At 71.1% G+C, this 57,671-nt stretch carries 47 protein-coding genes, 1 tRNA gene and 1 pseudogene (2 of these 49 running past the window's edge); 24 read left to right on the forward strand and 25 right to left on the reverse strand.

All coding sequences use genetic code 11. From position 1 onward, the window contains the following. Positions 1-617 carry the 3' portion of a LacI family DNA-binding transcriptional regulator gene (locus ACWC24_RS00570; RefSeq protein ID WP_450660631.1) on the forward strand. 439 nt of this gene lie to the left of the window's left edge, so 617 of the gene's 1,056 nt are visible here — the last part of the coding sequence; the start codon falls outside the window, past its left edge; it ends in the stop codon at positions 615-617. Positions 618-768: 151 nt separating this feature from the next. Here ACWC24_RS00570 and ACWC24_RS00575 read toward each other — a convergent pair whose 3' ends face one another. The 5 genes from ACWC24_RS00575 to ACWC24_RS00595 form a co-directional block, all read right to left on the reverse strand. Continuing rightward, positions 769-1,284 carry a GNAT family N-acetyltransferase gene (locus ACWC24_RS00575; protein WP_450660632.1) on the reverse strand — a complete coding sequence of 172 codons (516 nt, stop codon included), beginning with the start codon at positions 1,282-1,284 and terminating at the stop codon, positions 769-771. A 160-nt stretch (positions 1,285-1,444) separates the two neighbouring features. Next, positions 1,445-1,517, reverse strand: a tRNA-His gene (locus tag ACWC24_RS00580). Between the two features lie 110 nt (positions 1,518-1,627). After that, the gene (gene orn, locus ACWC24_RS00585; protein ID WP_450660633.1) at positions 1,628-2,236 is read right to left on the reverse strand and encodes an oligoribonuclease; all 609 of its coding nucleotides are present in this window, start codon (positions 2,234-2,236) and stop codon (positions 1,628-1,630) included. Between the two features lie 230 nt (positions 2,237-2,466). Then, positions 2,467-3,699, reverse strand: a complete 1,233-nt coding sequence (locus ACWC24_RS00590) for a helix-turn-helix domain-containing protein (RefSeq protein WP_450660634.1) — start codon at positions 3,697-3,699, stop codon at positions 2,467-2,469. 385 nt (positions 3,700-4,084) lie between these two features. After that, positions 4,085-4,423, reverse strand: a complete 339-nt coding sequence (locus tag ACWC24_RS00595) for a hypothetical protein (RefSeq protein ID WP_450660635.1) — start codon at positions 4,421-4,423, stop codon at positions 4,085-4,087. A 304-nt stretch (positions 4,424-4,727) separates the two neighbouring features. On the opposite strand from ACWC24_RS00595, the gene ACWC24_RS00600 reads away from it, so the two are divergent. After that, the gene (locus ACWC24_RS00600; RefSeq protein ID WP_152894508.1) at positions 4,728-5,255 is read left to right on the forward strand and encodes a universal stress protein; all 528 of its coding nucleotides are present in this window, start codon (positions 4,728-4,730) and stop codon (positions 5,253-5,255) included. Between the two features lie 150 nt (positions 5,256-5,405). Further along, positions 5,406-5,972 carry a GPR1/FUN34/YaaH family transporter gene (locus tag ACWC24_RS00605; RefSeq protein ID WP_450660636.1) on the forward strand — a complete coding sequence of 189 codons (567 nt, stop codon included), beginning with the start codon at positions 5,406-5,408 and terminating at the stop codon, positions 5,970-5,972. A 121-nt stretch (positions 5,973-6,093) separates the two neighbouring features. On the opposite strand, the gene glmS is transcribed toward ACWC24_RS00605, so the two are convergent. Both glmS and ACWC24_RS00615 read right to left on the reverse strand, forming a co-directional pair. Further along, the gene (gene glmS, locus ACWC24_RS00610) at positions 6,094-7,911 is read right to left on the reverse strand and encodes a glutamine--fructose-6-phosphate transaminase (isomerizing) (RefSeq protein WP_450660637.1); all 1,818 of its coding nucleotides are present in this window, start codon (positions 7,909-7,911) and stop codon (positions 6,094-6,096) included. A gap of 13 nt (positions 7,912-7,924) precedes the next feature. Next, positions 7,925-8,182 carry a hypothetical protein gene (locus ACWC24_RS00615; protein WP_162469735.1) on the reverse strand — a complete coding sequence of 86 codons (258 nt, stop codon included), beginning with the start codon at positions 8,180-8,182 and terminating at the stop codon, positions 7,925-7,927. Positions 8,183-8,347: 165 nt separating this feature from the next. On the opposite strand from ACWC24_RS00615, the gene ACWC24_RS00620 reads away from it, so the two are divergent. Next, on the forward strand, positions 8,348-9,913 hold the full coding sequence (locus ACWC24_RS00620) for a fibronectin type III domain-containing protein (RefSeq protein WP_450660638.1): 1,566 nt from the start codon (positions 8,348-8,350) through the stop codon (positions 9,911-9,913). Positions 9,914-9,982: 69 nt separating this feature from the next. Here the strand turns inward: ACWC24_RS00620 and ACWC24_RS00625 are convergent, their stop codons facing one another. The 10 genes from ACWC24_RS00625 to ACWC24_RS00670 form a co-directional block, all read right to left on the reverse strand. Further along, on the reverse strand, positions 9,983-11,752 hold the full coding sequence (locus ACWC24_RS00625) for an IucA/IucC family protein (RefSeq protein ID WP_450660639.1): 1,770 nt from the start codon (positions 11,750-11,752) through the stop codon (positions 9,983-9,985). Next, positions 11,749-12,306 carry a GNAT family N-acetyltransferase gene (locus ACWC24_RS00630; RefSeq protein WP_450660640.1) on the reverse strand — a complete coding sequence of 186 codons (558 nt, stop codon included), beginning with the start codon at positions 12,304-12,306 and terminating at the stop codon, positions 11,749-11,751. Before ACWC24_RS00630 ends, ACWC24_RS00625 begins: the two co-directional genes overlap by 4 nt. Beyond that, entirely contained in the window at positions 12,303-13,586 is a 1,284-nt protein-coding gene (locus tag ACWC24_RS00635; RefSeq protein WP_450660641.1) for a lysine N(6)-hydroxylase/L-ornithine N(5)-oxygenase family protein, read from the reverse strand. Before ACWC24_RS00635 ends, ACWC24_RS00630 begins: the two co-directional genes overlap by 4 nt. Beyond that, on the reverse strand, positions 13,570-15,012 hold the full coding sequence (gene desA / locus ACWC24_RS00640; RefSeq protein ID WP_450660642.1) for a lysine decarboxylase DesA: 1,443 nt from the start codon (positions 15,010-15,012) through the stop codon (positions 13,570-13,572). Before desA ends, ACWC24_RS00635 begins: the two co-directional genes overlap by 17 nt. A 223-nt stretch (positions 15,013-15,235) precedes the next feature. Next, the gene (locus tag ACWC24_RS00645) at positions 15,236-16,102 is read right to left on the reverse strand and encodes a siderophore-interacting protein (protein WP_450660643.1); all 867 of its coding nucleotides are present in this window, start codon (positions 16,100-16,102) and stop codon (positions 15,236-15,238) included. Positions 16,103-16,134: 32 nt separating this feature from the next. After that, positions 16,135-17,184: an ABC transporter substrate-binding protein gene (locus ACWC24_RS00650; RefSeq protein WP_450660644.1), complete on the reverse strand. Its 1,050-nt coding sequence runs from the start codon at positions 17,182-17,184 to the stop codon at positions 16,135-16,137. Between the two features lie 303 nt (positions 17,185-17,487). Continuing rightward, entirely contained in the window at positions 17,488-18,648 is a 1,161-nt protein-coding gene (locus ACWC24_RS00655; RefSeq protein ID WP_450661020.1) for an acyl-CoA dehydrogenase family protein, read from the reverse strand. Between the two features lie 5 nt (positions 18,649-18,653). After that, entirely contained in the window at positions 18,654-19,574 is a 921-nt protein-coding gene (locus ACWC24_RS00660) for a hydroxymethylglutaryl-CoA lyase (protein ID WP_450661021.1), read from the reverse strand. A gap of 17 nt (positions 19,575-19,591) precedes the next feature. Then, on the reverse strand, positions 19,592-21,523 hold the full coding sequence (locus ACWC24_RS00665) for an acetyl/propionyl/methylcrotonyl-CoA carboxylase subunit alpha (RefSeq protein ID WP_450660645.1): 1,932 nt from the start codon (positions 21,521-21,523) through the stop codon (positions 19,592-19,594). A gap of 14 nt (positions 21,524-21,537) precedes the next feature. Continuing rightward, entirely contained in the window at positions 21,538-23,154 is a 1,617-nt protein-coding gene (locus ACWC24_RS00670; protein WP_450660646.1) for a carboxyl transferase domain-containing protein, read from the reverse strand. 95 nt (positions 23,155-23,249) lie between these two features. Here ACWC24_RS00670 and ACWC24_RS00675 point away from each other — a divergent pair, with 95 nt between their 5' ends. From ACWC24_RS00675 to ACWC24_RS00695, 5 genes are all read left to right on the forward strand, one after another. After that, entirely contained in the window at positions 23,250-23,873 is a 624-nt protein-coding gene (locus ACWC24_RS00675) for an SACE_7040 family transcriptional regulator (RefSeq protein WP_450660647.1), read from the forward strand. A gap of 106 nt (positions 23,874-23,979) precedes the next feature. Next, a complete protein-coding gene (locus ACWC24_RS00680; protein WP_162469361.1) occupies positions 23,980-25,137 on the forward strand; it encodes an acyl-CoA dehydrogenase family protein in 1,158 nt (385 codons plus the stop codon). Between the two features lie 35 nt (positions 25,138-25,172). Further along, a complete protein-coding gene (locus ACWC24_RS00685) occupies positions 25,173-26,054 on the forward strand; it encodes an acyl-CoA thioesterase (RefSeq protein ID WP_450660648.1) in 882 nt (293 codons plus the stop codon). A 5-nt stretch (positions 26,055-26,059) separates the two neighbouring features. Further along, on the forward strand, positions 26,060-27,043 hold the full coding sequence (locus ACWC24_RS00690; protein WP_450660649.1) for a cation diffusion facilitator family transporter: 984 nt from the start codon (positions 26,060-26,062) through the stop codon (positions 27,041-27,043). A 263-nt stretch (positions 27,044-27,306) separates the two neighbouring features. Further along, positions 27,307-27,657 carry a hypothetical protein gene (locus ACWC24_RS00695; protein ID WP_450660650.1) on the forward strand — a complete coding sequence of 117 codons (351 nt, stop codon included), beginning with the start codon at positions 27,307-27,309 and terminating at the stop codon, positions 27,655-27,657. 127 nt (positions 27,658-27,784) lie between these two features. Here the strand turns inward: ACWC24_RS00695 and ACWC24_RS00700 are convergent, their stop codons facing one another. Both ACWC24_RS00700 and ACWC24_RS00705 read right to left on the reverse strand, forming a co-directional pair. Beyond that, positions 27,785-28,573, reverse strand: coding sequence for a phosphatase (locus ACWC24_RS00700; protein ID WP_450660651.1), 789 nt, complete (start codon positions 28,571-28,573; stop codon positions 27,785-27,787). Between the two features lie 102 nt (positions 28,574-28,675). Further along, complete coding sequence (locus tag ACWC24_RS00705) at positions 28,676-30,310, reverse strand: helix-turn-helix domain-containing protein (RefSeq protein WP_450660652.1); 1,635 nt, start codon at positions 30,308-30,310, stop codon at positions 28,676-28,678. 189 nt (positions 30,311-30,499) lie between these two features. Here ACWC24_RS00705 and ACWC24_RS00710 point away from each other — a divergent pair, with 189 nt between their 5' ends. The 8 genes from ACWC24_RS00710 to ACWC24_RS00745 all read left to right on the forward strand — a co-directional run bounded on the left by ACWC24_RS00710 (position 30,500) and on the right by ACWC24_RS00745 (position 38,996). Then, the gene (locus ACWC24_RS00710) at positions 30,500-31,963 is read left to right on the forward strand and encodes a sodium:solute symporter (RefSeq protein WP_450660653.1); all 1,464 of its coding nucleotides are present in this window, start codon (positions 30,500-30,502) and stop codon (positions 31,961-31,963) included. A 54-nt stretch (positions 31,964-32,017) separates the two neighbouring features. Continuing rightward, positions 32,018-32,983, forward strand: coding sequence for an agmatinase (gene speB, locus ACWC24_RS00715; RefSeq protein WP_450660654.1), 966 nt, complete (start codon positions 32,018-32,020; stop codon positions 32,981-32,983). Beyond that, entirely contained in the window at positions 32,980-34,665 is a 1,686-nt protein-coding gene (locus tag ACWC24_RS00720; RefSeq protein ID WP_450660655.1) for a thiamine pyrophosphate-binding protein, read from the forward strand. Before speB ends, ACWC24_RS00720 begins: the two co-directional genes overlap by 4 nt. 206 nt (positions 34,666-34,871) lie before the next feature. Further along, a complete protein-coding gene (locus ACWC24_RS00725) occupies positions 34,872-35,411 on the forward strand; it encodes a hypothetical protein (protein WP_450660656.1) in 540 nt (179 codons plus the stop codon). A gap of 81 nt (positions 35,412-35,492) precedes the next feature. Beyond that, entirely contained in the window at positions 35,493-36,350 is an 858-nt protein-coding gene (locus ACWC24_RS00730; RefSeq protein WP_450660657.1) for a DUF4097 family beta strand repeat-containing protein, read from the forward strand. Positions 36,351-36,463: 113 nt separating this feature from the next. Further along, a complete protein-coding gene (locus ACWC24_RS00735) occupies positions 36,464-37,489 on the forward strand; it encodes an ATP-binding cassette domain-containing protein (RefSeq protein WP_450660658.1) in 1,026 nt (341 codons plus the stop codon). Further along, on the forward strand, positions 37,486-38,268 hold the full coding sequence (locus tag ACWC24_RS00740) for an ABC transporter permease (RefSeq protein ID WP_450660659.1): 783 nt from the start codon (positions 37,486-37,488) through the stop codon (positions 38,266-38,268). Before ACWC24_RS00735 ends, ACWC24_RS00740 begins: the two co-directional genes overlap by 4 nt. 71 nt (positions 38,269-38,339) lie before the next feature. Then, on the forward strand, positions 38,340-38,996 hold the full coding sequence (locus tag ACWC24_RS00745) for a DinB family protein (protein ID WP_450660660.1): 657 nt from the start codon (positions 38,340-38,342) through the stop codon (positions 38,994-38,996). Between the two features lie 94 nt (positions 38,997-39,090). Here ACWC24_RS00745 and ACWC24_RS00750 read toward each other — a convergent pair whose 3' ends face one another. The 4 genes and pseudogenes from ACWC24_RS00750 to ACWC24_RS00765 all read right to left on the reverse strand — a co-directional run bounded on the left by ACWC24_RS00750 (position 39,091) and on the right by ACWC24_RS00765 (position 43,333). Beyond that, on the reverse strand, positions 39,091-39,894 hold the full coding sequence (locus tag ACWC24_RS00750; RefSeq protein ID WP_450660661.1) for an endonuclease I family protein: 804 nt from the start codon (positions 39,892-39,894) through the stop codon (positions 39,091-39,093). A gap of 217 nt (positions 39,895-40,111) precedes the next feature. Continuing rightward, complete coding sequence (locus ACWC24_RS00755) at positions 40,112-42,409, reverse strand: glycosyltransferase family 39 protein (RefSeq protein WP_450660662.1); 2,298 nt, start codon at positions 42,407-42,409, stop codon at positions 40,112-40,114. A gap of 155 nt (positions 42,410-42,564) precedes the next feature. After that, a pseudogene (locus tag ACWC24_RS00760) lies at positions 42,565-42,944 on the reverse strand (PIN domain-containing protein). Further along, positions 42,890-43,333, reverse strand: a complete 444-nt coding sequence (locus ACWC24_RS00765; RefSeq protein WP_450660663.1) for an ALF repeat-containing protein — start codon at positions 43,331-43,333, stop codon at positions 42,890-42,892. Before ACWC24_RS00765 ends, ACWC24_RS00760 begins: the two are co-directional and overlap by 55 nt. Positions 43,334-44,981: 1,648 nt before the next feature. Here ACWC24_RS00765 and ACWC24_RS00770 point away from each other — a divergent pair. Then, on the forward strand, positions 44,982-47,186 hold the full coding sequence (locus ACWC24_RS00770) for a trypsin-like serine protease (protein ID WP_450661022.1): 2,205 nt from the start codon (positions 44,982-44,984) through the stop codon (positions 47,184-47,186). Positions 47,187-47,202: 16 nt separating this feature from the next. Here ACWC24_RS00770 and ACWC24_RS00775 read toward each other — a convergent pair whose 3' ends face one another. Then, positions 47,203-47,730 carry an ALF repeat-containing protein gene (locus ACWC24_RS00775; RefSeq protein WP_450661023.1) on the reverse strand — a complete coding sequence of 176 codons (528 nt, stop codon included), beginning with the start codon at positions 47,728-47,730 and terminating at the stop codon, positions 47,203-47,205. Next, positions 47,731-47,919 carry a hypothetical protein gene (locus ACWC24_RS00780; protein ID WP_450660664.1) on the reverse strand — a complete coding sequence of 63 codons (189 nt, stop codon included), beginning with the start codon at positions 47,917-47,919 and terminating at the stop codon, positions 47,731-47,733. A gap of 952 nt (positions 47,920-48,871) precedes the next feature. Between ACWC24_RS00780 and ACWC24_RS00785 the strand changes: the two genes are divergently transcribed. The 6 genes from ACWC24_RS00785 to ACWC24_RS00810 all read left to right on the forward strand — a co-directional run. Next, positions 48,872-49,237: a hypothetical protein gene (locus tag ACWC24_RS00785; RefSeq protein ID WP_450660665.1), complete on the forward strand. Its 366-nt coding sequence runs from the start codon at positions 48,872-48,874 to the stop codon at positions 49,235-49,237. A gap of 116 nt (positions 49,238-49,353) precedes the next feature. Beyond that, complete coding sequence (locus ACWC24_RS00790; RefSeq protein WP_450660666.1) at positions 49,354-51,192, forward strand: FG-GAP-like repeat-containing protein; 1,839 nt, start codon at positions 49,354-49,356, stop codon at positions 51,190-51,192. A 210-nt stretch (positions 51,193-51,402) separates the two neighbouring features. Further along, on the forward strand, positions 51,403-52,251 hold the full coding sequence (locus ACWC24_RS00795; protein ID WP_450660667.1) for a serine hydrolase: 849 nt from the start codon (positions 51,403-51,405) through the stop codon (positions 52,249-52,251). A 125-nt stretch (positions 52,252-52,376) separates the two neighbouring features. Then, positions 52,377-56,102 carry an ABC transporter ATP-binding protein gene (locus tag ACWC24_RS00800; RefSeq protein WP_450660668.1) on the forward strand — a complete coding sequence of 1,242 codons (3,726 nt, stop codon included), beginning with the start codon at positions 52,377-52,379 and terminating at the stop codon, positions 56,100-56,102. 129 nt (positions 56,103-56,231) lie between these two features. Further along, positions 56,232-56,621 carry a hypothetical protein gene (locus ACWC24_RS00805; RefSeq protein ID WP_450660669.1) on the forward strand — a complete coding sequence of 130 codons (390 nt, stop codon included), beginning with the start codon at positions 56,232-56,234 and terminating at the stop codon, positions 56,619-56,621. A 101-nt stretch (positions 56,622-56,722) separates the two neighbouring features. Then, positions 56,723-57,671 carry the 5' portion of a S28 family serine protease gene (locus ACWC24_RS00810; RefSeq protein WP_450660670.1) on the forward strand. The gene runs 485 nt beyond the window's last position, so only the first 949 of its 1,434 coding nucleotides appear in the window; the start codon lies at positions 56,723-56,725; its stop codon lies off the right edge, out of view.

Consider the following 57,671-nt stretch of genomic DNA (forward strand, 5'->3'; position numbering starts at 1 on the left):
CCGACCTGCTCGCCCAGCTGGAGATCCCGGCGGTGATCAGCGGCCCGCGCTCGGCGGCTGAGACGCTCACCTCGGTCGACTCCGACAACTACGGCGGCGCCCGCTCGGCCGTGGAGCATCTGCTGTCCCGGGGCCGAGGCCGCGTCGCGCACATCACCGGCCGGCTCGACGTGTACGGCGCCCAGCGGCGTATCGACGGCTACCGCGCGGCCCTGCGCGACGCGGGCCACGCGCCGGACGAGGGCCTGATCGAGGCGGGCGACTTCACCGAGGAGGGCGGCAGCCGGGCGATGGCGAAGCTCCTCGCCCGGCGCCCCGACCTGGACGCGGTCTTCGCCGCCTCGGACGTGACGGCGGCCGGTGCCCGCCAGGCGCTGCGCGAGGCGGGCCGGCGCATCCCGGAGGACGTCGCCCTCGTCGGCTACGACGACTCGGCCATCGCCCGCCACATGGACCCGCCGCTGACCAGCGTCCGCCAGCCCATCCAGGAGATGGGCCGCACCATGATCGACCTGCTGCTCAACGAGATCGCCGACCGCCGTCCCTCGGCCTCCCGGGGCCTGGAGCGACGCCAGGTGGTGCTGGCGACGGAACTGGTGGCCCGCGCGTCCTCGTGACCCGGGCGGACCCCACCCGCCGCTCCTCGCCACCCGCACCGCCACCCGCACCGCCGTCCGCACCCTCGTCCGCGGCCGGTGGCCGCGCTCGGACCGCGTCCGGACCGCGTCCGGACCGCGTCCGGGGCTGGTGGCCGCCCGCCGGCCGTGGTCAGCCGCGCGTCGGGCCGACGGCGTCGGGATCAGGCGCCAGGGACAGCCGCCAGCGGATCTCGCCGTCCTGCTCCTCGTCGGTGGGGGAGAGCCCGGCCGCCGCGGCGACGGCGGCGGAGGCCCGGTGGTCCGGGTGGATGTGGGCGACGACCGTACGGACGGAGTGTGCGCGCAGTCCGGCCACGAGGGCCCGCGCGGCCTCCGAGGCGTAGCCGCGCCCCTGCCAGGGCGTGCCGACGACCCAGGCGATCTCCGCGAGGCTCCCGCCGGTCACGGTGGCCTGGACGGTGCCGACCGGACACGGGTCCCGGCGCCGCAGCAGCACCCAGTTGCACCAGGTGACGGACGGGTCGGGGGAGCCGGCCACGAGACGTGCGTAGCGCGACCGCAGGGCCTGCGCGGTGGCGGGCGAGCCGCCGATGAAGGCGTGCAGGGCCGGATCGGACAGGACACCCGCCATGTCCCCGGCGTGCTCGACGCGCAGCGGGACGAGGTCGAGACGGGCGGTGCGCATGGATTCCGTGCGCAGGAGTCCGGCCCGCATGGGCTCGGCAGGGACTGGTTCCGCAGGCACCGGCTCGGTGGGCACTGGTTCGGTGTGCACGGTGAAGTGAGCCTCCCGGAAACGCGTCAGCGGGTGACCTCCGTGAGGAGGTCACCCGCTGAACCTTCAGGGTGAGTGACGGGACTCGAACCCGCGGCCACCTGGACCACAACCAGGTGCTCTACCAACTGAGCTACACCCACCATGGGCCGGTGGTTGACTTTTCGGTTTCCCCTACCGGCCGAGAAAAAGTGTACAGGGTCTTGAGGGGTGCTCGCGCACACCTTTTACGGCGGCGCTTCCCGAGCCCCTGCTACACCTGCTGAGCAGGCAGGACGTACTTCGCCGCGATCGCCTTCGCGGTGTCCGAGTCGGGGCCGGGCTGGGGCACGAAGACGGCCTCGCGGTAGTACCGGAGTTCCGCGATGGACTCGCGGATGTCGGCGAGGGCGCGGTGGTTGCCGTTCTTCTCGGGGCTGTTGAAGTAGGCCCGCGGGTACCAGCGCCGGGCCAGCTCCTTCACCGAGCTGACGTCGACGATCCGGTAGTGGAGGTGGTTCTCCAGGGCCGGCATGTCGCGGAGCAGGAAGCCGCGGTCGGTGCCGACCGAGTTGCCGCACAGCGGTGCCTTGCCGGGTTCCTTGACGTGCTCGCGCACGTACGCCAGGACCTGTGCCTCGGCGTCCGCCAGCGTCGTGCCGCCGGCCAGCTCCTCGAGCAGGCCCGACGCGGTGTGCATCTGGCGCACCACCTCCGGCATCGTCTCCAGCGCGGAGTCCGGCGGACGGATCACGATGTCCACACCGTCGCCGAGCACGTTGAGCTCGGAGTCGGTGACGAGGGCGGCCACCTCGATGAGAGCGTCGTCGGACAGCGAGAGGCCGGTCATCTCGCAGTCGATCCACACCATGCGATCGTTCATGTGTCTAACCTTACGGCGCGTCGTCGTGGGCCGAACCGGTCGTGCGGCGAGCTTGTGGCGCGGAACTCCTGGGGCGGGAGGGGTGTCGGCGGGGGAAGGGACGGAGAAGGGGCGGCCGGGGCCGGAGGATCCGACCCTGACCGCCCCTTCCCGTGCCGCACGTCACATCGTCACGTACGCCGTCCCGTACGCCGCCATGGACGTCGCCATGGGCGTCGTCCCGTACGCCGTCACGTCGCGCTGCGCTGGCCGGGCAGGCTCGCCCGGCCCGACAGGTACGCCTCCCGGCTGCCGTCCCCGGCGCCGGACGCCGAGGCGGCCAGCGCCGCCGCCGGTGTGCGGCGGGTCTGCGGCGGGACCGGCCCGCCCTCCGGGTGCAGCGCGGACACCGGGCCCGCCGGGAGCGGGGCCGGCGGGCCCTCGCTCTCCAGCTGCCGCTCGCCCTGCGGACGCCGGGCCCGGTACGCGGCCCGGTAGGCGGCCGGCGACGAGCCCAGCTGACGCCGGAAGTGCCCCCGCAGCGCCACCGGCGAGCGGAAGCCGCAGCGGCCCGCGACCTCGTCCACCGAGTAGTCCGACGTCTCCAGCAGGCGCTGCGCCTGCAGCACGCGCTGGGTGATCAGCCACTGGAGCGGAGCGCTGCCGGTGAGCGAGCGGAAGCGTCGGTCGAACGTCCGCCTGCTCATGTACGCGCGCGCCGCGAGGGTCTCCACGTCGAACTGCTCGTGGAGGTGCTCCAGCGCCCAGGCGACGACCTCGGCCAGCGGGTCGGCGCCGATCTCCTCCGGCAAAGACCTGTCGAGGTAGCGCTCCTGACCGCCGCTGCGGCGCGGCGGGACCACCAGCCGGCGGGCCAGCGCACCGGCCGCCTCGTTGCCGTGGTCCGTCCGCACGATGTGCAGACAGAGATCGATTCCGGCCGCGGTGCCCGCCGACGTCAGCACATCGCCGTCGTCGACGAAGAGTTCGCGTGGATCCACGTGTACCGACGGATAGCGCTTGGCCAGCGTCGGCGCGTACATCCAGTGCGTGGTGGCCGGTCGTCCGTCCAGCAGGCCCGCGGCCGCCAGGACGAAGGCGCCGGTGCACAGCCCGACGATGCGGGCGCCCTCCTCGTGCGCCCGGCGCAGTGCGTCGAGAGCATCCTCCGGCGGCGGCGAGGTGATCGAACGCCAGGCCGGCACGACGACCGTGCCCGCCCGGGAGATCGCCTCCAGGCCGTGTGGTGCGGTGAGTTCCAGGCCCCCTGTGGTCCGCAGCGGGCCTTCCTCGCCCGCGCTCACCAGCAGTCGGTAGCGTGGTACGCCGGCGTCCTGGCGGTCGATCCCGAACACCGACAGCGGTATGGAACTCTCGAAGATGGGGCCGCCGCTGAACAGCAGCACCGCAACGATCTCCTTGCGGCGTCGCCCGGAAAGCTTCCGGGCCGCGGCTTCCGGCGCGGCAGCGGAGTCGTGGCTCATACTGCTAAGCCCCCCTCGGTGGTCGCGGCTCCCTGTTCCCTTCGGGTCTGTCGCTCCAACACGTTTCCCCTCGGTCCTGCACGAGTCCCCCGCCGTAACAGTCAAGATCGAATCTACTGTGTCGCCCGGTGCCGTCGTGACCAGTTCACCACTGGGCACATTGTCGACATGGCAACTTGGCGTGAAGCATTCGATCACGAAGCGTTGCACTCGTGGGGCGTGCAGGGAAGTGCGCCTCGTGGCAGTGGCCAATCCCCGTAGGGTGCACAGGGTCTCCGAGGCCCTATCCGTGCAGGTCGCACCGGGGGAGGGGGGTGTTCGGGGCAAGGGATGCGCAGGGGCGAGAAGTTGGCTGAAAACAAGCGCTCGCGTGCATAAAAACCGGTCAGCCGACCGGTGTACTTCCGCCCGGGCGGCGGCCGCCTCCGTGTGCCCCCGATCCGACCCTGTGACGCCGTCCGCGGGTCGCGGACGGTGCGGCCTCCGCGGCCCGCAGCAGGGCCGCGCCGCGTTCGGACCGGCGCAACAGGGTGCGGCACGCGGCCGTGACGGCCGCGAGACCGAGCGCCGTGCCGGTGGCGCCGGCGAGCGAGGAGCCGTACCAGAGCAGCACCACCGGGACCAGCACGCAACTGAAGGCGGCCCAGCGGACCACGTCGGTCGCCGTGTCCGGGGCCGGCGCGGCGGTGCGCCCGGCCTCGGGGCCGGTGCGGGATGAGGGCATCGCGTGCTCCCTGTGGCGGTCGTTCACGCGGGTTCAACGTCCGCCCGGTCGCTCGGTCACCAGGGTCGTCAAGTGAATCCGGTCGAATCCTGTGTGAACCGCCTGTACGGGGCAGCAACCATTGCGTCACGGGCGCTCCCTCGTGCATGCTCCGGGGAACCCGCAACGGAGCGCGCGCGGGATCTGGGCGAAGGAGGAGTGCCGCCGTACCCTTGGGGTATGGGGTTGGGAAGATGATTCCCGGACACACCTCCGTCCCACCGCCGTCGTCCCCACCCACGAGGATCTGAACGCCGAGACACTCATGGCCGGTCACGAATTCTTCGAACCCGCGGACCGCAAGCGGCCCGTCGCCGATCCCACGGCGGCCGAGCCCCTTGCGGCGGAAGAGCAACGCCACGCGTGCGACCCCGCCTTCAAGCACGGCGTGGTCGTCGGCTTCGACGGCTCCACGTCCAGTGAGCGGGCCCTCGCGTACGCCATCGGCATGGCCCACCGCTCCCGGTCGGGCCTGATCATCGTCCATGTCGCCAACCGGCTGCCGACCACGGTGTGGGCCGGCTGCGAACCGCCCGTCTTCGTGGACGTGCCGGACCACCGCACCGAGGTGCTCGGTCTGGAACTCGCCTGCGCGGAGTACCTCGCGGAGGTGCCCTGGATCCTGGTCGAGCGCGGCGGCGACATCTGCCACGAACTCGAAGAGGTGGGGCGGGAGTACGAGGCCGACGCGATCGTCGTCGGCTCCACGCACGGCATCGTCGGCCGGATCTTCGGCTCGGTCGCCGGACGGCTCGCCAAGCGGGCCAAGCGGCCCGTCATCGTCATTCCGTAACTCCCCGCGTCCGCAGGCGGGATGCCCGGCGGACCGGCTCAACTCCCTTGGTGCGCAGCGCGAATCTACTCGCGCGTAGTAAGTGTTTGTGCCTTTGTGAAGGGCATATATCGCTCACCGCGCAACGCACATGCATGAAGGGAGCCCGCCGTGGACAACGACGTCTCTGCGGGAAGCACCACCACCACGATCTTCGGCCGACTCGCCCTGGGAATAACCCTGTTGGCGTTCGGACTCGGCTACACGGACCTGATCGACGGTGTGACGGCGGCAGACGCCGTGACCCTCGCCCACTACGTCGGCGGAGTCGCCCTGTTCCTCGCCGGGCTGCTCGCCCTGCGCGACCGCGACACGGCGAACGGCACCGCCTACACCGTCCTCGGCGCACTCTGGTTCACCTGGGCCGTCTCGGCCGGCGCCCAGGCCTCCGACAACGCCGCGGGACTCTTCCTGCTGCTCTTCGCCCTGGTGGCGCTCAGCCTCACCCTCGCGGGTGGTGACCAGCTCGGCCAGGGCACCTACGGGCTGTTCTTCGTCTCGCTCCTGCTGCTGGCCATCGCCGCCTTCAACGGCAGCGGCGGCCTGGCCAAGGCCGGCGGCTGGTTCGCCGTGGCCGCCGGAGCGGTGGCCTGGTACGCGGCGACCGCGGCCCTGGCCCACTGGCCCACGGCACTTCCCGGACGCGCCGCCGGCCGGGGGGTGACGGCCACCGGCTGAGGCAGGCGCGGGCCGGGGCACCGGGCGGCCCCGGCCCCTTTGAAGGAACGACCCCCTGTGCAGGTGGCTCACAGGGGGTCGTTCATGTCACTGCGCGAGGAACACGCGAGGAGCGGGAGTCCTACTCCACCGTCACCGACTTGGCGAGGTTGCGCGGCTTGTCGATGTCCCGGCCCAGGGCCTTCGCCGTGTGGTAGGCGAGGAGCTGGAGCGGGATGCCCATCAGGATCGGGTCCAGCTCGTCCTCGTTCTTCGGCACGACGATCGTCTGGTCGGCCTTCTCCTGCTCCCGGTGCGCGACCGCGAGGATCCGGCCGCTGCGGGCCTTGATCTCCTCCAGGGCCGCGCGGTTCTTCTCCAGCAGGTCGTCGTCGGGGACGATCGCGACGGTGGGCAGCGCCGGCTCGATGAGGGCGAGCGGACCGTGCTTGAGCTCGGAGGCCGGGTAGGCCTCCGCGTGGATGTAGGAGACCTCCTTGAGCTTCAACGAGGCCTCACGGGCCACCGGGTAGCCCCGGACGCGGCCGATGAAGAGCATCGAGCGGGCCTCGGCGTACTCCTCGGCCAGCTTCTGGATCTCCGCCTCCTGCTCCAGGATCTCGGTGATCTGCGCGGGCAGCTTGCGCAGGCCCTCGATGATCCGCTTGCCGTCGCGCACCGACAGGTCGCGGGTGCGGCCCAGGTGCAGCGCGAGCAGCGCGAAGGCGACCGTGGTGTTGGTGAAGCACTTGGTGGAGACCACGCAGACCTCGGGGCCCGCGTGCACGTAGACGCCGCCGTCCGCCTCGCGGGCGATCGCCGAACCGACCACGTTGACCACGCCGAGGACGCGGGCGCCCTTGCGCTTGAGCTCCTGGACGGCCGCCAGCACGTCGTACGTCTCACCGGACTGCGAGACGGCGATGTACAGCGTGTCGGGGTCGACGACGGCGTTGCGGTAGCGGAACTCCGAGGCCGGCTCGGCGTCCGCAGGGATGCGTGCCAGCTCCTCGATCATCTGGGCGCCGATCATGCCCGCGTGGTACGAGGTGCCGCAGCCGAGGATCTTCACGCGGCGGATCTGGCGCGCCTCGCGGGCGTCCAGGTTCAGGCCGCCGAGGTGGACGGTGGAGAACCGGTCGTCGATGCGGCCGCGCAGCACGCGGTCCACGGCGTCGGCCTGCTCGAAGATCTCCTTGTGCATGTACGTGTCGTGGCCGCCCATGTCGTACGACGCGGCCTCCCACTCCACGATGGTCGGCTCGGCCGTGGTGCGGGTGCCCTCGGTGGTGTACGTCCGGAAGTCGTCGGCCTTGAGGGTGGCCATCTCGCCGTCGTCCAGCGTGACTATCTGGCGGGTGTGGGCGACCAGGGCGGCGATGTCCGAGGCGACGAACATCTCCTTCTCGCCGATGCCGAGGACGACCGGGGAGCCGTTGCGGGCCACCACGATGCGGTCGTTGAAGTCGGCGTGCATCACGGCGATGCCGTAGGTGCCCTCGACCACCCGCAGCGCCTCGCGGACCTTGTCCTCCAGCTTCTCGTGCTGGGAGCGCGCGATGAGGTGGGTGAGCACCTCGGTGTCGGTCTCGGAGAGGAACTCGACTCCGTCGGCCTCGAGCTTCTTGCGCAGGTCGGAGGCGTTGTCGATGATGCCGTTGTGGACGACGGCGACCTTGTTGTCGGCCGACATGTGCGGGTGCGCGTTGATGTCGGACGGGGCGCCGTGGGTGGCCCAGCGGGTGTGGGCGATGCCCGTGGTGCCCTTGAAGCGCGCCGGGACCTTGGCCTCCAGGTCACGGACCCGGCCCTTGGCCTTGACCAGCTTCAGGCCCGGCGTCTTCGGCGAGGTGACGACGATGCCCGCGGAGTCGTAGCCGCGGTACTCCAGACGCTGGAGGCCCTCCAGCAGGAGGGGAGCGACGTCACGCCGACCGATGTATCCGACAATTCCGCACATGTATAGGTATTCCTCAGCCGTAGACCATGCGGCGCAGCTGCCGGAGCGAGAGCTCCGGCGGCGACACCGCCCGGTATTTCAGGTCCGCCTCGATCCGTTCGAAGATCGTCGCGTTCACCAGGCCCTGGGCCTGGAGCTCGCGGTGGCGGCGACGGACGTAGTCCTCGGTCGTCTCGTCGAAATAGGCGAGCACGTCCTGGACCACCCGCAGGGCCTCACCCCGGTTGAGGGGCGTGGACCGGGTCAGGTGATCAACGAGTTCGTCGTGCACTCGGTAGATCCTGGGGTACCGACGGTAGATCCGCAAGAATCCTGCCCGATTTCGGGCAGAGCCGTGTTGAATCTCTTATGAGGCGCTGTTCGTCGGCTGTCCATCCTGAGTCCTGCGGTCCGTTGCCTTGGGGGACGAGTTTCAGACGCCATGGACATTCCTCGCATGGGCGTACCCGAGCAGCTGGCCGAGCGCATGAGCATGGCCGAACAGCACGAATACCTGCGCGCCAGATTCTCCAGGCGCACGATGATCAGAGGCGGCGCGGTCACCGTGGGCGCCGTCGTGGGTGGCGCGTTCGTGCCGGGTGCCACCGCCCAGGCCGCCGTACCCACCCAGTCCACCGCGCCCGCGACCGAGACGGTCGACGGCGCCCTCGTCGCCCCCTTCGGCCGCCACCTCGCCTACGGCAACGACCCGAGCACCGAGATGACGGTCTCGTGGCAGGTCCCGGTCGCGGTGAAGAAGCCGTTCATCCGGATCGGCGCCCACCCCTGGGACCTCTCGCGCAAGATCGAGGCCGAGGTCCGCACCCTCTACACCCCGGCCGGTGTCGGCGCGAGCGGCGACCACAGCCAGTACTACCTGCACGCCAAGCTCACCCACCTGCGCCCGGGCCGTACGTACTACTACGGCGTCGGCCACCAGGGCTTCGACCCGGCCGCGGCGCACCTGGCGGGCACCCTGGGCACCTTCACCACCGCGCCCGACCGCAAGGAGCCGTTCACCTTCACCGCCTTCGGCGACCAGGGCGTCAGCTACCACGCGCTGGCCAACGACAGCCTGATCCTCGGCCAGAACCCGGCCTTCCACCTGCACGCGGGCGACATCGCCTACGGCGACCCGGCCGGCCAGGGCAAGACCACCGACACCGGGTTCGACTCGCGCACCTGGGACCAGTTCCTCTACCAGACCGAGTCGGTCGCCAAGCAGATCCCGTGGATGGTCTCGTACGGCAACCACGACATGGAGGCCTGGTACTCACCCAACGGCTACGGTGGCGAGGAGGCCCGCTGGACCCTCCCGGACAACGGCCCGGACGCCAAGAACCTCCCGGGCGTCTACTCCTTCGTCTACGGCAACACCGCGATCATCTCGCTGGACCCCAACGACGTCTCCTTCGAGATCCCGGCCAACCTCGGCATCTCCGGCGGCACCCAGACCAAGTGGTTCGAGGCGCAGCTGAAGAAGTTCCGCGCCTCGAAGGACATCGACTTCGTCATCGTGTTCTTCCACCACTGCGCGTACTGCACCTCCACCGCGCACGCCTCGGAGGGGGGAGTGCGCCAGGAGTGGGTGCCGCTGTTCGACAAGTACCAGGTCGACCTGGTCATCAACGGCCACAACCACCAGTACGAGCGCACCGACGTGATCAAGGGCAACCAGGTCGTCAAGAAGCTCCCGATCGGCGAGACGGCCTACTCGGACACCGAGGGCACCGTGTACGTCACTGCGGGCGCGGCGGGCCGCAGCCTGTACGCGTTCACCGCGCCCGACTCCTACGAGGGCCACCCGAACGAGGTCGACTCCGTCGCCTCCTTCATCAACACCAAGGACGGCAAGGTCGACGAGACCGTCACCTGGTCGCGGGTGCGCTACCTGAACTACTCCTTCCTGCGTGTCGACGTCGTCCCCGCGCAGAAGGGCCGCTACGCCACCCTGAAGGTCCAGGGCATCGCCGAGACCGGCGACCGCATCGACCACTTCACGGTGGCCCGCAGGGCCAAGTAGTCCCGGCTCGCAGGGAGACGGGCACCCCGCGGGACCGTACCGCGGGGTGCCCGTCCGTCGACGCGGCCGTTACCGGCCCGCGAGGGGGTTCGCCAGGTCGCCGGCCAGCTGGAGCGCGCCGGACGGGTCCGCCAGGTCCACCATCTGCCGGTTGTCGCGCAGTTGGAGGCGGTTGAGGCAGGACAGGGCGAACGCGGGGGCGAACAGGTCGTACTGGCGGAACCTGTCGGCCAGTTCGGGGTTCGCCTCCTGGTACTCGTGGGTGACCTCGGCGACCGTGCCCCAGAACTCGTCCTCCGTCAGGACCCCCTCGGTGGCGAGGTTCGCGGCGAGGAAGCGGAAGAAGCAGTCGAAGACGTCCGTGAAGACCGACAGCAGCTTCATGTCCTCGGGCACCTCGACGCGGATGCGCCGCACCTCGGGCGGCAGCACCGCGTCCGGGTCCATGACGGCGATCTCCTCGGCGATGTCCTTGTAGATCGCCCGCCGCACCACCCCGTCCTTCAGGACCAGGATGACGTTCTCGCCGTGCGGCATGTACACCAGGTCGTAGGCGTAGAAGCTGTGCAGCAGCGGGGTGTAGTAGGCCCGCAGATAGCGGCGCAGCCACTCGGCCGGCGCCAGCCCCGACCGCTCGATCAGCGCGGCCGCGACCGAGGCGCCCTCGTGGTCCACGTGGACGAGACTGGCCATGGTCGCCAGGGACTCGCCCTCCGCCAGCGACGGCACCGGGCTCTCCCGCCACAGCGCGGCGAGCATCTTGCGGTACGGCGAGTAGCGGTCCGTGGCCGCCTCGTACTCCAGGTGCCGGTAGCCCACGGCGGCCCGCTCGCGGATGATCGACAGACCGCTCGACCGCAGCACCGGGTCGCTGTCGACGAGCTGCGCGAGCCAGTCGTTGATCGCGGGGGTGGCCTCCATGTACGCGGCCGAAAGGCCCCGCATGAACCCCATGTTGAGGACGGACAGGGCCGTCTTCACGTAGTGCTTCTCGGGGTGGGAGGAGTTGAAGAAGGTCCGGATGGACTGCTGGGCGAGGTACTCGTCGTCGCCCTCGCCCAGACAGACCAGGTGCCGGCGGGCGACCTCGGCGGCGAAGGTGACGGTGAGCTTGTTCCACCACTGCCAGGGGTGGACGGGGATGAAGAGGTAGTCGGCCGGCTCGAGTCCCAGGCCGGTCAGCCGGGCGCGGAAGCGCTCGACGGTCTCCTCGCCCAGCTCCTGCCGTACGAACGACTCGTACTCGATGCCCACGCCCGCCGTGAACGCGGCCCGCGAGCGGTGCGCGGCCAGCCACACCAGCCGTACCGGGCTCGCCGTCTCGGGCGCGTACGACAGGTACTCGTGGACGCCGAAGCCGAGCCGCCCGTTGTTGGCGACGAAGCAGGGGTGGCCCTCGGTCATGCCGGTCTCGATCGCCTGGAAGCCGGCGCGGGCCAGCTCGGCCGAGGGGATCTGCGGCTTGGTGAGCTTGTAGCAGGTGCCGGAGAGGGTGGAGGAGATCTCCTCCAGGTACACCGGCAGGATCTCGTCGCTCAGTCCCAGGGACTTCTTCAGCTCGATGAAGAAGTCCAGTGCGGCCAGGGGAAGTTCGGCGCCGTCGCGGTGACGGGTGATGGAGTCGGCGGCCACCTGCCAGTGGTCGAGGGCGCGGCGGACGGCCGTGAACCGGTAGACGGTCTGGCCGTCGTCGCTGCGCACGGCGTACCCCTCGCCGTCCGGCTCGGGGCTGATCAGCCGTTCGTGCGCGAACTCGGCGAGGGCCTTGCGGACCAACAGACGGTTGGCCTGCTCCCAGCGCTCGGGGGAGAGGTGGGCCACGGAGTCGGCGAGGGTCATGCGGCCACCGCCTTCTCGAACTGCGCGCGGGTGCAGAAGCTCAGCAACGCCGTCTTCTCCGGCTTCTCGATCTCGCGGTCGGGTTCAAATCCGACCGCCTCGTTGAGGGCGTGCACGGCCTTGTTGCCGACGTCGGGTTCCACCACGACCCGGGCGGTCGCCGGGTCGGCGAAGAGGTGCGCCATCACGGCGGTGATCACCGCACGGGTGAAGCCGTGCACGGGCGTGTCCGTCGGGGCGACGAGGAAGTGCATGCCGACGTCACCGGGGAGCGGCTCGTACAGGCCGACCAGCTCGCGGTGGGCGGGGTCGTACCGCTCCATCAGGAAGGCCGGCACGCCGTCGTGCAGGCCCAGCAGCGCGTGGTGGTGCTCGTCCGCCGCCATCTCCATGTACGCCCGCTCGACGTCCTCCGGTTTCGCGTCCTGCATCATCCAGAAGGCCGCCTTGGGGTGGGTGACCCAGCCGTGCAGCAGCTCGGCGTCGGCCAGCGGGTCGAGCGGGCGGACGGTGAACGTCCCGATGCCGGTGCGGGGGGTGTGGTCGGCGGTCATACGGAGAACTCCTGGAACGCGATCTTCTTCTCGACCGGGTAGTACTCGGTGCCGAGCAGCTCACGGATGATGTAGGTGTTGCGGTACGGGCCCATGCCCAGATCGGGCGAGGTGATGCTGTGCGTGTGGACGGCGCCGTTCTGGAGGAAGACGCCCCGGCCCGTCACGTCGATCGCGTAGTTGCGGCCCACGTCGAAGTTGCCGTGCCCGTCGTAGCGCAGCCGGTCGCGGACCGGGGCGAGGAACTCCGGCTCCGTGTAGGCGTAGCCGGTGGCCAGGATCAGGCCCTGGCTGCGCAGCTCGTAGTCCTTGCCCTGCTCCTCCTGGCGCAGCGTCAGGGTGTACGTGCCGTCGTCGTGCCGGGCGCCGGTCAGGGCCGAGTTGGTGAGCAGCCGGGTGGGGACCGGGCCGCCGAGGTTCTTCTGGTACAGCAGGTCGAAGATCTCGTCGATCAGGTCGCCGTCGATGCCCTTGAACAGGCCCTTCTGCTCGGCGGTGAGCCGGTAGCGGGTGTCCTCGGGCAGCTCGCGGAAGTAGTCGACGTACTCCGGGGAGGTCATCTCCAGCGTGAGCTTGGTGTACTCCAGCGGGAAGAAGCGCGGTGAGCGCGTGACCCAGTTCAGCCGGTAGCCGTGCACGTCGATCTCGGCGAGGAGGTCCTGGTAGATCTCGGCGGCCGACTGGCCGCTGCCGACCAGGGTGATCGACTCCTTGCGCTGCAACCGCGCCTTGTGTTCCAGGTAGCGGGAGTTGTGGATGAAGTCGCCGCCCAGGTCCCGGCAGGCGTCGGGCAGGTGCGGCGAGGTGCCGGTGCCCAGCACCAGGTGGCGGGCGCGGTAGGTGTCGCCCGCGGTGGTCGTCACGACGTAGTGCTCGTCCGCGTCGTCGTACGTCACCGTCTCGACCGTCGTGCCGAAGCGGATGCTGCTCAGCTTGCCGGCGGCCCAGCGGCAGTAGTCGTCGTACTCGACCCGCAGCGGGTAGAAGTTCTCGCGGATGTAGAACGAGTAGAGCCGGCCGCGCTCCTTGAGGTAGTTCAGGAAGGAGTACGGGGAGGTCGGGTCGGCGAGGGTGACCAGGTCCGACATGAACGGCGTCTGGAGGTGGGCGCCGTCGAGGAACATCCCCGCGTGCCACTCGAAGTCGGGCTTCGTCTCCAGGAAGACGCCGTCGAGTCCGGCGATCGGTTCGGTGAGACAGGCCAGGCCGAGGTTGAAGGGGCCGAGCCCGATCCCCACGAAGTCGTAGGTCCTCGGTCGGGACTCAGGAAGCGCGGTCAACGGATTCTCCCAGGTACTGCTCGGCGTGGTCGGCGATCAGGTCGAGGACGGCGGCGATGCCGTCCGCGGTGGTCTCGGGGTTGAGCAGGGTGAACTTCAGGTAGTGGCGGCCGCCGACCTTGGTGCCCGCGACCACGGCGTCGCCGGAGGCGAACAGGGCCTTGCGGGCGTACAGGTTGGCGCGGTCGATCTCGGCCGGGTCGGTGACGGCGGCCGGGATGTAGCGGAAGACCAGGGTGGACAGGGACGGCCGGACCACCACGTCGAAGCGCGGGTCGGCGGCCAGCAGCCGCCAGCCCTCGTCCGCGAGGTCGCAGACCTCGTCGAAGAGCGAGCCGATGCCGTCGGCGCCCATCACGCGCAGCGTCATCCACAGCTTGAGCGCGTCGAACCGGCGGGTGGTCTGGAGGGACTTGTCCACCTGGTTGGGGATGCGTTCCTGCACCATGCGGCGCGGGTTGAGGTAGTCCGCGTGGTAGGTGGCGTGCCGCAGCGTGGCGGCGTCGCGGACCAGGACGGCGGAGGAACTCACCGGCTGGAAGAAGGACTTGTGGTAGTCGACGGTGACCGAGTCGGCGCGCTCGATGCCGTCGATGCGGTCCCGGTACTTCACCGAGGCGAGCAGACCGCAGCCGTAGGCGGCGTCGACGTGCATCCACACGCCGTACTGCCGGCACAGTTCGGCGATCTCCGGCAGCGGGTCGATGGAGCCGAAGTCGGTGGTGCCGCCGGTGGCGACGACGGCCATGGGGACGAGGCCGTCCCTGCGGCACCGCTCCAGCTCGTGGGCGAGGGCGACGGTCTGCATCCGCCGGTCGTGGTCGACGGGGATGCTCACCACCGCGTCCGCGCCCAGGCCGAGCAGTTTCGCGGACTTCTTGACGCTGAAGTGGCTGGCCTCGGAGGCGAAGACACGCAGCCGGTCGAGGCTGTCGGTCTTGGCCTCCTCGCGGGCCAGCAGCAGCGCCTGGAGGTTGGACTGGGTGCCGCCGGAGGTGAACACCCCGTCGGCGGAGGGGCCGAGGCCGATCCGGGCGGCCGTCCAGTCGATGAGCCTGCGCTCGATCAGGGTGCCGCCGGCCGACTGGTCCCAGGTGTCCAGCGAGGAGTTGACGGCGGACAGGACCGCCTCGCCGAGCACGGCCGGGATCACGACCGGGCAGTTGAGGTGGGCGAGGTAGCGGGGGTGGTGGAAGTAGACGGCGTCGCGCAGGTAGACCTCTTCGAGTTCGTCCAGGGCGGCCGTGGTGTCGTGCAGCGGCCGGTCGAGGTCGATCCGTTCGATGCGGGGGGCGAGGTCGTCTGCCGTGACGCCGGTGAACGGCCGTTCGGTGGTGGCGAGTTTGGCCGCCACCCGCTCGACTCCTTCGGTCACGGAGCGACGGTAGTCCTCCGCGGTGAGGTCATTGAGCAGGTGCGAGCGCATGTGGGGGTCCTCCGGATGGGGAGAGTCCGTGCGGGACGAGAAGGGGGAGAAGGCGGCGAGGTTCCGGGCTTCAACTTAGGTAAGCCTAACCTAATTAACCGGACCGAAACGCCGACTCCCCCGTGACCGCGATCACTTGGACCCGGCGTCCTCATCTGCCCTGCCACCGGGCCCTGTCGGTCGCAACGGCCGTCGCCGGGCCCGCTCGGTCGGGCGCGGCGGCTCACTCCTGCTCGCGCAGCTGTTCCTCGGACAGGCCCTGGCGCCAGTAGCCCACGAAGGTGACCCGGCGCCGGTCGACGCCCCGCTCGCCGACGAAGTGTCGGCGCAGCCGCTTCACGCAGTCCGACTCGCCCGCGATCCACACGTACGGGTTCCGGGCGGCCGGGAGGTCCGCCGCGCGCAGGGCGTCGAGAGCCGGGGGACTCTCCAGGGCGCCGTGTCCGTCCCGTACGAGCCAGGTGATCTCGGTGTCGGCCCGTGTGGCCAGGTCCTGGACGGTGCCCGCGTGGTGCACCTCCAGCCACACCCGGGCGCGGGTGCCGGCCGGGAGGGACTCCAGGATCGACGAGACGGCGGGCAGGGCCGTCTCGTCCCCCCAGATCAGCACCAGATCGGTGTCCTCGGGCGGGCGGAAGCGGATCGCGCGGTTGTCGGCGACCGCCGGGCCGAGCAGCCGGACGCGGTCGCCCGCGGCCGCCCGCGACGCCCAGCGGGAGGCGGGGCCCGCGGGGGCGGCCGCGCCCGGCTCCACGCCGTGCAGCACGAAGTCGATGTCGATCTCGGCGGTGTCGCCGAGCGCGTCCCTGCGCAGTGAGCGCAGGGTGTACGAGCGCATCACCGCCCGTACGTCGTCGGGGAGTTCACGCCACCCCTGCCACCAGTTGTCACCGAGCTCGACCGGGACCGCGGGCTCGTGCTGGCCGGGGTGCGGCAGGAACAGCGACAGGCTCTGGTCGCGCCCCTGAGAGCGGAAGTGGGTGAGGTCGGACCCGCCGAAGGTGATCCGGACCAGGGACGGGCCGAGCCGCCTCGTCCGTACGACCCGGAGGGAGAAGAAGCGGAACGGGGCGGCCACGGCCGTCGTCATGGGAGCTCCTGAGGCTCAGGAAGGGTGGGCGGTCAGCTGACCTTCTTCGCGTTCTCGAGCGCCTCGGCGAGGTTGTCGAGCAGCGGCACGCACTTGGCGTAGGACAGGATCGGCTCGGGCGAACGCGCGATGACCTGGCCCGCCTTGACCGCCGGGAGCTTCTTCCAGGTGGCCTCGGTGATGTCGGCCGGCTGGATGGTCGAGGAGCGGTCGTCCATCATGATGATGTCGGCCTGGTACTTGTCGACGTTCTCCCAGCTCAGGCTCTCGTACCAGCCGCCGCCCTCCTTCTTGGCGCTCTCCGGGGGCTCGACGAAGTTCACGCCGAGGGCCTTGAAGTACTCCAGGTCGATGGAGAGGTTGGTGCCGGAGACGTAGAACAGCTCCTGGCTGGCGGAGCCCGCCATGACCTTGATCTCGGGCTTGGCCTTGGCGGCCGCGCGCAGCCGGGCGGCGGCCGTCTCGAAGCGCTTCTTGGCGTCGGTGACCGCGGCGGCCTTCATGTCCGCGCCGAGCGACTCGGCCAGCTCCCACACGCGCTGGAGCGGCTTGTCGAGCTGGCGGTCGTAGACGGAGACGCCGACGCTCGGGGCGAGCTTGGCGATCTTGTCCTTGGAGGCCTCGGGGACGTACCAGAGGGTGCCGGCGTCGTCGAACATCGTGGAGATCAGCACGTCCGGCGCCAGGGCCGCGTACTTCTCGACGTTGAACTCGTCCCAGACGTTGCCCAGCACGGTGACCTTGCTGACGTCCATGTCGCCCGCCTGGACGTCGGCCTTGCCGTCGGCGGTCTTGGTGGGGCCGAAGACGCCCTTGACCGAGATGCCGTAGTCGTGGAGGGCGGCGCCGACGCCGGTGAAGGCGACGATGTTCGCGGGGATCTTGTCCAGCTTCACCGTGGTGCCGCGGTCGTCCTTGAACGTCCAGGGGCCGGACTTGGCGGCAGCGGCCGTCTCCTTGGCCGAACCGCCGTCTTTCGCGTCGTCGTCCCCGCACGCGGCGAGCACGGCGCCGAGACCGAGGGCTCCGCCCGCGGCGAGGATGCCGCGACGGGAGAGGTGGGTGGCGCTGGCGTTGGGCATGGCTACGCTGCTTTCGAACAGGGCGGATCACCCGCCGGACAATTCGAAGGTAGGTTAGCCTAACCTCAGCTCATGTCCCAGGGGGTGGGGGTCGCCGCTTCACCCTGTGTCTGGGCTGTGGGCCCGGCGTGTCGACCGACTCCGGCTGTTCCGCGGCGAGTTGACCCGATGTCGCCCCATGGCCGAGTGCCCCGCCCGGACGCGGACGGGCAGGCCGTCGACGACGACCTGCCCGCGCTCCCCGTCGGTCGACGACGACCTGCCCGCGCTCCCCGCCCGCCGACCCGGCCTGCGGAGGGCGGTTCAGCCCGCCAGCCCCAACTCCCGTGCGATCAGCATCCGCTGGACCTCGCTGGTGCCCTCGCCGATCTCCAGGATCTTGGAGTCGCGCCACATGCGGGCCACCGGGTACTCGTTCATGAAGCCGTAGCCGCCGTGGATCTGGGTGGCGTCGCGGGCGTTGTCCACCGCGATGGTGGAGGAGTACAGCTTGGCGACCGCCGCCTCCTTCTTGAAGGGCTCGCCCGCGACGAGACGGGAAGCGGCGTCGCGCCAGCCGACGCGGGCCATGTGCGCCCGCATCTCCATGTCGGCGACCTTGAACTGGATGGCCTGGTTCGCGCCGATCGGGCGGCCGAAGGCGTGCCGCTCCTTGGCGTACTTCACCGACTCGTCCACACAGCCCTGCGCCAGCCCGGTGGCCAGGGCCGCGATGGCGATCCGCCCCTCGTCCAGGATCCGCAGGAACTGCGCGTACCCGCGGCCCTGTTCGCCCAGCAGGTTCGCGGCCGGGACCCGCACGTCCGCGAAGGACAGCTCACGGGTGTCCGAGGCGTTCCAGCCGACCTTCGAGTAGGGCGCCGCGACCGTGAAACCGGGGGTGCCCGACGGGACGATGATCGAGGAGATCAGCGGCCTGCCGTCCGGCTTGCGGCCGGTGACCGCGGTGACCGTCACCAGACCCGTGATGTCCGTACCGGAGTTGGTGATGAAGCACTTGCTGCCGTTGATGACCCATTCGTCCGTCTCGGGGTCGAGGCGGGCCGTCGTACGGGTCGCGCCCGCGTCCGAGCCGCCGTCCGGCTCGGTCAGGCCGAAGGCACCCAGGATCTCGCCGGCGCACAGCCGCGGCAGCCACTCCCGCTTCTGCTCCTCGGTGCCGAAGAGGTGGATCGGCATGGCCCCCAGCGAGACGCCCGCCTCCAGGGTGATGGCCACGGACGAGTCCACCCGGGCCAGTTCCTCCAGCGCGATGCCCAGCGCCAGGTAGTCGCCGCCCATGCCGCCGTACTCCTCCGGGAACGGCAGCCCGAACAGGCCCATCCGGCCCATCTCGCGGACGATCTCGTAGGGGAACTCGTGCCGCTCGTAGAAGTCACCGATCTTCGGTGCCACGACGTCGTGGGCGAACTCCTCCACCGTGCGGCGGAGTTCTTCCAGTTCGGGGGAGAGCTTGTGGTCCATCGTGTTCACTGCTCCTGGTAGGAGAGGGCTCGTACGGTGCGGGACGGGCTGGGTCGGCCCAGTCGGTCGGCCATCCACACGCTCGTGGCGACGAGACGGCCGAGGTCGACTCCGGTGTCGATGCCGAGACCGTGCAGCATCCACACGAGGTCCTCGGTGGCGAGGTTGCCGGTCGCGGACTTGGCGTAGGGGCAGCCGCCGAGACCTCCGGCGGAGGCGTCGACGGTGGTGACGCCCTGCCGGAGCGCGGCCAGGGTGTTGGCGAGTGCCTGGCCGTAGGTGTCGTGGAAGTGCACGCCCAGCACCTCGGCGGGGATGCCCTGCGCGTCCAGCGAGACGAGCAGTTCGCGCACATGGCCCGGGGTCGCGACCCCGATGGTGTCGCCGAGGCTCAGCTCGTCGCAGCCCATGTCCCTCAGGGCCTTGCAGACCCGGACGACCTGGGGGACCGGCACCGCGCCCTCCCACGGGTCGCCGAAGCACATGGAGAGGTAGCCGCGCACGTGTCCGCCCTCGGCCCTGGCCCGCGCGACGACCGGCTCGAACATCGCCAGCGCCTCGTCCACCGTCCGGTTGAGGTTGGCCTTGGCGAAGGACTCGGTGGCGCTGGCGAACACGGCGACGCGGCGCGCGCCCAGCGCCAGGGCGCGCTCCAGCCCCCGCTCGTTGGGCACGAGCACCGGCAGCTCCACCGGCAGATCCGCGACCAGCGGGAAGAGCTGCTCGGCGTCGGCGAGCTGGGGCACCCACTTCGGGTGCACGAAGCTGGTCGCCTCGACGGTGCCCAGGCCCGCGTCGGCCAGGCGGCGCACGAACTCCGCCTTCACCTCGGTCGGCACGGTCGCCTTCTCGTTCTGCAGGCCGTCGCGCGCGCCGACCTCGTGGATGCGCACCCGCGCCGGCAGCTCCGGGTCCGGCACGGCCATGGGCAGTCCGGGGGCGGTCACGGCGCCACCTCCTCGTGTGGGGCGACGACGGCGAGCACCTGGTCCATGGCGACCGTGCTGCCCGGCCGGACGTCCAGCTCGGTGACCGTGCCGGCGTGCGGGGCGGAGATGACGTGCTCCATCTTCATCGCCTCGACGACCAGCAGGCTCTGACCGGCCGTCACCTCGTCGCCGACGGCCACCTTCACCACGGTGACCGTGCCGGGCATGGGCGCGGTGAGCGAGTCGGCTCCGCCGTGCGCGGCGCGGTCCAGGGACGCGGCGACCGGGTCGTGGTCGCGCACGTGCCAGGCGTCGCCGTCCCGGCCGAGCCAGTCGGCGGCGCGCCGGAAGGTGTGGCGGACGCCGTCCAGGGTCACGGAGACCCGGTCCTCGGTGACGGTGTGGGTGCCGCGCGGCACGTACTCCACCGGGTCCTGCACCCGCAGGTGGAAACCGACCGGCCGGGGCCGGCCGCCCAGCCGCCAGCCGTTCGGCACCGAGAAGGGGTCGGTCCAGCCTCCGTCGGCGGGACGCAGCGCGTCCAGACGGACGGCCGCGGCGGCCTCGTAGACCTCGTCGGGCACATCGGTGGGGACCAGGTCCGCCGCCACCCGCTCGACCAGGCCGGTGTCCAGCTCGCCCGCGACGACCGCCGGATGGGCCAGCAGCCGGCGCAGGAACCCCGCGTTGGTCGGCACGCCCAGCGTGACCGTGTCCGCGAGGGCCGCGCGCAGCCTGCGCAGCGCGGTGGCGCGGTCGGGGCCGTAGGCGATGACCTTGGACAGCATCGGGTCGTAGAGGCTGCCGACCTCGGTGCCCTCGCTGAGCCCGGAGTCGGTGCGCACCCCGTCGCCCTGGGGTTCCGCCAGCCGCAGCACGGTGCCGCCGGAGGGGAGGAACCCGCGCGCGGGGTCCTCGGCACAGACGCGGGCCTCGACGGCGTGGCCGGTCAGCCGGATGTCGTCCTGGGCGTACGGCAGCGGCTCGCCCGCCGCCACCCGCAGCTGCCACTCCACCAGGTCGATGCCCGTGATCAGCTCGGTGACCGGGTGCTCCACCTGGAGACGGGTGTTCATCTCCATGAAGTAGTACGAGGACGGGTCGTTGCCGGGGACGATGAACTCCACCGTGCCCGCGCCCCGGTAGCCGCAGGAGCGGGCGGCCTGGACGGCGGCCTCGCCCATCGCGGCGCGGGTCGCCTCGTCCAGAAGCACGCTCGGCGCCTCCTCGACGATCTTCTGGTGCCGACGCTGGAGCGAGCACTCGCGCTCTCCCAGGTGCACCACGTTGCCGTGCGCGTCGGCCAGGACCTGGATCTCGATGTGCCGGGGCCGGTCGATCCAGCGCTCGACCAGGAGCGTGTCGTCGCCGAAGGAAGTGCGGGCCTCGCGGCGGGCGGCGGCGATCTCGTCGGCCAGCGCCGAGGCCTCGCGCACCAGCCGCATGCCCTTGCCGCCGCCGCCCGCCGACGGCTTCAGCAGCACCGGCATGCCGATCTCGCGGGCGGCCCCGGCCAGCTCGGCGTCGGTGAGTCCGCTGCCGCTGGAGCCGGGCACGACCGGGACGCCCGCGGCCCGCACCGTCTCCTTCGCGCGGATCTTGTCGCCCATGAGGGAGATCGCGTCCGCCGGAGGGCCGATGAAGGCCAGGCCCGCCTCGGCGCACGCGCGGGCGAACCCGGCGTTCTCCGCGAGGAACCCGTACCCGGGGTGCACGGCCTGGGCTCCGCTGCGGGCGGCGGCCTCCAGCAGCCGCTCCACCGACAGATAGCTCTCGGCCGCGGACGGCGGCCCGATCCGTACGGCCGTGTCGGCCTCGCGCACGTGCCGGGCGTCCGCGTCGGCGTCGGAGAAGACGGCCACCGAGCGCACCCCGAGCGCGCGCAGCGTCCGGATGACGCGTACGGCGATCTCGCCCCGGTTGGCCACAAGGACTGTGTCGAACATGGTCTGTGGTCCCCTCACATCCGGAAGACGCCGAAGGCGGGCTCGGCCAGCGGCGCGCCCGCGCACGCCGTCAGGGCCAGGCCCAGCACCTGCCGGGTCTCCATCGGGTCGATCACGCCGTCGTCCCAGAGCCGGGCCGTGGCGTAGTAGGCGTTGCCCTGGCGCTCGTACTGGGCGCGGATCGGGTCCTTGAAGGACTCCTCGTCCTCCAGCGGCCAGGACTCCCCGCGGGCCTCCAGCTGGTCCCGCTTGACGGTCGCGAGGACGGAGGCGGCCTGCTCGCCGCCCATCACGGAGATCTTGGCGTTGGGCCACATCCACAGGAAGCGCGGCGAATACGCCCGTCCGCACATGGAGTAGTTGCCCGCGCCGTACGACCCGCCGACCACCACCGTCAGCTTCGGCACCCGGGTGCACGCCACCGCGGTCACCATCTTGGCGCCGTGCTTGGCGATGCCGCCCGCCTCGTAGGCCTTGCCCACCATGAAGCCGGAGATGTTCTGGAGGAACACCAGCGGGATCCCGCGCTGGTCGCACAGCTCGATGAAGTGGGCGCCCTTCTGGGCGGACTCGGCGAACAGGATGCCGTTGTTGGCGACGATCCCGACCGGGTGGCCGTGGATCCGGGCGAAGCCGGTGACCAGGGTCTGTCCGAACTCGGACTTGAACTCGGCGAACCGCGAGCCGTCGACCACGCGCGCGATGACCTCGCGGACGTCGTAGGGGGTGCGGGAGTCGACGGGCACCGCGCCGTACAGCCCGGCGGGGTCCACCTTCGGCTCGACCGGGGTGGTGGCCTCCCAGGGCAGCGGGCCGCGCGCGGGCAGGGTGGCGGCGATGTTCCGCACGATCCGCAGCGCGTGGGCGTCGTCCTCGGCGAGGTGGTCGGTCACGCCCGACACCCGCGAGTGGACCTCGCCGCCGCCGAGCTCCTCGGCGGTGACGACCTCTCCGGTGGCGGCCTTCACCAGCGGCGGCCCGCCCAGGAAGATGGTGCCCTGGTCGCGCACGATCACGGCCTCGTCGCTCATCGCGGGCACGTACGCCCCGCCGGCCGTGCACGAGCCGAGCACGGCGGCGATCTGCGGGATCCCGGCGCCGGACATCCGCGCCTGGTTGTAGAAGATCCGCCCGAAGTGCTCGCGGTCGGGGAAGACGTCGTCCTGCATGGGCAGGAAGGCGCCCCCGGAGTCCACGAGGTAGATGCACGGCAGGCGGTTCTCCAGCGCCACCTCCTGCGCGCGCAGGTGCTTCTTCACCGTCATCGGGTAGTAGGTGCCGCCCTTGACGGTGGCGTCGTTGGCGACGACCACGCAGAGCCGGCCGCTCACCCGCCCGATACCGGCGATCACGCCGGCGGCCGGGGCCTGTCCCTCGTACATCCCCTCGGCGGCCAGCGGGGCCAGCTCCAGGAACGGCGAGCCCGGGTCCAGGAGGGTGTCCACCCGGTCCCGCGGCAGCAGCTTCCCGCGCGCGGTGTGCCTGGCCCGTGCCTTCTCACCGCCCCCCAGCCGGGCCGCGGCCAGTTTCGCGTGCAGCTCTTCCACGAGGGCGCGGTGCGCCTCCTCGTTGGCTTGCCAGGCCTCCGACGCGGGATCGGCCGCGCTCGTCAGCTCCGGTGCCTCTTGCATCCTGCGGTCCCCTCACCCAGCGATCGACTGTTAATGAGCGTTAACCATTTCCTTTAGGTTAACGACCGCTAACCTCCCTGTCTAGAATTGCTTCCATGGCCACGAGAACCGACGCCCCCACCCGGCGCGAGCAGATCCTCAGGGAGGCCGCCCGGCTGTTCGCCGAGCGCGGCTTCCACGGTGTCGGAGTCGACGAGATAGGTGCCGCGGTCGGCATCAGCGGCCCCGGGCTCTACCGGCACTTCCCGGGCAAGGACGCGATGCTCGCGGAGCTGCTGGTGGGGATCAGCGGTCAGCTGCTGACCGGCGCGCGCCGGCGCCTGGAGGAGGCGGACGGCGGGTCCGCCGAGGTGGTCCTCGACTCGCTCATCGAGGGGCACATCGACTTCGCGCTCGACGACCGCCCGCTCATCACCCTGCACGACCGTGAGCTGGACCGGCTGCGCGACAGCGACCGCAAGCTGGTGCGCCAGCTCCAGCGGCAGTACGTCGAGCTGTGGGTCGGGCTGGTGCGCGAGGTCTATCCGGCGCTGGCCGAGCCGGCCGCCCGCTCGGCGGTGCACTCGGTCTTCGGCCTGCTGAACTCCACCCCCCACCTCGGCCGCCCGGGGTCCCTGCCGGGGCGCGCGGTGACGGCGCGGCTGCTGCACCGGATGGCGCGCGGCGCCCTGGGGGCGGCGGCCGGCCCCGAGGAGCCGGAGGCCCCCGCGCGGGCGTGACGAGCGTTACGGCCGATCCCCTCGACGCCTGTCACTACCGGCCGGTACGGTTGATCTGAGCAAGCGCTTAGACAGCCGACGACGGCAAAGACCTGGAGGTGGCGGCGTGCGCCGTACGGTGTTCAACGAGGATCACGAGGCGTTCCGGGAGACCCTGCGCGCCTTCATCGAGGCCGAGGTCGTCCCCGTCTACGACGAGTGGTTCGCGGCCGGCCAGGCGCCCCGCGACTTCTACTACAAGCTCGGCGAGCTGGGCGTCTTCGGCATCCGCGTCGACGAGGAGTACGGCGGCGCCGGCATCGACTCGTACAAGTTCGAGGCCGTGGTCTACGAGGAGACCGCCCGCGCGGGCATCACCTTCGGCGGCTCCGGCGTGCACGTGCTGCTCGGCCTGCCCTACATCAAGCTGCTCGCCACCGACGAGCAGAAGAAGCGCTACCTCCCGAAGTTCGCCTCCGGCGAGGAGATGTGGGCCATCGCGATGACCGAGCCGGGCACCGGCTCCGACCTCGCGGGCATGAAGACCACCGCCAAGCTCTCCGAGGACGGCACGCACTACGTCCTCAACGGTTCCAAGACCTTCATCACCGGCGGTGTGCACGCCGACCGCATGATCGTCTGCGCCCGTACCTCCGCGCCCACCGCCGAGGACCGCCGCCACGGCATCTCCCTGTTCGTGGTGGACACCAAGGCCGAGGGCTACTCCATCGGCCGCAAGCTGGACAAGCTCGGCCTGAAGACCTCCGACACCGCCGAGCTGGCGTTCGTCGACGTCAAGGTCCCCGTCGAGGACCTCCTCGGCGAGGAGAACAAGGGCTTCTACTACCTCGGCCACAACCTCGCCTCCGAGCGCTGGGGCATCGCCTTCGGCGCCTACGCGCAGGCCAAGGCCGCCGTCCGGTTCGCCAAGGAGTACGTCAAGGAGCGCACCGTCTTCGGGCAGACCGTGGCGTCCTTCCAGAACACCAAGTTCGAACTGGCCGCCTGCCAGGCCGAGGTGGACGCGGCCGAGGCCGTCGTCGACCGCGCCACGGAGGCCCTCGACGCCGGTGAGCTGACCCCCGCCGAGGCCGCCAGCGCCAAGCTGTTCGCCACCGAGGTCGCCCACCGCGTCATCGACCGCTGCCTCCAGCTCCACGGCGGCTACGGCTTCATGAACGAGTACCCGATCGCCCGCCTGTACGCGGACAACCGCGTCAACCGCATCTACGGCGGCACCAGCGAGATCATGAAGTCGATCATCGCCAAGGACATGGGTCTGTAAGGTCCGCGCAACTCCCCGCCGGTAGAAATGGCTGCATGAGTCAGGCACTTCAGTCTCTCCTCGATCTGCTCGACCTCGAGCAGATCGAGGAGAACATCTTCCGCGGCCGGTCCCGGTCCGCCGTCGTCCCGCGCGTCTTCGGCGGGCAGGTCGCGGCGCAGGCGCTGGTCGCCGCCGGGCGGACGGTCCCCCCGGACCGCCTCGCCCACTCCCTGCACGCGTACTTCCTGCGGATGGGCGACCCGGGCGCGCCCATCGTCTACAACGTCGACCGCATCCGCGACGGCGCCTCGTTCACCACCCGCCGGGTCGTCGCCGTCCAGCACGGCAAGCCGATCTTCGGCCTGTCGGCGTCCTTCCAGACGTACGAGGACGGACTCGACCACCAGGCCCCGATGCCCGCCGCGCCCGACCCCGTCACCCTGCCCACCTCCCAGGAGCGGCTGCGGGGCTACGACCACCTCGACGCCGAGGTGGTGGAGCGGTTCCTGGAGGCGCGCGAGGCGATCGACCTGCGCTACGTGGACGAACCGCCCTACGGGAAGTTCGGCGAGCCGCGCGAGCCGCACTCCCAGGTGTGGTTCCGCACCAACGGCAAGCTCGAAGGCGCCATCGACGAACCGCTGCTGCACGTCGTCCTCGCCACCTACGTCTCCGACATGACGCTCCTCGACTCCGTCCTGCTCGCGCACGGCCGCGGCGGCTGGGCGGTGGGCGACGTCGTCGGGGCCTCCCTGGACCACGCCATGTGGTTCCACCGCCCGTTCCGCGCCGACGAATGGCTCCTGTACGACCAGGAGTCGCCGTCCGCGTACGGCGGCCGGGGCCTCGGCCAGGCGCGGATCTACACCCAGGACGGCCGGCTGGCCATCTCGGTGATCCAGGAAGGCGTGGTCCGCGTCCCTCGGGAACACTGAGGGGCATGGCCGAGGGGAAAGCACCAGCAGCACACGACGGCGAGAGCGTCTTCACGGTGATCGTGGCCGCTCTCGCCAATCTCGGGGTCGCGCTCGCCAAGGCGGTCGCCGGCGTGATCAGCGGGTCCAGCGCGATGCTCTCCGAGGCAGCGCACTCGGTCGCCGACACGGTCACCGAGGTGCTGCTGCTGACCGCGCTCAAACGCAGCGGGAAACCGGCCGACGAGGACCATCCCCTCGGCTACGGCGCCGAGCGTTACATCTGGGCGATGCTGGCCGCCGTCGCCACCTTCGTCGGCGGCGCCGTCTTCTCGTTCTACGACGGCCTCCACACCCTGGTCGACGGCGAGGACCTCGGCGACCCGCTCGTGTCCTACGTGGTCCTCGCCGTCGCCTTCCTGCTGGAGGGCTTCTCCCTGCGCACCGGCGTCCGGCAGGCCCGCGGCGAGGCGGAGCGCACCGGGACCCCCTTCCGGCGCTATCTGCGCCGGACCCCCGACACCGCCGTGAAGGCGGTCGTCATGGAGGACTCCGCCGCCCTCGTCGGCCTCGTCCTCGCGGCCGGCGGACTGCTCGGCGGGCAGCTCACCGGCTCCGGCGTCTGGGACGGCGTCGCGTCCCTGCTGATCGGCCTGCTCCTGCTGTGCGTCGCCTGGATCCTGGGCCGCTCCAACGCCGAACTCCTCATCGGCCGGCCGCTGCCCGAGCCCGTGCGGCTGCGCATCCGCGAGGAGCTGCTGGCGATCGAACACATCGAGGCCGTACTGGAACTGACGACCCTGGTGCAGGGGCCGCGGGAGGCCCTGGTCGCCGCCAAGGTCGACTTGCGGGACACGTCGAGCGCGGCCCAGATCGAGCGGGCCTGCGAGCGGGCCGAGCAGCGACTGCGGGCGGCCTTCCCGGTGGTGAGCCGGGTGTACCTGGACCCGACGCCGGGCCCCGTGCGCCGGGTCGTCGCCCGAGGTGACGAGTCGCGGGTGCAGGACTAGGCTCGTTTATTGAACGCCGCAGGACACGGCACGACCGGCCGAGGCGGTTTTCCGGCCGGACGGCCCGCGTCCGCGGTGACGCGCGCGTGAAACCCGTACCGGACGACCCCCTCACGACCCGAAGGCGTCGGCGGCCCCGCGCGTACCTCTCCTGAATACGCGGTGATCCCGAGACCGCGCCGCAGCGCTTCGCCCCTGTGGCAGCGGCCATCAGCCTCGCGCGTTCCCCCGGACCGCGAGAAACGATGGAACGAGGTTTTTCCATGCGAGCCCAACGAGTGAGGCGCCTCTTCGCGGCGTCCGCAGCCGGTCTGCTTCTGGCCGGTGGTGCCGCGATCGGCGCGGCGGGTACCGCCTCGGCGGCCACCCCGAGCCAGGCCCCCGGCCACGCTCCCAGCCACAACCGCTACTGCTACGACTACGCCGGCTACGGCCGCTGGTGGAACAACGGCAACTGCGGCTACAGCTTCGGCTACAGCGGTTGGCGCGGCTGGAACAACAACTGGGGCAACTGGAACAACAACTGGGGCAACAACTGGGGCAATTGGAACAACAACTGGGGTAACTGGAACAACAACTGGGGTAACTGGGGCGACTGGGGAGGCTACCGCTGACCACACCGGTCCGACCCGGGCCAGGTGAACGCGCGATGCGCGGCCCCGCTCCCCGGGGCCGCGCATCGCGGCGTCGCACGGCCCGCTTCGGTGCCGGTGGGCCGTACCCGACCGGGCCGCCGCCGGCTCAGGCCAGTCCGGCCTCCGCCAGCAGAAACGCCGTCATCGGGTCGTAGTAGCGCGGGCTGAGCACATGGTCGTCCAGCGGTACCGCCACCTGGAGGGTGCCCTCCGCCTCGGCGAGGAAGAGCGCCGGGTCGTTGCAGTCGGCGTAACCGACGGAGTCGATGCCGTGCTGCCCCGCGTAGCCCGCCCAGCCGTGGTCGGCGACGACCAGATCGGGCAGCGGACGCTTCTCGCGCTCCAGCGCGGTGAGGATCGCGCGCATCGGCTCCCCGGAGTGGGTGTGCCACAGGGTGGCGCCGTGCTCCAGCACCGCCACGTCCGCGAACTGCATGACGTAGCCCTCGTCGGTCTGCAACAGGTCCGGGATGACGACGATGTCACAGCCCGCGGCCCGCAGCGCGGCGGCGGTGGCCCGGTGCACGTCGAGCAGGCCGCCCGGATGACCGGTGGCGAGCAGCACCCGCTGCCGGCCCTCGGCCGCCTTGCGCAACCGGCCCGCCAGCCGCTCCAGGGCGGCGACGGTCAGCTCGGGGTCGATGGTGTCCTGACCGTACCGGTACGCGGCGTCGTCGTTGACGCCCACCCGCTCCGCCATCACCGCGAGCACGTCCTGCTCGTCGCTCCAGCGGTCACCGAGCTCCAGCCCGAGCCAGTAGTTGCGGTCGCCGTTCGCCAGCTTGCGGTAGTGGGAGAGGTTGTTCTCACGGGGGGTGGCGACGTCCCCCGCGATGCGCGTCCGTACGAGGTGGTCGACGAGTTCGGCGCGGCTGGGTGTCCCGGGTATCGGCATGGTCCCCATTGTGAGGCAGCGGGCCGGGTGCGCACCCGACGTCCCGCACGCTGGGACATGCGTCACTCACCAGGGTCCCTGCCCGCCGTCAAGGCCCGTGCGTCACCGCTGTTTCAGCGCGAACCACAGCTCCATCCGTACGTCCGGGTCGTCCAGATCCGCGTCCAACAGCGCCGCGCACCGGGCGATCCGCTGCCGCACGGTGTTGCGGTGCACTGTGAGGGCCACCGCCGTACGGTCCCAACTGCCGTGCAGGGAAAGCCAGGCGCGTAGGGTCTCGGTGAGGGCGGGGGTACCGGCGACCGGCGCCAGCAGCGCGCGGGCGTGGGCGATTGCCTCGTCGTGCGGGACCAGTTCCGCGAGCCCGGGGCGGTCGCCGTGGCGCACCAGCGGAACGCGGGTGGCCCGCGCGCGGGCCAGGGCGCGGGCCGCCTGGACGTCGGCGACCGGCCAGTCGCGCGCGGCGGCGGGCGCGCTCACGCCCAGCGTCCAGCCGGGCTGCCCGGGGGGCTCCCGGTCGTCGGGCACCAGGACCCGCACCACGCCGTCGGAGAGATCGACCAGCGCGGAACCGAGCGCCGCGCCCAGTGCGGAGGCGGCCACCGGCCCGGCGGTCTGCCCGTCCGGGAGGGCGTGCACGACCCGACCGCGCTCGGCGCCCAGCAGCGGGGCGACCGTCTCCGGCGTGCCGCCCAGCAGCAGACGTACCAGTGCCGAGCAACGGGCCGCGCCGGTGCCGCTCTGGTGCTCGCCGGTCAGGAGGGAGAGCAGCACGGCCGCCACCGAGGCGACGGTGTGGTCGGCGGGGTCGCGGCGCGGGGTCGCGACCCCGAGCACGAAGCCCTGACCGGTGCCGAGGGCGTAGGCCGCGAGATGGACGCCGGCGGTGGTGTCGGTGGCGGTGGTGGACAGCCGGCTGGTGACCACCCGCGCGAGCCCGGCGAGCGCCGGCCGCACCGGATCCGCGGCTCCCGCGCCCTTGATGCCGCCGCTGGTGCCGCCTTCGGTCGTCGCGCCGGCTCCGGCTGCGCTGTGCCGGTCCACCGTGCCCCCGGGCGCTGCCGCCGTGGCCGTCGGGCCCCCGGCCGCCGCGGCCACGGGCAGGCGGCCCGCCGTGGCGAGTTCCGTCCCGTCCGGCCCGTACAGCACCGTCCAGCCGCTCACCCGCTGGGCCAGCCGGCGCAGCACCGAGGGCACCGGGTCCGTGCGGGAGGCGGCTGCGGCCAGGCTCTGCTGGGCCTCCGTGATCCGGCGCAGTTCGGCCAGCCGGGACTGGGCCATGAGCTGCCAGACCGCGCGGGCCACGCCCGAGAACGTGGTCTGCGGGGGCACCTCCAGAAGCGGCAGCGCGTGCGCCTCGCAGGCCGCCACCAGCGCCCGCGGCACCGTGTCGTGCACCGGCGCCAGCCCGAAACCGAGGGCCGCGCCGCCCGCCGCCACGATCCGTGAGACGTAGTCGTCGAAGTACTCCTCCCACCCCTCGGCCTCGTCCGTGCCGGCGGGACCCCCGCCCGGGGCCACCGTCCGCGGGACGTGCACACCGGCGGACAGCAGCAGCTCGCCGCCCAGCAGGTACGGGTAGGGGTCCGCCATCTCGGAGGTGTGCACCCAGTGGATCACCAGATCCGGGTCCGACGGCCCCGCGATCTGCCGCAGGGCCAGGCCCTCCCGGGCCAGCAGCGCCGACAGCGTGACGGGCGGCGTGGGCGGGACCGCCGGTGCGGAAGTGTCCGGCATGGTGTGCGTTTCCTCCTTCCGAGACGGTTCAGGTGGAGGAAACGTACACTTCGCCGTCGCTTTCCGGCCACCTAGTGTCAGTGCCGACCGGCCGCCGCGGGTACCGGCGTATGTCCCCGCGCACCGCGGCCGGCCGTCCCCCGTACCCGCACGACACGCCACCGACCGAAGCGCGAAGGAGGGCCCCGCATGGCCGTCGACTACACAGTGATCGTCGTCTATCTGGCCGGCATGCTGGCCATGGGCTGGTGGGGCATGCGCCGCGCCAAGTCCAAGAGCGACTTCCTCGTGGCGGGCCGCCGTCTCGGCCCTGCCATGTACTCCGGCACCATGGCCGCCATCGTGCTCGGCGGCGCCTCCACCATCGGCGGGGTCGGGCTGGGCTACCAGTACGGACTCTCCGGCGCCTGGATGGTCTTCACCATCGGCCTCGGACTCCTCGCCCTGTCCGTCTTCTTCTCCGCCCGTATCGCCCGCCTGAAGGTCTACACCGTCTCCGAGATGCTGGACCTGCGCTACGGCGGCCGGGCGGGCGTCATCTCGGGCCTGGTCATGTGGGCGTACACCCTCATGCTCGCCGTCACCTCGACCATCGCCTACGCCACGATCTTCGACGTCCTGTTCGACATGAACCGGACCCTCGCGATCGTCCTCGGCGGCTCGATCGTCGTCGCGTACTCGACGCTCGGCGGTATGTGGTCGATCACGCTCACCGACATGGTGCAGTTCGTGGTGAAGACGATCGGCGTGCTGCTCCTGCTGCTGCCCATCGCGGTGATCAGGGCGGGCGGCTTCGACGAGATGAAGGCCAAGCTGCCCACCACCTACTTCGACCCGCTGGGCATCGGCGGCGAGACCATCTTCACCTACGTGCTGATCTACACCTTCGGCATGCTGATCGGCCAGGACATCTGGCAGCGCGTCTTCACCGCCCGCAACGACCGGACGGCGAAGTGGGGCGGCACCGTCGCCGGCACCTACTGCCTGGCGTACGCCCTCGCCGGCGCCGTCATCGGCACGGCCGCCAAGGTCCTCTACCCGGACCTGGCCAGCCCGGACGACGCCTTCGCGACCGTCGTCAAGCACGAACTGCCCATCGGCGTCCGGGGCCTGGTGCTGGCCGCCGCGCTCGCCGCCGTGATGTCGACCTCCTCCGGCGCCCTCATCGCCTGTGCCACCGTCGCCAACAACGACATCTGGTCGCGGTTGCGGGGCGGCCTCGGCGGGACGGCCGAGGACGCGCACGACGAGGTCAAGGGCAACCGCGCGTTCATCCTGATCATGGGGGTCGCCGTCATCGGCACGGCCATCGCCCTCAACAACGTGGTCGAGGCGCTGACCGTGGCGTACAACCTGCTCGTCGGCGGACTGCTCGTGCCCATCCTCGGCGGACTGCTGTGGAAGCGAGGCACCGTGCAGGGCGCCCTGGCCTCCGTCGTGGTAGGCGGTCTCGCCGTGATCGGCCTGATGGCGACGTACGGCATCCTCGCCAACGAGCCCGTCTACTACGGCCTGCTGGCCTCGCTGGCCGCCTACCTGGTGGTCTCCCTGGCCACCCCGGCGACCGACGCCACCGTGCTCGCCGCCTGGCGCGAGCGGCTGGCCGGCCGGACCCCCGAATCCGAGCCCGAGCCGGTTCCGGTCGCCCAGTAAAGTCGGGGAACAAGCAGCACATACGCGGCGACGCATAGGAAAGAAGGCAGCTCCATGACCGGTGAGACGCCCCGCGGGCCCGTCGACTCCTCCCGCGTACCGCGGTACGCCGGCCCCGCGACGTTCGCCCGGCTGCCCCGCCTGGACGAGGTCGGCGCCGCCGACGTCGCCGTCGTGGGCGTGCCGTTCGACGCGGGCGTCTCCTACCGGCCCGGCGCCCGCTTCGGCGGCAACGCCATCCGCGAGGCGAGCAGGCTCCTGCGCCCCTACAACCCGGCGCAGGACGCCTCTCCCTTCGCGCTCGCCCAGGTCGCCGACGCCGGTGACATCGCCGTGAACCCGTTCCACATCGGCGAGGCCGTGGACGGCATCGAGGCGGCCGCCGAGGGCCTGCTCGCCACCGGCGCCCGGCTGATGACCCTCGGCGGCGACCACACCATCGCGCTGCCGCTGCTGCGCTCGGTCGCGAAGAAGCACGGCCCGGTCGCGCTGCTCCACTTCGACGCGCACCTGGACACCTGGGACACCTACTTCGGCGCCGAGTACACCCACGGCACCCCGTTCCGCCGGGCCGTCGAGGAGGGCATCCTCGACACCGAGGCGCTCTCCCACGTCGGCATCCGCGGCCCGTTGTACGGGAAGAAGGACCTCACCGACGACGAGAAGATGGGCTTCGGCATCGTCACCTCCGCGGACGTCTACCGGCGCGGCGCCGACGAAATCGCCGACCAGCTCCGGCAGCGCATCGGGAACCGTCCGCTGTACATCTCCATCGACATCGACTGCCTCGACCCGGCGCACGCCCCCGGCACCGGCACCCCCGAGGCCGGCGGCATGACCTCCCGCGAGCTGCTGGAGATCCTGCGCGGCCTGGCCTCCTGCCACCTCGTCTCGGCGGACGTCGTCGAGGTGGCGCCCGCCTACGACCACGCCGAGATCACCGCGGTGGCCGCGTCCCACACCGCCTACGAACTGACCACGATCATGACCCGCCAGATTGCCGAGGCCCGAGCGAAGTGACCCACGACCACGACCTCGAACTCCGTCCGACGCCCGCCCAGACGGAGGCGGCGCTGAACCCGCCCCCCGGCCGTATCGGCGGGGACCTGGTCGTGGAGACCCTGGCCGGGCTCGGCGCGACCACCGTCTTCGGTCTGCCCGGCCAGCACGCCCTCGGCATGTTCGACGCGCTGCGCCGCTCCGACCTGCGTTACATCGGCCTGAGGGTGGAGAACAACGCGGGGTTCGCGGCGGACGCGTACGGCCGGGTCACCGGTGAGGCGGCACCCCTGCTGCTGTCCACCGGCCCCGGCGCGCTGACCTCGCTGGCCGCGCTCCAGGAGGCGGCCGCGGCCTCCGCCCCCGTACTGGCGATCAGCAGTCAGATCCCCACCGCGGGGCTCGGCGGCGGCCGCCGTGGCTATCTGCACGAACTGCCCGACCAGGCGGCCTCGTTCCGGGGCGTCGTCAAGTCCGTCCACACGGTCCGCGCCGCCTCCCAGATCCCGTCGGCGATCGCCGCGGCCTGGAAGTCCGCGCTGAGCGCCCCGCACGGTCCGGTGTGGGTGGAGATCCCGCAGGATGTGCTGCTGGCCGAGACCTCCCTGCCGGTGGTCACCGCCGTCGACGCGACGCCCGAGGAACTGCTTCCGCGGCCCGAACTGACCGCCGTGGCGGCCGATCTGCTCGCCCGCGCACAACGTCCGGCGATCATCGCGGGCGGTGGAGTGGTCCGGGCGGACGCCTCCGGCAAGCTGAGGAAGCTGGCCGAGAAGCTGGACGCGCCCGTGGTCACCACCTTCGGCGGCAAGGGCGCCTTCCCCTGGAACCACCCGCTGTCCCTGCAGTCCTGGCTGGAGGACCGGCACACCACGGACCTCCTGGAGGACGCGGACGTCCTGCTGGTGGTGGGCTCGGGCCTGGGTGAACTCTCCTCCAACTACCACACGTTCACGCCGCGCGGCCGGGTGATCCAGATCGAGGCGGACCTCGGCAAGCTGGAGGCCAACCACCCCGCGCTCGGCATCCACGCGGACGCCCGAACGGCGTTGCAGGCGTTGCTGGAGACGGTGCCGGAGCGGGTGGACCCGAGTGCCCGCGACCGGGTGAGCACCCTGCTCGCCAAGGTCGCCGAGCGCATCGACGCCCAGGAACTCACCCTGGAGCGGCAGGTGCTGGAGTCGGTCCGCCGGGCCCTGCCCGACGACTCCGGGTCCTTCTGGGACATGACGATCCTCGCCTACTGGGCCTGGTCGGCCTTCGACGCGAAGGCGCCCAACGCCATGCACTCCGCGCAGGGCGCGGGCGGCCTCGGTTACGGCTTCCCGGCAGCGCTCGGCGCGGCCGCCGCAGACCCGTCCCGCCCGGTCCTCGCCGTCTCGGGCGACGGCGGCGCGCTGTACTCGATCGCCGAGCTGGCCACGGCGCGGCAGTACGACCTGAATGTCACCTGGCTGATCGTCGACGACGGTGGCTACGGCATCCTCCGCGAGTACATGACCGATACCTTCGGGCAGCCCACTGCGACCGAGCTGAGCCGCCCGGACTATGTGGCGCTGGCCGAGTCGTTCGGGGTCCCGGGTATCCGTACGAGCCCCGAGGCGCTGGAGGCGGACCTGGCGAAGGCGCTGGCGGCCCCGGGTCCGTCGGTGGTCGTCCTCCCGGCTCTGCTGCGGATGTTCGCGCCGACGCACCTCGGCTGAGGTGGCGTACAGCGGGTGGTGCCGCTGGTGGCGCCACGTGGTGCCACCAGCGGCACCAGACAGGATCGAGATTCCATGTGGTGCCGGGCCGACGCCTCTCCCCGTCGGCACGTTTTAGCAGGTCAGACATAGTGGGCGCATCTAGGTGCGCCCACTTTTCCTTTGCGTGCTTGCGTGTGGCGCCATAGTGGTGCCATGATGGCGTCATGGACCTCACGCCGTATGTCGACTCCCTCCGCCGCGAACTCGCGGTGGCCGCCGAGGCCGGCGGCGAAGAAGCTCGCGAGCTGGCCGAGCGGCTCACCGCCCCCCTGGAGTCGGCGACCCGCCTGACCATGCTCAACGTGCTCTCCGCCGCGATGGACGAGATCACCCGCGATCTCGCCCCCGGCTCGGTCGACGTACGGCTGCGCGGACTGGACCCCGACTTCGTGGTGACACCACCGCCGCGCGACGAGCCGTACCAGGACAGGAGCGGGCCCGCCGAGCCGCTCACCGCACCGGCCCCGGCACCCGCCGACGCCGACGAGGGCGGCACCGCCCGCGTCAACCTGCGCCTGCCCGCGCATCTCAAGGCGCGCGCCGAGGACGCCGCCGGCCGCGAGGGCCTGTCGGTCAACGCCTGGCTGGTACGGGCCGTGTCGGCCGCGGTCGACGGCGGCACCGCGTCGCCCGCGGCCGGGAAGACCCGCTCCACCAGTGCCACCCGCACCGTCGGGCAGAGCTTCACGGGCTGGGTGCGCTAGCCGCGCCCGCCCCGCCCCGCACCACCCACACCACGTCCCACCTGCAGGGACGCCACGAGGACTCAAGAGGACGGGACAGCCATGCCTTCTTTCGACGCTCCTTTCCAGACCCCCGAACCGATCTCGGTCACCGCCCAGGTGGAAGCCGGATCCATCCGCTTCATCGCCGCCGACCGTCTCGACACGCTCGTCGACGTCCAGCCGCGCGACCCCAAGAAGGACCGGGACGTACGGGCCGCCGAGCAGACCGAGGTGCGCTGGGCGAGCGGCCTGCTGACCATCAGGACGCCCAAGGGGCGCTGGGGCGTCGGACCCTCCGGCGTCGCCGACGTGACGGTCGAGCTGCCCGCGGACTCGCGGGTGGAGGTGGCCGGCGCCTGGACCCAGGTGCATGGCGAGGGCCGCCTCGGCGAGGTCCGGGTGAAGACCTCGTCGGGCGACGTCCGCCTCGACACCACCGGCCCGCTGCACCTGACCGCGTCCCACGGCAGCGTCACCGTCGACCACGTGCACGGCCCGGCCGAGATCACCACCAGCTCCGGCAGCCTGCGCGTCGGCACCGTCGAGGGCCAGGCCGTCCTGAAGAACTCGCACGGCACCACGACCGTCGACGAGGTCCAGGGCGATCTGCGGGCCAGCGGCGCCAACGGCGACATCTTCGTCGGGCGCGCCGAGGGCTCGGTCACCGCCACCACCGCCCACGGCACCCTGCGCGTCGGCGACGTCGCCCGCGGCACCGTCCAGCTGGAGACCTCCTACGGCGCCATCGAGATCGGCATCCGCGAGGGCACGGCCGCCTGGATCGACGCCGGCTCGGGCTCGGGCCAGGTGCACAACGTGCTCACCGCCTCCGACGGCCCGGCCGAGTCCGAGGACACGGTCGAGGTCAGGGCCCGTACCCGCTACGGCAACATCGACATCCGCCGCGCCCGCTCCTGACCTGCCCCCGGCCGCGTACGGCCGGGGCCACCGCACCGCACCGCTTCGCACGCCTCCGCACGCGTTCGCACGTCTTCGAGGGGGAGGACCCCATGCCTTTTTCTGTCATGCCCATGCCTAAACCACCTGTGCCCGGACGGTCGGACGGCGGGCGGCCGCCCGCCGCCGTCTCCGCCGTCGGGCTGCGCAAGTCGTACGGCGACAAGACCGTCCTCGACGGCATCGACCTGCGGATCCCGGCCGGGACGGTGTTCGCGCTGCTGGGGCCGAACGGCGCCGGCAAGACCACCACCGTGCAGATCCTGTCCACGCTCGTCGCCGCGGACGGCGGACAGGCCCAGGTCGCGGGCCACGACGTCGCCGCGTCGCCGGACGGCGTGCGCGCCGCGATCGGCGTCACCGGGCAGTTCGCCGCGCTCGACGACCTGCTCACCGCCGAGGAGAACCTGCTGCTCATGGCCGACCTGCTGCGCCTCGGCAAGCGCGAGGGGCGCAAGCGGGCCGAGGCGCTGCTGGAGCGGTTCGGCATCGCGGACGTCGCGCACAAGCGCGCCGCCACCTTCTCCGGCGGTATGCGGCGCCGGCTCGACCTCGCCATGACCCTGGTCGGCGACCCGGAGGTGATCTTCCTCGACGAGCCCACGACCGGTCTCGACCCGCGCAGCCGCCGCACCATGTGGGAGACGGTGCGCTCGCTGGTCGCGGGCGGCGTCACCGTCTTCCTCACCACGCAGTACCTGGAGGAGGCCGACCAGCTGGCGGACCGGATCGCGGTGCTCGACGGCGGCCGGATCGTCGCCGAGGGCACCGCCGCCGAGCTCAAGGCACAGATCCCGGGCAGCCACGTACGCCTGCGGTTCACCGGCCCCGACGAGTACGAGCGTGCCGTCGCCGCCTTCCCCGGCGCGGTCCGCGACGACGAGGAACTCGCCCTGCGCGTCGCGGGCGACGGCGGCCTCGACGCGCTGCGCGCCCTGCTCGACCGGCTCGACGCGGCCGGGGTGGCCGCCGCCGACCTCTCCGTGCACACCCCCGACCTCGACGACGTCTTCCTCGCCCTGACCGGCGACGGCGACACGGGCACCGACCTCGGCCCCGACTCCGACTCAGCGCTCCACATGAAGGAGACCCGGCGATGAGCACCCTCACCTACGCCGTGCACGACTCGATGACGATGCTGCGGCGGAACCTGAAGCACGCGATCCGCTATCCGGCCGTGGGCTTCGGCGCCGCCATGATGCCCATCCTGATGCTGCTGCTGTTCGTGTACGCCTTCGGCGACTCGATCGGCGCGGGAATGGGCGGCGGCCGGGACGCGTACGTGAACTATCTGACCCCCGGCATCATCATCATGGGTGTGGCCGCCGGCTCGATGTCCACCTCGATCGCGGTCTGCTCCGACATGACCGAGGGCATCATCAACCGCTTCCGCACCATGAACATCACGCGTTCGTCGTTCATGACGGGACACGTCGTCGGCAGCGTCATCCAGACGATGCTGAGCGCCGTACTGGTCGTCGGCGTCGCGCTCGCCGTCGGTTTCCGCTCCGGGGCCACCCCGCTGGAGTGGCTGGCCGCGGCCGGACTCCTCACGGCCGTCGCCTTCGCGGTGACCTGGCTGTCCACGGCGCTCGGCCTGATCTCCAAGACCGTCGAGTCCGCGAGCAACAAGCCGCTGCTCATCCAGTTCCTGCCGTTCCTCGGCTCCGCGTTCGTGCCCGCCCGGTCCATGTCCCCGGGCCTGCGCTGGTTCGCCGAGTACCAGCCCTTCACCCCGATGACCGAGACCCTGCGCGGCCTGCTCTCCGGCTCCGCGATCGGAAACGCCGGCTGGATCTCGCTCGCCTGGTGCGCCGGCATCACCCTGGTCGGCTACCTCTGGTCGCGCTCGCTCTTCAACAGCAACACCAAGCGCTGAGCGCCGGCGGCACCACCGCCCTCGTCCCCGCCCCCGCTCCGGGCGGGGACGGCCGTTGGTACGGTCCCGTCATGTCTGAAGCGCGCCGCACCTCCGATCCCGTCACCGCCGACGACGTGACCACCGTCGTCCGACTGGCAGCCGATGTCCTGCGATCGGCGGAGGCGGCCGACTGGGACGCCAAGGCCGGTTCACTGGAGTGGAGTTGCTGGGAGACGGTCGAGCACCTCGCCGACGACCTGTTCGCCTACGCCGCCCAACTGGGCCCCGAGCGACCGCCGTCGGACCGGGAGGTCCCCTTCCTGTGGAGCCCCAGGAGGCCCGGCGGCCCGGCGAACGTCGTCTTCGCGGACCGCGCCGCGGGACCGGCCGGACTGGCGCAAGTGCTGGAGGCCAGTGGCGCGTTGCTGGCGGCCATGGTGCGCACGACGGCGCCGGCCGTCCGGGCGCACCATGCCTTCGGCGCCGCCGACCCCGAGGGCTTCGCCGCCATGGGGGTCGTCGAGACCCTGGTGCACCTGCACGACGTCGCCGCCGGACTCGGTGTCGCGTGGACTCCGGACGCGGACCTCTGCGACCGGGTCCTGACCCGGCTCTTCCCCCACGCCCCGACCGGCACCGACGGATGGGCCACCCTGCTGTGGGCCACCGGCCGCGGGGAGATCGAGGGGCACGCGCGCCTGACGCGCTGGCGCTGGTACGGCGCTCCCGCCGCGCCGGACGCCTGAGCCCGGACGCCTGGGGCTCGTACGCCTGGGTCCCGCACGCCGACGAGCCGGCCGCCCCGCCCGGGGCGACCGGCTCGACATGCTGTGCGGCGGGTTACCAGATCGCCTCGACCCACTCCGGGTGGTCGATGAACGGGTTGCGGTTGTGCTGGTAGGTGTCGTAGATGACCTGGTTGCGCCGCTCCTCGAAGGCGCTCGGCGGGTCCGCCTCGTTCCACGCCTTGAGGACGGAGAGCTTGCCCATGTACGGGTTGCTGCCGTTGTTGACCTGCTCGTTGGGCTCCAGGTTCGCGAAGCCGTCGTCGCCCTCGTAGCGGACCGCCATGTAGAGGATCATGCGGGCCACGTCGCCCCTGTCGGCGGCGCGCGGCTGGAAGGAGTCGGAGTCGACCAGGCTGCCGCCGCCGTTGGTGACCGCGCTGCCGCCGTTGTCGAAGTCCAGGTTGCCGCGGATGCTGTTGACCTGGACGTCCGCGGCCCGCAGGTGGTGCAGGTCGGTGCCGGGACCGGTGACCTCGCCGAAGTCGCCGTGCGACTTGGCCCAGGTGTGCTCGCGGTTCCAGTCGCCGACGTCGCCGCCGTTGAGGGTCTTGCTGCGCGAGACGCCGCTGTACAGCAGGAGCACGTTGCTGCTGTTGTTCGGGTCCTGGTCGGTGACCTTGAGCGCGTCCCAGACCGCGGCGTAGGAGATCTTGGTCTGGCTGCTGATGATGGTGTGCAGCGAGGACTTCAGGCTGGTGCCGGTCTTGCCGATCGCGTTCTTGTAGTACGTCGAGTCGTACGCGGTCGTGGTCGCCGCGGCGGGGGACGCGGTGAGCGCGGGGGCGGTCAGTCCGACCAGGACGGCGGCGGTGGTGAGGGCCACCGACTTCCATCGGTGCAGGTGTGTCGCCAGCATGTGGGGGTCCGATCTACGCGTGTTGATTGAAGGCGGCAACCGGGAGAATGGCATGGACATGTAGACGTGGCAATGAATCTGGCATGTCCATCTGATGGCGGGGGCGGGCAAGTCGGGTTTTGTCTACGCGAGTTGATGGCCGTGGTGGAGGAATGGCCGAAACGGCCCCTGCGATCCACCGGGATCCAGGGGCCGTTCGGGTGCGGAGCGGGTCGGTTCAGCCGACGTCCGACGGGTCCAGCCGGTAGAGCGTCGAGGACGACTGTCCGTTCTGCGCACCGGAGTCGGAGTCCGAGTCGGACTTGGAGCCGGAAGTGGATCCGGAGCCGGACTCCGAGTCCGACCCGGTGCTCGCCGTCTTGCTGTACTCGCTCTCCTTCACCGCGGTCGCGTGCTTCTGCACCCAGGCGGTGACGGCCGAACTGGCGCTGTTGCCACCGCCCATGCCACCGCCCATGCCCCCGCCGCCGATCTGGATGTAGTGCAGCTCGCCCTTCTTCACCAGCTCCTCGAGCTTGGCGACCGTCATGCCGTTGTCGCTGCCGGTGAAGCCGAACATGGAGATGACGGGCTTGTGGGTGCTCAGGATCAGCTGTCCGGCCGACTGCGAATTGGACACCGCGAGCAGCCACTTGGCGCCGTCCTGGTGCTTCTCCAGGTACGCGACCAGCTCACTGCTGGTCTCGCCGCCCATGCCGCCGCCCATGCCCCCGCCGCCGAAGCCGCCCCCGCCGCCGGGCTGTCCGCCCGAGCCGTTCGGGGCCGTACCGCCGGGAAACGTACCGTTCTCGCCATCGGGGAAGCCGCCGGGGAAGCCACCGGCCTGGCCGCCCTCGCCGTCGCCTTCGCCGTCGCCCGGGAATCCGCCGTTCCCGCCGCCCTCCGGGGCGCCGCCGGGCATCGTGCCACCGGCTTCCTGGTTGCCCTGCCCGGTCCCACCGGGCAGTTCGCCGCCGCCGGGGCCGCCGAAGCCGCCCCGGCCACCGCCGCCCCCGCCGCCGAAGCCGTTGCCGGTCGAGGGACCGGCGGTCGGGTTGGTGCCGCCCATGCCGCCGCCACCGGAGCTCGCCGGTACGGAGACCGCGTACGCCGTCGGACCCGCGAGGCCCGCCACGACCGCGGCGGCCACGGACACGGCCAGCAGCCGGGCGCGCCGGCCGCTGCGAAACAGGACCAGGCCCACGACCGCCAGCGCCATGACCACCGCGACGACCGGCCACAGCCAGCCGTTCCAGTCGGTGGCCCGGCGCAGCAGCACGACCGCCCAGACGCCGGTGACCGCGAGCCCGGCGGGCAGCACCCACGACCAGCGCGCGTCGCCGCCGCGCAGGGCGCGCAGCAGCATCACGCCGCCGCCCCCGCACAGCACCGCGATGCCGGGCGCGACCGCGGTCGTGTAGTACGGGTGCATCGTGCCCTCGGCCATGGCGAAGGTCAGATAGTGCAGCAGCGTCCAGCCGCCCCACAGCACCAGCGCGGCGCGGGTGAGGTCGGTGCGCGGGGCGCGCCCGCACAGCACCAGACCGCCGGCCAGGGCGACGGCCGCGAACGGGATCAGCCAGGAGATCTGGCCGCCCAGGATGTCGTTGAACAGCCGGCCCAGGCCCGCGGTGCCGGAGAAGCCGCCGCCTCCGCCTCCGCCGCCCCCGCCGTTGCCCTCGCCGCCGAGGACCCGGCCGAGGCCGTTGTAGCCCATGATCAGGTCCCAGGCGGTGCCGTCCGTCGAACCGCCGATGTACGGCCGGTCGTCGGCGGGCACGAGGGAGACGGCCGTCGCCCACCAGAAGCTGGAGACGGCCAGGACCACGCCCGCGAGCAGCAGGTTCACGATCCGCTTCGCGAGCTTCGGCGTGGCCGCGTAGAGGTAGACCGCGAAGACGGCGGGCAGCGCGATGTAGCCCTGGAGCATCTTCGTGTTGAACGCGAGGCCGAAGCAGGCGGCCGAGCCGAGCAGCGGCAGCAGCCGGCCGTTCGTGGTGGCCCGCAGGGCGAGGGCCGCGCCCGCCACCATGAGGAACACCAGCAGGGTGTCGGGGTTGTTGTCCCGGTTGATGGCGACCGTGATCGGGGTCAGTGCGAGCACCAGGGCGGCGACGGCCGCGGCGCCGTGGCCCCACACCCGCTTCACCGAGGCGTGCAGGATCCAGATGGTCGCGAGCGCGACCAGGATCATCGGCAGCATCATCTGCCAGGTCCCGAAGCCGAAGATCCGGCAGGACAGGCCCATCACCATCAGCGCGAGCGGCGGCTTGTCCACGGTCATGAAGTTGCCCGCGTCCAGCGAGCCGAAGAACCACGCCTTCCAGCTCTGCGTGCCGCTGAACACGGCGGAGCTGTAGAAGCTGTTCAGACCGGAACCGGAGAGGTTCCAGGAGTAGAGCACCCCCGCCAGGAGCAGGATCGCGATCAGCGCGGGGAGCGACCAGCGGGGCGACCCCTGCGGCGTCGGTGGCGTGACCGGCGGCGGGTCGGGGGTCACGGTGGGCTGGGGGAGTGGATCGGTGGCAGATGTCACCACTGCACCATGCAGACGCCCGATGGGTGCCGACTGTGGCGAAGCTGAGGGCAGCCTGTGGGTGTGCGGCCGAGGGGGGACCCACTGCGGCCGGTTGTCGCGCGAGAGGCGTTGCGGAGCGCGCCCGGTGCCCCTGCCGGTGTGCCGGGCGGGAATCAGAGCTTGATGACGGTGGCGTGCCCGCCGCACAGCGCCATGATGTCCTCCGGATCGCAGGTCAGGACCGTCACCGGACCGGGGGCCGCGGGAGCGGTGGCGCTGAGCATGGCGTCGATGGCGTATCTGTGGCCGTGCGGGCCGGCGTCGGAGAGGAGGGCGGCGGCGTGACGGGCGATGGGCTCGGTGACCGGTTCGACGACGAGGCGGGACAAAGTCCGTTCCAGGGCCGGCCGATTGATCCGCGGGTGGATCACTTCCACGAGGGGGCCGCGGAAGTGATCACCCGCAGGTCTTCGGCGCGGGCGAGGGCGAGCCGTCCGGTCAGTGCTCGGTCGCGCAGAACGGCCTTGGCCGGCCCCTCGCTGTGGAGGACCAGGGTGCCGTCGGGGACGGCGGGGGAGGGGCGGTGTCGGCGCTGCGCGCCACCGCCTTGCCGCCGGTGGACGAGACGGTGGTGGTGGCGACCCGGAGATCTTCGAGGACGGCCGGTCCGAAGCCCGACTGCAGGAACGCGGCGATCGCGGCGTCGCCGTTGTCGAGGGCGGCGGAGACCTCCCGGCGCAGGCCCTTGCCGGCCTGGTCCAGGCCGCGGACGATCGCGACCCGGTTGTCCTCCGCGGTCCGCCTCGGCAGTGTCTCGGCGAGGAAGGCCTGGATGTCGGCGTCCGCCCCGTAGAGAGCGTCGGCGGCTGCGGCCTTGACGCCCTTGCCAGCGGTCAGCCAGGCCCTGACGACCTTGGCGCGCTCGGTGTCCGGCAGCGGCACCGGTTCGGGTGCGGTGCCTTCGGTGGCGGCGGGGACCGGTATCAGGACCGCGGGGCGGCCGCGACGGCGGTCACGGCGGCGAGCGCACCGAGCACGCGGCGGCGACTGCAGAAAGCTGTCTGCACAAGGGGATTTCCTCGCATGAGAAGTGGGATGAGCACCGCTGAAAGCGCGCGGGCAGGATCCGGCACGGGTATACGTGGAAACGTCAGTGAATGGCGGAGGCTCTACCGACTCGTAACGGTGAAAGCTGAGTTGAAATACCGGAAGGTCGTAGGCCTCATGGAGGCGTTACTCGATCGCCCCCCCACGTAACCCTTCGGGGTGGTGAAGGTCGCGCCTGACATACCGTCAAGATCAGGTGTTGCGGTAGTTGTTGAGGAGTGGGCGACACCTCGGGCTTACGTTCTGATGGTTGCGCTCATGAATGTCGTGCAGGTCCGCGAGCCTCGCGGTGAGAGGCCGGACGAGCCTTTGCGAAGCGGCTGCGCCTCCCTCGACATGAAGGGCGTTGCGCGGACCTGCCATTCCGCTTCGAGGTGCGGAGTGCGCTGGGGGGACATGGCGCAATGGCCGCGGAGCGGCGAAGGAATCGACTTGTTGCGCGGGTTCTTGGCGCTGCGGCGCAAGACGCGCTTGCCGCGCTCGTCACGTCCGCCGGTGTCCTTGTCCCGCCGAGCGCCTCGCATCGCTGGATGAACCTCCCGGGGAGGATCAAAAAAGCGCCCAGGGCAGAGGTGGGCGGCACAAGTTTCCCATGTTCCCCCTGAAATAGGTGTCGATGTCATCGATTACCGGCGGAAGGATTGCACGGATCACGCGGGTAAATTCACGCCCAGGGCAAACACGTCCGATTTATCCCGCATGGGGCACGTGTGTGCGTCGAGCGGGTGCGAGGGAATGTGAGGGGGCCGTGAAGGCGTCGGCGGGTCGGATCTCCCGTTGCCGATCCATTACCCGACGCTTGCGTTCTGTTTGCGCGCGGCTTGCAGGGCATTCACGGCGAGTTGGCGTATGTGGCGGTCGGAGCTGGGCTTATGTCCACTTCTGTGCAGAACGTGACGGCTGGACAAAGTCTTGATCATGAGATTTCATGGCGCGGTCAAGGGTTCCCGTCCGGGATGTACAAGCGCTTTCACGGTCCATTGCCCGAGCGACTTGATGCCTCCCCGGCCCCTGGTCGCATCGTGCGGCAAGGCGGGCAGGCGGGACTTTGAGTGGCTTTCTGGGGGCGGGGCGCCGGGGTTCCACAGGGGGGGGTGAGCTCATGGGTATGCGTTTGCAAGCTTTTTCTTTGTTATGTCGAGATTCGTTCTTCCGTACATCCTTGAGTGTGTTCTTGCCGCTGGGCACGGCTTTGAGGCCCGCCTTTCATTCCGTGTTCCGGGGTTTTCGGAACCGACGACAAAGGCTGTGGATCAAGACTGTGATGAAGGCATATGTGCGTACCGCGCTTCGGGCGCGGCCGGGCCGCGGGAGACTTGGGCGGCGTGTTGTGGGTCTGGCGGCGCAGGGTCTGCCGGGTGGGCCCGCCGGGGCGCGCGCGTCGGTCGCCGGGGCGGCTCCGGTCGCGGGTGAGGCCGCGGGGTATGCGGTGGAGGACTTCAACCATCCGCAGGCGGACAAGGTCCTTGCGGAGCAGGACGTCATGCTCACCCCACACGCCAGACCCCTCCGGCTCGCCGCGCTGGCCGCGACCCTGATCGCCGCGCCGCTCGCCCTGTGCGCCGCGCCCGCGCAGGCCGTCACCGGCCCCGCCGTGACCGCCGCCGACACCACCTACGGCTACACCGCCCGCCTGGACATCGGCAACGGCACCCGTGCCTGCTCCGGAGTCCTCGTCGACCCCGAGTGGCTGCTCACCGCGGCCAGTTGCTTCGTCGACGACCCCGCCGCCGGCCTGACCGTGCCGGCCGGCGCGCCGAAGCTCGCCACCACCGCCACCATCGGCCGCAGCGACCTGACCGGCACCGCCGGTGTGGTCCGCAACGTGGTCGAGCTGGTCCCGCGCACCGACCGCGACCTGGTGCTGGCCCGTCTCTCCGGCCCGGCGACCGGTGTCACCCCGATCGCCCTGGCCACCGCCGCGCCGACCGTCGGCGAGACGCTGAGCGCCGTCGGCTACGGCCGCACCAAGGACGAGTGGGCCCCCCTCGCCCTGCACACCGGCGCCTTCTCGGTGGACGCCTCCGACGCCACCACCGCCACCGTCACCGGCAAGGACGGCGTGTCCGTCTGCGCCGGCGACACCGGCGGCCCCGAGTTCCGTGTCACCGGCGGCAAGGCCCAGCTCGCGGCCATCAACAGTCGCTCCTGGCAGGGTGGTTGCTTCGGCATCGCCGCCACCGAGACCCGTACCGGCGCCGTGGCCACCCGCGTCGACGACCTCGGCTCCTGGGTCACGTCCAAGGTCAACGCCACCCGGGTGAACGACTACAACGGCGACGGCATCGAGGACATCGCGATCGCCGACCCGGAGGCGACCGTCGGCACCCACACCAAGGCCGGTCTGGTGCGGGTGGTGTACGGCGGGGGCAAGGGCACCGCCGAGATCACCCAGGACCTGGACTGGGTGCCGGGCGGTGCGGAGAACAACGACGGCTTCGGCGCGGCCATGGCGACGGTCGACTACAACCAGGACGGCTACACCGACCTGGTCGTCGGCACGCCGAACGAGGACGTCGGCGATGTGGTGGACGCCGGCTTCGTCGATGTGCTGTACGGCGGCCCCGGCGGCTTCGGCACCGGCCCGGCCGCGCTGCACCTGGAGCAGGGCACCGGCTCCGGCGCGATCGCCGGGTCGACCCCCGAGACCGGCGACAACATGGGCTACTCGCTGGCGGCGGGCACGACCGCGGCGGGCGAGCCGTGGCTGGTGATCGGTGTGCCGGGCGAGTCGATCGGCACGGTGGCCAAGGCGGGCGAGATCTTCTACCTGCGCGGCACCACCAACGTGGCCGTCCACCAGGAGAAGACGGACGTGCCGGGCACGGCGGAGGCCAACGACCGCTTCGGCACCTCGGTCGCCGGCGATGCCAACCACATCGCGGTCGGCATCCCGAACGAGGTCATCGGCACGCTGGCGGCCTCCGGCGGCCTCGCCGTCTTCGACCACAAGCTGAACGCGGGCGGCATCCCGACTCCGCTCGCCGGCATCGACCAGGACACCGACGGGATCTCCGGCGCGGCCGAGGCGGGCGACCAGTTCGGCTCCTCGCTGTCGATGACCGAGTACCGTCCGGCCGGGGCCGCGGCCGCGACCGACTCGATCCTCGCGGTGGGTTCGCCGGGCGAGTCGCTGACCGTGAGCGACGTCGACAAGGCGAACGCGGGACGCGTGGTGACCCTGCAGATCACCGCCGCGGGTGTGGTCAGCCAGATCGGTGACATCAGCCAGGAGGGCGACGACGTGAGCGGCGGCGCCGAGGTGGGTGACCGCTTCGGTGAGCGGGTGGCGGTCATGAACACCGCGCCGCGCGCGGTGAGCACCGCCGCGACGATGAAGCTCGCGGTCGGCGTCCCGGGTGAGGCGGTCGGTACGGCGGCCAAGGCCGGCGCGATCCAGACCTTCTCGCTGCTGGGCGCCCCGGGCGGCTCCGACTACTGGGTCCAGGCGGGCGCCGCCGGACTGCCGGGCACCCCGGCGGCCAACCAGCAGGTCGGCATCAGCATCGCCGCGACCGGTACGAACCTGTACGTCGGCATGCCCTACGGCCCGTCGACGTACGGCGCGGTCCACGTGCTGCCCTGGTCCAACGTGACCGGCGGCACCGTGGGCGCGGTCACCACGTACGCCCCCGGCACCGGAGGCCTCCCGGCCGCCGGCGTCCGCTTCGGCGCCGTCGTGAAGTAACCCCCCGAAGCACCGCCTAAAAGCCTCCGGGACCCGACAACAGGTCCCGGAGGGCTGTCGGCGTGTGCCCCGGCCCCGTCTCCCCTCGCCTCTGCGGGTATGGGCATGGCCGACGCTGTGCCTGGGAGCGTGACGGCCTGGCGGGCATGAATCCGAGCAGGCCGGCGAGCACCCCACCGCCGACCTGACCGCGAACGGTGGGACCACCACCGTCGAAGTCGCCGAGGGCGGCGTCGGCCGCTTCGGCGACCGGCTTGCCACCGGTGCTCATGGCGGTGGCCGTGGCCACCCGGAGGTCCTCGTCGACGGCGGAGGTGAAGCCGCCGTCGAGGAAGTCGGCGATGGCGCTGTCGCCGTTGCCGAGGGCGGCGGTGCCCGCGCGGCGCAGGCCGGCCCCGGCGTTCGCCATGCAGGCGAGGACGGCGGCGCGCCGGCCCTCCGCGGTCGCCGCCGGCAGGTGTTCGGTGAGGAAGGCGGTGATCTCGGCGTCGCCGCCGACGAGCGCCGTGGTCGCGGCGGCCTTGACGGTCTGTCCGCCCGTCAGTCACGCCTTGACCGCCTTCGCCCGGTCGGTGTCCGGTAGGGCGAGCGGATCGGCGCCTGCGGTGTCGTCGGCGGCGGCCGACGTGGCGACCGCCAGGTCGAACCCGAGGGCGGACACCGCCACCATCGCGGTGCTGCCGGTGACCATTGTGCGGAGGAAGTTCCGCCTGCTCCACTGCTTCACGCGCATTGTCCGACCACACCCCCGTGTCTTCGGCCGTTGTTTCGCGTCGCTGGATGAACCCCCTGGGGAGGACCAAAAGGCACCCGCGAAATGGATAAGCGGTGCAAGGGCCCCACTGTCCTCCCTCCCGAAGCAGGGGCCGATGCCATCGATTACTGGCGGAAGGATTGCGCAGATGGCATGGATGAATTCATACCTACGGCAAACGGTACGCTTTATCCCTTATGGAGGTGACCGCGTGCGCCGGGTCGGCGTAAAGGCGGTCACGGGGTCGGTCGGCGGGTCGGATTGCCTGTTCGTCGGCTCGTCGCGGACCGTCCGTCAAGTGATTACGCAGCGCAGTGAAGCATGTTCGTTGAGTGAGTGACATCAAAGGTGAAGATGGCTTTTTATCCCTCTTCGTGAAGAATCAAACCACTGGACAAAGTGTCGATCTTGAGATTTCATGGCGCGGTCAAAGGGCTTCCGCTCCGAGGTGCACAAGCGCTTTCGCGGCTTATGGCCGGTGCGTCCGGTGCGTCCGGTGCTTCTTCGCTCTCTTTGTCCCATCGTGCGACAGGTTGGGCGGGCGGGGTCTTTTGGTGGCTATTTCCGGGCTGGATGTCGGGGCTTCCAGGGGTGGGGTGAGTTCATGGATGTGCGCGTTCTAGCTGTTGCATCGTTATGCCCGGAATTATTTTTCCGCGTGTCCTTGAGTGTGTTCTTGCCGCTGGGCACGGCTTTGAGGCCCGCCTTTCATTCCGTGTTCCGGGGTTTTCGGAACCGACGACAAAGGCTGTGGATCAAGACTGTGATGAAGGCACATGTGCGTACCGCGCTTCGGGCGCGGCCGGGCCGCGGGAGACCTGGGCGGCGTGTTGTGGGTCTGGCGGCGCAGGGGCTGCCGGGTGGGTCCGCCGGGGCGGGCGCGTCGGTCGCCGGGGCGGCTCCGGTCGCGGGTGGGGCCGCGGGGTATGCGGTGGAGGACTTCAACCATCCGCAGGCGGACGAGGTCCTTGCGGAGCAGGGCATCGTGCTCGAGCGCGGTGACGGTCGCATCACCCTGGCCGACTGTGCGAGCGAGAGTGGCCTCCTGCAGGTGATGGCCCGGCGGCAGTCGAAGACGGTCTGTTTCAAGACGGTCGGCAACTCGGGCCGACTGACGCTGGAGATCCCTGCGGCCTACGTCGTGAAGGGCAACGACTGCGCGACGCAGGTGGACGTGACGGTGGGTGACGGGGAGAAGTCCTTCGGCGTCACCAAGAACACCTGGACGGCCGTGGGCGAGAGCGCGGCCGAGGAGGGGCGCGAGTTGATGCTCGTGGAGATCAGGACCTCCAAGTAGCAGCGCCGAGTCCTCTTCCCGGCCCGTCGCTCGCTGTCTCGACAGGAGCGGCCGATTTCTGTGAGCCGCCCGCTCCGGCGGCTGCCGACCCCGTACACCTCGCCCAAGGACACGTCATGCATCTCACCAGACCCACGCGTCTCGCCGCCCTTGTCGCGGCACTGGTCACCGTGCCCCTCGCCGTGAACGCCCTGCCTGCCCGGGCCGTCACCGGCACGCCTGACACCGGAGCCGCTTACGCCTTCTCCGTTCGTCTCGACATCGCCCGCGAGCGCGCCTGCTCCGGCGTCCTGGTGGATCCGAACTGGGTCCTCACCGCCGCCTCCTGCTTCGTGGACGACCCGGCCACCAGCCTTACGGTCCCGCCCGGCCCGCCGGCGAGCGAGACCACCGCCACCATCGGCCGTCCCGACCTGGGCACCACCGCCGGTCAGGTCGTGGAGGTCACCGAACTGGTCCCGCGTACCGACCGTGACCTGGTGATGGCCAAGCTCGCGGAGCCCGTCACCGACATCGCCCCCGCCGTCGTCGCCACCACCGCCCCGAGCGCCGGGGAGCAGCTGCGCGTCACCGGCTACGGCCGCACCCAGGACGAGTGGGCCCCGCTCGATCTGCACACCGGTGCGTTGAGCGTCGACGCGGTGGGCGATGGCACCCTCGATGTCACCGCGACCGGGGGCGCCGCTGTCTGCAAGGGCGACACCGGCGGTCCTGCCCTGCGGGAGAGTGACGGCAAGGTCGAGCTCGTCGCGATCAACAGCAGGTCCTGGCAAGGGGGTTGCTTCGGTCAGGATCCGGCCGAGACCCGCACGGGTGCCATCGAGACCCGACTCGACGACATCAACACCTGGATCCAGCAGGTCCGCGCGGTTCCCCAGGCGTACCAGACGACCTCGGGCGACTTCAACGGTGACGGCAAGCAGGACGTCGCCGTCTTCTACGACAACGGAACGTCGCCTGAAGGGAAGAACAGGGCGTCGATCTACACCTTCACCAGCAACGGGACCGGCTTCGACGCGCCCAAGAAGGCATGGAGCACGCCGGGTGGGTTCACCTGGTCCATCAGCAAGCTGACCTCGGGTGACTACAACGGTGACGGCAAGGACGACATCGGCGTCCTCTACGACGGCGGGTCCTCCTCCACCGGTGCCATCTCCTCGGTCTACACCTTCACCAGCAACGGGACCGGCTTCAACGCGCCCAAGAAGGTCTGGACCACCACGGGTGGGTTCACCTGGTCCGCCAGCAAGGTGACCTCGGGTGACTACAACGGTGACGGCAAGGACGACGTCGGCGTCTTCTACGACGGGGGGTCCTCCTCCACCGGAAACATCTCGTCCGTCTACACCTTCACCAGCAGCGGCGACAGCATGACGGCCCACAAGGCATGGACCACCACGGGTGGGTTCACCTGGTCCGCCAGCAAGGTCACGTCGGGTGACTACAACGGTGACGGCAAGGACGACGTCGGTGTCCTCTACAACGCCGGCACGTCGGCCGACGGAAAGGCCCTGTCGTCCTTCTACACGTTCACCAGCGACGGCACGGACATGACATCCAGCAAGGCGTGGGCCAGCACGGGTGGGTTCACCTGGTCCGCCAGCAAGGTGACCTCGGGTGACATCAACGGTGACGGCAAGGACGACGTCGGCATCCTCTACAACACCGGCACGTCGGCCGACGGAGTACCCGTCACGTCGCTGTACACCCTCACCAGCAGCTCTGCCGGCATCGGCGCCCCCCAGAAGGCGTGGACCAGTTCCGGAAGCTTCAACTGGAACTCCAGCCAGCTGACGTCCGGTGACTACAACGGCGACAAGAAGGCCGACTTCGGCGTCATGTACGACGCCGGCAAGACGGCCGACGGCCGCCAGGTCAACTCTCTCTTCTCCTTCCGGAGCACGGGTACCACGGTTCAGGCACCGGTCAAGAACTGGTCGGGCAGCGTCAGCTGACCTCGGCGCGGCAGCCGGGCCGCGTAGGCACCACGCGGACGGGCGCCGGGATCCGGACTACGGGTCCCGGCGCTGTGCCCGGCCGGGCCGTGAGCCCCATCGCCCGATATGCGCATCTTTGATCGACGCGCGCTGCTTTCGCGGCGGCCGACACACAATCGCCACAAAGAACCGCACAACCATTCGCTCGAACTCGTGAGTCATCAATGCATGACTCACGGGATATCCAGACGCGCGAGAGTGGTCGCGGGTGGCCTCACGGCCGGGGTGCTGATATCGGGCGTGGCGGCCGCGGCGCCTGCCTCGGCCGCCACGCCGGCCGTCAGCTGTACGTCGTCCAAGGCCGGGCTTGCCGCCAAGCTCAAGAAGGACATCACGGCCGCGCTCGCCACCCGCAAGGGCACCGTCGCCGTCGGTCTCTACGACCGCACCACCAACACCACCTGCACGCTGCGTGCCTCCAGTGCCTACGACTCGGCCAGCGTGGTCAAGGTCACCGTGCTGGCCACGCTGCTGTGGGACGCCAAGAAGCACAACCGCTACCTGACGAGCACCGAGACCTCGCTCGCCACGGCCATGATCACCAAGTCGGACAACACGGCGACCAGCAAGCTCTGGAAGCAGCTCGGCCTGACGAAGATCAAAGGCTTCCTGACCGCTGCCAAGATGACCCAGACGAAGCCCGGCGCGAACGGCTACTGGGGTCTGACCCAGATCACGGTGACCGACGAGCAGAAACTGCTCAAGCTGATCACCGGCGCGAACACGGTGCTCTCCGACAATTCCCGGGCCTACATCCAGAAGCTGATGGGGCAGGTCGTCTCCTCCCAGCGCTGGGGCACGCCGTACGGAGCGCCGTCCGGTGTCTCGGTGCACGTCAAGAACGGCTGGCTCCAGCGCGCCACGCTCGGCTGGCGGGTGCACAGCGTCGGCACGTTCAAGGGTGGCGGCCACGACTACACGATCACCGTGCTCACCCACGGGAACAGCACGATGAGCTACGGCATCACCACCATCCAGGGCGTCGCGAAGGTCATCCACAAGGACCTGATGTCCTGAGGGCCGATGCCCCTCGGGTACCCGCCCGAGGGCTCTCCCTCCGTCCGATTGTTGCGGAGGGATGAAATCCGCTTCCATCCGCGTTGGTGCTTTCCGGCAGAGCAGGTCGAACGGAAGGCACCGGCGTGGCAGCGCAGCAGGGGGAGAAACAGGGCTGGGCGCGCAGACTCGCGGTCTATGCCTGGCGTCACCCGGGGGACGTGGTCCTGGCCCTCGGTTCCTCCCTGGCCGGCATGGCCGTCACGGCGCTGGTCCCGCTGCTCACCAAGGTGATCATCGACGACGTGATCACCGACCACAGCCGCGCCATGGCCCCCTGGGCGGGCGCGCTGATCGTCGCGGCCCTCCTCGTCTACGTCTCCACGTACGTCCGCCGCTACTACGGCGGCCGGCTCGCCCTCGACGTCCAGCACGACCTGCGGACCGAGATGTACGACACGATCACCCGGCTCGACGGCCGCCGCCAGGACGAGCTGTCCACCGGGCAGGTGATAGGCCGCGCCACCAGCGACCTCCAGCTCATCCAGGGTCTGCTCTTCATGCTGCCGATGACCATCGGCAACGTGCTGCTCTTCCTGATCTCCCTGGTGATCATGGCGTGGCTGTCCCTGCCGCTGACCCTGGTCGCGCTCGCCGTGGCCCCCGCGCTCGGCTGGATCGCCCGCCGCAGCCGCACCCGGCTGCACCCCTCCACCTGGTACGCCCAGGCCCAGGCGGCAGCCGTCGCGGGCGTGGTCGACGGCGCCGTCAGCGGCGTACGCGTGGTCAAGGGCTTCGGGCAGGAGGAACAGGAGACCGGGAAGCTGCGGGAGGTCGGCCGCCGGCTCTTCGCGGGGCGGCTGCGCACCATCCGGATGACCTCCCGTTACACCCCCGCCCTCCAGGCGGTCCCCGCGCTCGGCCAGGTCGCGATGCTGGCGCTCGGCGGCTGGCTCGCCGTGCGCGGGCACATCACCCTCGGCACCTTCGTCGCCTTCTCCACCTACCTCGCCCAGCTCGTCGGCCCGGTCCGGATGCTCGCCATGGTCCTCACCGTCGGACAGCAGGCCCGCGCGAGCACCGAGCGCGTCCTGGAGCTGATCGACACCGCGCCGACGATCCGGGACGGCCGGCTGGAGCTGCCCGCCGACGCGCCCGCGACCGTCGAGTTCGACGACGTCTCCTTCGGGTACCGGCAGGCCGACGGCCGCACCAGCCCGGTCGTGCAGGGCCTGTCCTTCGAGATCCGCGCGGGCGAGACCCTCGCCGTGGTCGGCTCCTCCGGCTCCGGCAAGTCCACCGTCTCCCTGCTCCTGCCGCGCTTCTACGACGTCACCCACGGCGCGGTCCTGATCGGCGGCCACGACGTCCGCGAGCTCACCCTCGACTCGCTCAGGGCCGCGATCGGACTCGTCCCCGAGGACTCCTTCCTCTTCTCCGACACCGTCCGCGACAACATCGCCTACGGCCGACCCGACGCCACCGACGAGCAGATCGAGGCCGCCGCCCGCGCCGCCCAGGCGGACCGGTTCATCGCAGAGCTGCCCGACGGCTACGCCACCAAGGTGGGCGAGCACGGCCTCACCCTCTCCGGCGGCCAGCGCCAGCGCCTCGCGCTCGCCCGCGCGATCCTCACCGACCCGCGCCTGCTCGTCCTGGACGACGCCACCTCGGCGGTGGACGCCCGGGTGGAGCACGAGATCCACGAGGCGCTCAAGCAGGTCATGCGGGGCCGCACCACCCTGCTCATCGCGCACCGCCGCTCCACCCTCAACCTCGCCGACCGCATCGCCGTCCTCGACGGCGGCCGCCTCGCCGACCTCGGCACCCACGAGGAGCTCCAGCGGCGCTCGGCCCTCTACCGCAAGCTGCTCACCGACCCCGACGAACTGGGCGGGGTCTCCCCGGGTCACACCCCGCCCGCCGAGCCGCGCGAGGACACCTCCGTCCGGGACGAGCTGGACGCCGAGTTCGACGCCGAGGCCGGACTGACCCCCAGGCTGTGGACGGGCGACCGCGAGCCCAAGGACAGCGCCCTGTCCGGCATGCCCGCCACCCCGGAACTCCTCGCCCAGGTCGAGGCGCTGCCCCCGGCGACCGACACCCCGGACGTCGACGAGGCGCGCGCGGTGCGCCCGGAGGAGTCCTACGGTCTGCGGCGGCTGCTGCGCGGCTTCGGGCGTCCCCTGCTGGTCAGCCTGTTCCTGGTCGCCGTGGACGCCGGGGTGGGCCTGCTGCTGCCCGTCCTGATCCGGCACGGCATCGACCAGGGCGTCAGCGAGCTGGCCCTCGGCGCGGTCTGGACGGCTTCCCTGCTCGGCCTGCTCGCGGTGCTCGTGCAGTGGGCGGCGCAGATCGGCGAGACCCGGATGACCGGACGCACCGGCGAGCGCGTCCTGTACTCCCTGCGCCTGAAGATCTTCGCCCAGCTCCAGCGGCTCGGGCTCGACTACTACGAGCGCGAGCTGACCGGCCGGATCATGACGCGGATGACGACCGACGTCGACGCGCTCTCCAGCTTCCTCCAGACCGGTCTGGTCACGGCCTTCGTCTCGGTCGTCACCTTCTTCGGCATCATGGGCGTCCTGCTGCTGATCGACGTCGAGCTGGCGCTCGTCGTCTTCACCACGCTGCCCCCGCTGATCGTCGCCACCTACTTCTTCCGCCGGGCCAGCGTGAAGGCGTACGAGCTGGCCCGCGAGCGGGTGTCGGTGGTCAACGCCGACCTCCAGGAGTCGGTGTCCGGGCTGCGGATCGTGCAGGCCTTCCGGCGGGAGCGGGCGGGCAGCCTGCGGTTCGCCGAGCGCAGCGACAGCTACCGGCGGGCCCGCATCCGCGGCCAGTGGCTGATCTCCGTCTACTTCCCCTTCGTCCAGTTCCTGTCGTCGGCGGCCGTGGCCGCGGTGCTGATCACGGGCGCGGGCCGGATCGAGGCGGCGACCCTCACCACCGGCGCCCTGGTCGCCTACCTCCTCTACATCGACCTGTTCTTCGCCCCCGTGCAGCAGCTCTCCCAGGTCTTCGACGGCTACCAGCAGGCGACCGTCTCCCTCGGCCGCATCCAGGAGCTGCTGCGCGAGCCCACGTCCACCCGGTCCGCCGGGGAGCCGGTCGAGGTCGGCTCGCTGCGCGGCGAGATCGCCTTCGAGGACGTGCGCTTCGCCTACGGCGACGACGAGGAGGCCCTCGGCGGCATCGACCTGAAGATCCCGGCAGGCCAGACCGTGGCCTTCGTCGGCGAGACGGGCGCCGGCAAGTCGACGCTGGTCAAGCTGGTGGCCCGGTTCTACGACCCGACCGGCGGCCGGGTCACGGTCGACGGCACGGACCTGCGGGCGTACGACCTCACCGCGTACCGCCATCGCCTCGGCGTGGTCCCGCAGGAGGCGTACCTCTTCCCGGGCACCGTGCGGGACGCCATCGCCTACGGCCGCCCCGACGCGAGTGACGCGCAGGTGGAGGCGGCGGCCCGCGCGGTCGGCGCGCACGAGATGATCGCCACGCTGGAAGGCGGCTACCTGCACGAGGTCGCCGAGCGCGGCCGCAACCTCTCCGCCGGACAGCGGCAGCTCATCGCGCTGGCCCGCGCGGAGCTGGTCGACCCCGACGTCCTGCTGCTCGACGAGGCGACGGCCGCCCTCGACCTGGCCACCGAGGCCCAGGTCAACCTGGCGACCGAACGTCTGGCGGGCCGTCGTACGACGCTCGTGGTCGCCCACCGGCTGACCACCGCCGCCCGCGCTGACCGGGTGGTGCTGATGGACCACGGCCGGGTCGCCGAGGACGGCACCCACGAGGAGCTGCTGGCGCGGGACGGGCAGTACGCGCGGCTGTGGCGGACGTTCGTGGGGGAGCCGGTCACCACGGGCTGACCCGCCCGCTCCGGCCGCCCGCCTCGCCGAGGCGGGCGGCCGGAGCGCGAGCGATGTGCGCAACCGTTCGGCACCCGCCACGCGTCCGTACACCAGTACGGTTGGAGCCGTGTGGTGGGAGGGGCGAGCGTGAACAGTGGTGCGATACGCCGGCGGCTGGCACGCGGCACGGCCGTGCTGGTCGCCTCCGGACTGCTCGCGTTGGCCTCGCCGGGCAGCGCCGACGCGGCCCCCACGCAGTGCGCCGGCCGGAAGGTGAAGGTCCTCCCCTTCGCCACCGGCACGGTCCAGGTCTACAAGCACGACGGCTATGTCTGCGCCGTCACCCTCGCCGAGCGGCCCGGCCGCCGGACCGTGATGTCGGTCAGCGTGCAGGCGCGCGGCAACCGCCCGGTCGTCGACCGCGGGCGATTCACGCTGCGGGCCGGTCCGGTGACCGTCCACGCGGGCCACCGCTGTGTGCGGGTGAAGGGGTCGGTGGGATCGCAGTCGATCGGCACGGGCTGGATCCTGTGCTGACCGGCGCCGGCCCTTCTCACTGCTGACATATCAACTCCCCCTGGTGCGAAGGGTGTTGCTGGGATAGCTTCCGGCGCACATCCGTTTCACAGGGAGGGTGCATGCGTAAGGCGCTCAGATGGCTGCTGGCGCTCACCGTGCTCATAGGCACACTGAGCACGGCCGGGGCAGCCACCGCTGCCGTGCCGGAGGCCACCGGAACGACCGACATCAAGGAGCAGTTGCTCTCCATACCGGGCATGAGCCTGATCGAGGAGAAGCCGTACACCGGCTACCGCTACTTCGTCCTGAACTACACCCAGCCGGTCGACCACCGGCATCCGTCCAAGGGCACGTTCCAGCAGCGGATCACCGTGCTGCACAAGGACGTCAGCCGTCCGACGGTCTTCTACACCGGCGGCTACAACGTCTCCACCAACCCCGGCCGCCGCGAGCCGACCCAGATCGTGGACGGCAACCAGGTCTCCATGGAGTACCGCTTCTTCACCCCGTCCCGGCCCGCCCCGGCCGACTGGTCCAAGCTCGACATCTGGCAGGCGGCGAGCGATCAGCACCGCATCTTCAAGGCGCTGAAGAAGATCTACACCAAGAACTGGATCGCCACCGGCGGTTCCAAGGGCGGCATGACCGCCACCTACTTCGAGCGCTTCTACCCGCACGACATGGACGGTGTCGTCGCCTACGTCGCCCCGAACGACGTCGTCAACGACGAGGACTCCGCCTACGACCGCTTCTTCGCCTCCGTCGGCACGAAGGAGTGCCGCGACCGGCTGAACGCCGTGCAGCGCGAGGCGCTGGTGCGCCGGGAGACGCTGGAGAAGAAGTACCAGGCGTACGCCGCCGAGAACGGCTACACCTTCACCACGATCGGCAGCCTCGACCGGGCCTACGAGGCGGTCGTCCTCGACTACGTCTGGGGCTTCTGGCAGTACAGCCTGCTGTCCGACTGCGACACGATCCCGGCGGACGCGGCCACCGCGACCGACGACGAGATCTGGAACTCGGTCGACACGATCTCCGGTTTCTCGGCCTACGCCGACCAGGGCCTGG

The sequence above is a fragment of the Streptomyces sp. NPDC001443 genome (assembly GCF_053597355.1).

Bases quoted from the DNA above. Each gene is read 5' to 3' on its own strand.
- ACWC24_RS00705 (WP_450660652.1), bottom strand. From the start codon at position 30,310: ATGCCGGACACTTCCGCACCGGCGGTCCCGCCCACGCCGCCCGTCACG.
- ACWC24_RS00660 (WP_450661021.1), bottom strand. From the start codon at position 19,574: ATGGCCGTGCCGGACCCGGAGCTGCCGGCGCGGGTGCGCATCCACGAG.
- ACWC24_RS00740 (WP_450660659.1), top strand. From the start codon at position 37,486: ATGAGCACCCTCACCTACGCCGTGCACGACTCGATGACGATGCTGCGG.
- ACWC24_RS00735 (WP_450660658.1), top strand. From the start codon at position 36,464: ATGCCTAAACCACCTGTGCCCGGACGGTCGGACGGCGGGCGGCCGCCC.
- glmS (WP_450660637.1), bottom strand. From the start codon at position 7,911: ATGTGCGGAATTGTCGGATACATCGGTCGGCGTGACGTCGCTCCCCTC.
- ACWC24_RS00625 (WP_450660639.1), bottom strand. From the start codon at position 11,752: ATGACCCTCGCCGACTCCGTGGCCCACCTCTCCCCCGAGCGCTGGGAG.
- ACWC24_RS00630 (WP_450660640.1), bottom strand. From the start codon at position 12,306: ATGACCGCCGACCACACCCCCCGCACCGGCATCGGGACGTTCACCGTC.
- ACWC24_RS00685 (WP_450660648.1), top strand. From the start codon at position 25,173: ATGAGTCAGGCACTTCAGTCTCTCCTCGATCTGCTCGACCTCGAGCAG.
- ACWC24_RS00710 (WP_450660653.1), top strand. From the start codon at position 30,500: ATGGCCGTCGACTACACAGTGATCGTCGTCTATCTGGCCGGCATGCTG.
- ACWC24_RS00620 (WP_450660638.1), top strand. From the start codon at position 8,348: ATGGGCGTACCCGAGCAGCTGGCCGAGCGCATGAGCATGGCCGAACAG.
- ACWC24_RS00690 (WP_450660649.1), top strand. From the start codon at position 26,060: ATGGCCGAGGGGAAAGCACCAGCAGCACACGACGGCGAGAGCGTCTTC.
- ACWC24_RS00675 (WP_450660647.1), top strand. From the start codon at position 23,250: ATGGCCACGAGAACCGACGCCCCCACCCGGCGCGAGCAGATCCTCAGG.
- ACWC24_RS00700 (WP_450660651.1), bottom strand. From the start codon at position 28,573: ATGCCGATACCCGGGACACCCAGCCGCGCCGAACTCGTCGACCACCTC.
- ACWC24_RS00745 (WP_450660660.1), top strand. From the start codon at position 38,340: ATGTCTGAAGCGCGCCGCACCTCCGATCCCGTCACCGCCGACGACGTG.
- ACWC24_RS00655 (WP_450661020.1), bottom strand. From the start codon at position 18,648: ATGGACCACAAGCTCTCCCCCGAACTGGAAGAACTCCGCCGCACGGTG.
- ACWC24_RS00780 (WP_450660664.1), bottom strand. From the start codon at position 47,919: ATGCGCGTGAAGCAGTGGAGCAGGCGGAACTTCCTCCGCACAATGGTC.
- orn (WP_450660633.1), bottom strand. From the start codon at position 2,236: ATGAACGATCGCATGGTGTGGATCGACTGCGAGATGACCGGCCTCTCG.
- ACWC24_RS00695 (WP_450660650.1), top strand. From the start codon at position 27,307: ATGCGAGCCCAACGAGTGAGGCGCCTCTTCGCGGCGTCCGCAGCCGGT.
- ACWC24_RS00790 (WP_450660666.1), top strand. From the start codon at position 49,354: ATGCATCTCACCAGACCCACGCGTCTCGCCGCCCTTGTCGCGGCACTG.
- desA (WP_450660642.1), bottom strand. From the start codon at position 15,012: ATGCGCTCGCACCTGCTCAATGACCTCACCGCGGAGGACTACCGTCGC.
- ACWC24_RS00670 (WP_450660646.1), bottom strand. From the start codon at position 23,154: ATGCAAGAGGCACCGGAGCTGACGAGCGCGGCCGATCCCGCGTCGGAG.
- ACWC24_RS00725 (WP_450660656.1), top strand. From the start codon at position 34,872: ATGGACCTCACGCCGTATGTCGACTCCCTCCGCCGCGAACTCGCGGTG.
- ACWC24_RS00770 (WP_450661022.1), top strand. From the start codon at position 44,982: ATGCTCACCCCACACGCCAGACCCCTCCGGCTCGCCGCGCTGGCCGCG.
- ACWC24_RS00730 (WP_450660657.1), top strand. From the start codon at position 35,493: ATGCCTTCTTTCGACGCTCCTTTCCAGACCCCCGAACCGATCTCGGTC.
- speB (WP_450660654.1), top strand. From the start codon at position 32,018: ATGACCGGTGAGACGCCCCGCGGGCCCGTCGACTCCTCCCGCGTACCG.
- ACWC24_RS00650 (WP_450660644.1), bottom strand. From the start codon at position 17,184: ATGCCCAACGCCAGCGCCACCCACCTCTCCCGTCGCGGCATCCTCGCC.
- ACWC24_RS00595 (WP_450660635.1), bottom strand. From the start codon at position 4,423: ATGCCCTCATCCCGCACCGGCCCCGAGGCCGGGCGCACCGCCGCGCCG.
- ACWC24_RS00575 (WP_450660632.1), bottom strand. From the start codon at position 1,284: ATGCGCACCGCCCGTCTCGACCTCGTCCCGCTGCGCGTCGAGCACGCC.
- ACWC24_RS00590 (WP_450660634.1), bottom strand. From the start codon at position 3,699: ATGAGCCACGACTCCGCTGCCGCGCCGGAAGCCGCGGCCCGGAAGCTT.
- ACWC24_RS00600 (WP_152894508.1), top strand. From the start codon at position 4,728: ATGGCCGGTCACGAATTCTTCGAACCCGCGGACCGCAAGCGGCCCGTC.
- ACWC24_RS00750 (WP_450660661.1), bottom strand. From the start codon at position 39,894: ATGCTGGCGACACACCTGCACCGATGGAAGTCGGTGGCCCTCACCACC.
- ACWC24_RS00795 (WP_450660667.1), top strand. From the start codon at position 51,403: ATGACTCACGGGATATCCAGACGCGCGAGAGTGGTCGCGGGTGGCCTC.
- ACWC24_RS00665 (WP_450660645.1), bottom strand. From the start codon at position 21,523: ATGTTCGACACAGTCCTTGTGGCCAACCGGGGCGAGATCGCCGTACGC.
- ACWC24_RS00645 (WP_450660643.1), bottom strand. From the start codon at position 16,102: ATGACGACGGCCGTGGCCGCCCCGTTCCGCTTCTTCTCCCTCCGGGTC.